The 57,671-nt window shown below is 58.6% G+C and carries 53 protein-coding genes and 1 tRNA gene (2 of these 54 running past the window's edge); 38 read left to right on the top strand and 16 right to left on the bottom strand.

Going from position 1 to position 57,671, the window contains the following annotated elements; genetic code table 11:
• The 3 genes from AU182_RS01115 to AU182_RS01105 form a co-directional block, all read left to right on the top strand.
• Window positions 1–75 carry the 3' portion of a zinc-binding dehydrogenase gene (locus tag AU182_RS01115; protein WP_066959534.1) on the top strand. The gene continues 954 nt to the left of window position 1, outside the view, so 75 of the gene's 1,029 nt are visible here — the last part of the coding sequence; the start codon falls outside the window, past its left edge; it ends in the stop codon at window positions 73–75.
• A 370-nt stretch (window positions 76–445) separates the two neighbouring features.
• Window positions 446–2,623: a catalase/peroxidase HPI gene (gene katG, locus AU182_RS01110; RefSeq protein WP_066959532.1), complete on the top strand. Its 2,178-nt coding sequence runs from the start codon at window positions 446–448 to the stop codon at window positions 2,621–2,623.
• Window positions 2,624–2,683: 60 nt separating this feature from the next.
• Window positions 2,684–3,085 carry a GFA family protein gene (locus tag AU182_RS01105; protein ID WP_066959530.1) on the top strand — a complete coding sequence of 134 codons (402 nt, stop codon included), beginning with the start codon at window positions 2,684–2,686 and terminating at the stop codon, window positions 3,083–3,085.
• Window positions 3,086–3,211: 126 nt separating this feature from the next.
• Here the strand turns inward: AU182_RS01105 and AU182_RS01100 are convergent, their stop codons facing one another.
• Window positions 3,212–5,074 (bottom strand): DUF885 family protein, encoded by a 1,863-nt coding sequence (locus AU182_RS01100; RefSeq protein WP_066959529.1) that lies wholly within the window; start codon window positions 5,072–5,074, stop codon window positions 3,212–3,214.
• A gap of 342 nt (window positions 5,075–5,416) precedes the next feature.
• Between AU182_RS01100 and AU182_RS01095 the strand changes: the two genes are divergently transcribed.
• Window positions 5,417–5,920 carry a YHS domain-containing (seleno)protein gene (locus AU182_RS01095; RefSeq protein ID WP_066959527.1) on the top strand — a complete coding sequence of 168 codons (504 nt, stop codon included), beginning with the start codon at window positions 5,417–5,419 and terminating at the stop codon, window positions 5,918–5,920.
• 419 nt (window positions 5,921–6,339) lie between these two features.
• Here AU182_RS01095 and AU182_RS01090 read toward each other — a convergent pair.
• A tRNA-Arg gene (locus AU182_RS01090) sits at window positions 6,340–6,416 on the bottom strand.
• Between the two features lie 456 nt (window positions 6,417–6,872).
• Between AU182_RS01090 and AU182_RS01085 the strand changes: the two genes are divergently transcribed.
• The 3 genes from AU182_RS01085 to AU182_RS01075 all read left to right on the top strand — a co-directional run bounded on the left by AU182_RS01085 (window position 6,873) and on the right by AU182_RS01075 (window position 11,897).
• The gene (locus tag AU182_RS01085; RefSeq protein WP_066959525.1) at window positions 6,873–9,110 is read left to right on the top strand and encodes a TonB-dependent receptor; all 2,238 of its coding nucleotides are present in this window, start codon (window positions 6,873–6,875) and stop codon (window positions 9,108–9,110) included.
• Window positions 9,111–9,260: 150 nt separating this feature from the next.
• On the top strand, window positions 9,261–10,760 hold the full coding sequence (locus AU182_RS01080) for an adenosine deaminase (protein ID WP_227718072.1): 1,500 nt from the start codon (window positions 9,261–9,263) through the stop codon (window positions 10,758–10,760).
• 96 nt (window positions 10,761–10,856) lie between these two features.
• On the top strand, window positions 10,857–11,897 hold the full coding sequence (locus tag AU182_RS01075; RefSeq protein ID WP_227718071.1) for a purine nucleoside permease: 1,041 nt from the start codon (window positions 10,857–10,859) through the stop codon (window positions 11,895–11,897).
• 25 nt (window positions 11,898–11,922) lie between these two features.
• On the opposite strand, the gene AU182_RS01070 is transcribed toward AU182_RS01075, so the two are convergent.
• Complete coding sequence (locus AU182_RS01070) at window positions 11,923–12,906, bottom strand: transporter (protein WP_066961901.1); 984 nt, start codon at window positions 12,904–12,906, stop codon at window positions 11,923–11,925.
• A 298-nt stretch (window positions 12,907–13,204) separates the two neighbouring features.
• On the opposite strand from AU182_RS01070, the gene AU182_RS01065 reads away from it, so the two are divergent.
• Together AU182_RS01065 and AU182_RS01060 are read left to right on the top strand one after the other, a co-directional pair.
• Window positions 13,205–13,624 (top strand): cytochrome c5 family protein, encoded by a 420-nt coding sequence (locus tag AU182_RS01065; RefSeq protein ID WP_066959522.1) that lies wholly within the window; start codon window positions 13,205–13,207, stop codon window positions 13,622–13,624.
• 238 nt (window positions 13,625–13,862) lie between these two features.
• Window positions 13,863–16,703, top strand: a complete 2,841-nt coding sequence (locus tag AU182_RS01060) for a TonB-dependent siderophore receptor (RefSeq protein ID WP_066959520.1) — start codon at window positions 13,863–13,865, stop codon at window positions 16,701–16,703.
• A 121-nt stretch (window positions 16,704–16,824) separates the two neighbouring features.
• Here AU182_RS01060 and rep read toward each other — a convergent pair whose 3' ends face one another.
• Entirely contained in the window at window positions 16,825–18,858 is a 2,034-nt protein-coding gene (gene rep / locus AU182_RS01055; RefSeq protein WP_066959518.1) for a DNA helicase Rep, read from the bottom strand.
• A gap of 173 nt (window positions 18,859–19,031) precedes the next feature.
• Between rep and AU182_RS01050 the strand changes: the two genes are divergently transcribed.
• The gene (locus AU182_RS01050; RefSeq protein WP_066961898.1) at window positions 19,032–19,253 is read left to right on the top strand and encodes a DUF3565 domain-containing protein; all 222 of its coding nucleotides are present in this window, start codon (window positions 19,032–19,034) and stop codon (window positions 19,251–19,253) included.
• Window positions 19,253–19,708: a YaiI/YqxD family protein gene (locus tag AU182_RS01045; protein WP_066959516.1), complete on the top strand. Its 456-nt coding sequence runs from the start codon at window positions 19,253–19,255 to the stop codon at window positions 19,706–19,708. Before AU182_RS01050 ends, AU182_RS01045 begins: the two co-directional genes overlap by 1 nt.
• A gap of 13 nt (window positions 19,709–19,721) precedes the next feature.
• On the opposite strand, the gene AU182_RS01040 is transcribed toward AU182_RS01045, so the two are convergent.
• Entirely contained in the window at window positions 19,722–21,212 is a 1,491-nt protein-coding gene (locus AU182_RS01040; RefSeq protein WP_066959514.1) for a YifB family Mg chelatase-like AAA ATPase, read from the bottom strand.
• 57 nt (window positions 21,213–21,269) lie between these two features.
• Window positions 21,270–21,503 (bottom strand): accessory factor UbiK family protein, encoded by a 234-nt coding sequence (locus tag AU182_RS01035; protein ID WP_066959512.1) that lies wholly within the window; start codon window positions 21,501–21,503, stop codon window positions 21,270–21,272.
• A gap of 437 nt (window positions 21,504–21,940) precedes the next feature.
• Here AU182_RS01035 and AU182_RS01030 point away from each other — a divergent pair, with 437 nt between their 5' ends.
• From AU182_RS01030 to AU182_RS01005, 6 genes are all read left to right on the top strand, one after another.
• Window positions 21,941–22,669 (top strand): TorF family putative porin, encoded by a 729-nt coding sequence (locus tag AU182_RS01030; RefSeq protein WP_227718070.1) that lies wholly within the window; start codon window positions 21,941–21,943, stop codon window positions 22,667–22,669.
• Window positions 22,670–22,726: 57 nt separating this feature from the next.
• Window positions 22,727–23,065: a P-II family nitrogen regulator gene (locus AU182_RS01025; RefSeq protein ID WP_066959510.1), complete on the top strand. Its 339-nt coding sequence runs from the start codon at window positions 22,727–22,729 to the stop codon at window positions 23,063–23,065.
• 92 nt (window positions 23,066–23,157) lie between these two features.
• On the top strand, window positions 23,158–24,417 hold the full coding sequence (locus tag AU182_RS01020) for an ammonium transporter (RefSeq protein ID WP_066959508.1): 1,260 nt from the start codon (window positions 23,158–23,160) through the stop codon (window positions 24,415–24,417).
• A gap of 115 nt (window positions 24,418–24,532) precedes the next feature.
• Window positions 24,533–24,871, top strand: coding sequence for a P-II family nitrogen regulator (locus AU182_RS01015; RefSeq protein ID WP_043319767.1), 339 nt, complete (start codon window positions 24,533–24,535; stop codon window positions 24,869–24,871).
• Window positions 24,872–25,295: 424 nt separating this feature from the next.
• Window positions 25,296–25,508, top strand: coding sequence for a hypothetical protein (locus AU182_RS01010; RefSeq protein WP_066959506.1), 213 nt, complete (start codon window positions 25,296–25,298; stop codon window positions 25,506–25,508).
• 252 nt (window positions 25,509–25,760) lie between these two features.
• Window positions 25,761–27,653 (top strand): DUF3604 domain-containing protein, encoded by a 1,893-nt coding sequence (locus tag AU182_RS01005; protein WP_066959504.1) that lies wholly within the window; start codon window positions 25,761–25,763, stop codon window positions 27,651–27,653.
• Window positions 27,654–27,676: 23 nt separating this feature from the next.
• Here AU182_RS01005 and xerC read toward each other — a convergent pair whose 3' ends face one another.
• The 5 genes from xerC to AU182_RS00980 form a co-directional block, all read right to left on the bottom strand.
• The gene (gene xerC, locus AU182_RS01000) at window positions 27,677–28,630 is read right to left on the bottom strand and encodes a tyrosine recombinase XerC (protein ID WP_066959502.1); all 954 of its coding nucleotides are present in this window, start codon (window positions 28,628–28,630) and stop codon (window positions 27,677–27,679) included.
• A 5-nt stretch (window positions 28,631–28,635) separates the two neighbouring features.
• Window positions 28,636–29,397: a DUF484 family protein gene (locus tag AU182_RS00995; RefSeq protein WP_082859127.1), complete on the bottom strand. Its 762-nt coding sequence runs from the start codon at window positions 29,395–29,397 to the stop codon at window positions 28,636–28,638.
• A 52-nt stretch (window positions 29,398–29,449) separates the two neighbouring features.
• Window positions 29,450–30,280: a diaminopimelate epimerase gene (dapF, locus tag AU182_RS00990; protein WP_066959500.1), complete on the bottom strand. Its 831-nt coding sequence runs from the start codon at window positions 30,278–30,280 to the stop codon at window positions 29,450–29,452.
• Window positions 30,281–30,382: 102 nt separating this feature from the next.
• Window positions 30,383–31,636, bottom strand: a complete 1,254-nt coding sequence (gene lysA, locus AU182_RS00985) for a diaminopimelate decarboxylase (protein WP_066959498.1) — start codon at window positions 31,634–31,636, stop codon at window positions 30,383–30,385.
• Window positions 31,633–31,866: a lipoprotein gene (locus tag AU182_RS00980; protein WP_066959496.1), complete on the bottom strand. Its 234-nt coding sequence runs from the start codon at window positions 31,864–31,866 to the stop codon at window positions 31,633–31,635. The genes lysA and AU182_RS00980 overlap by 4 nt, the downstream gene beginning before the upstream one ends.
• 170 nt (window positions 31,867–32,036) lie before the next feature.
• Between AU182_RS00980 and cyaY the strand changes: the two genes are divergently transcribed.
• Window positions 32,037–32,369 (top strand): iron donor protein CyaY, encoded by a 333-nt coding sequence (gene cyaY, locus AU182_RS00975; RefSeq protein ID WP_066959493.1) that lies wholly within the window; start codon window positions 32,037–32,039, stop codon window positions 32,367–32,369.
• Between the two features lie 63 nt (window positions 32,370–32,432).
• Here the strand turns inward: cyaY and argH are convergent, their stop codons facing one another.
• Complete coding sequence (gene argH / locus AU182_RS00970; RefSeq protein WP_066959491.1) at window positions 32,433–33,866, bottom strand: argininosuccinate lyase; 1,434 nt, start codon at window positions 33,864–33,866, stop codon at window positions 32,433–32,435.
• 92 nt (window positions 33,867–33,958) lie between these two features.
• Between argH and AU182_RS00965 the strand changes: the two genes are divergently transcribed.
• Together AU182_RS00965 and AU182_RS00960 are read left to right on the top strand one after the other, a co-directional pair.
• Window positions 33,959–35,221 (top strand): sensor histidine kinase, encoded by a 1,263-nt coding sequence (locus AU182_RS00965; protein ID WP_066959489.1) that lies wholly within the window; start codon window positions 33,959–33,961, stop codon window positions 35,219–35,221.
• On the top strand, window positions 35,218–35,976 hold the full coding sequence (locus AU182_RS00960) for a LytTR family DNA-binding domain-containing protein (RefSeq protein WP_082859125.1): 759 nt from the start codon (window positions 35,218–35,220) through the stop codon (window positions 35,974–35,976). The genes AU182_RS00965 and AU182_RS00960 overlap by 4 nt, the downstream gene beginning before the upstream one ends.
• 12 nt (window positions 35,977–35,988) lie before the next feature.
• Here the strand turns inward: AU182_RS00960 and AU182_RS00955 are convergent, their stop codons facing one another.
• From AU182_RS00955 to AU182_RS00945, 3 genes are all read right to left on the bottom strand, one after another.
• Window positions 35,989–36,606, bottom strand: a complete 618-nt coding sequence (locus tag AU182_RS00955; protein ID WP_066959487.1) for a LysE family translocator — start codon at window positions 36,604–36,606, stop codon at window positions 35,989–35,991.
• Between the two features lie 70 nt (window positions 36,607–36,676).
• Window positions 36,677–37,825: a PilT/PilU family type 4a pilus ATPase gene (locus AU182_RS00950; protein ID WP_066959486.1), complete on the bottom strand. Its 1,149-nt coding sequence runs from the start codon at window positions 37,823–37,825 to the stop codon at window positions 36,677–36,679.
• A gap of 393 nt (window positions 37,826–38,218) precedes the next feature.
• Window positions 38,219–39,253 (bottom strand): type IV pilus twitching motility protein PilT, encoded by a 1,035-nt coding sequence (locus AU182_RS00945; protein ID WP_066959484.1) that lies wholly within the window; start codon window positions 39,251–39,253, stop codon window positions 38,219–38,221.
• Window positions 39,254–39,338: 85 nt separating this feature from the next.
• On the opposite strand from AU182_RS00945, the gene AU182_RS00940 reads away from it, so the two are divergent.
• The 16 genes from AU182_RS00940 (at window position 39,339) to AU182_RS00865 (ending at window position 55,221) form a co-directional block, all read left to right on the top strand.
• Entirely contained in the window at window positions 39,339–40,034 is a 696-nt protein-coding gene (locus AU182_RS00940) for a YggS family pyridoxal phosphate-dependent enzyme (protein ID WP_066959483.1), read from the top strand.
• A 16-nt stretch (window positions 40,035–40,050) separates the two neighbouring features.
• Window positions 40,051–40,878 (top strand): pyrroline-5-carboxylate reductase, encoded by an 828-nt coding sequence (proC, locus tag AU182_RS00935; protein WP_066959481.1) that lies wholly within the window; start codon window positions 40,051–40,053, stop codon window positions 40,876–40,878.
• A gap of 163 nt (window positions 40,879–41,041) precedes the next feature.
• The gene (locus AU182_RS00930; protein ID WP_066959479.1) at window positions 41,042–41,647 is read left to right on the top strand and encodes a YggT family protein; all 606 of its coding nucleotides are present in this window, start codon (window positions 41,042–41,044) and stop codon (window positions 41,645–41,647) included.
• Window positions 41,648–41,972: 325 nt separating this feature from the next.
• Window positions 41,973–43,940 (top strand): dynamin family protein, encoded by a 1,968-nt coding sequence (locus AU182_RS00925; protein WP_066959477.1) that lies wholly within the window; start codon window positions 41,973–41,975, stop codon window positions 43,938–43,940.
• Window positions 43,941–44,165: 225 nt separating this feature from the next.
• Entirely contained in the window at window positions 44,166–45,389 is a 1,224-nt protein-coding gene (locus AU182_RS00920) for a homoserine O-acetyltransferase (RefSeq protein WP_066959475.1), read from the top strand.
• The gene (gene metW, locus AU182_RS00915) at window positions 45,389–45,979 is read left to right on the top strand and encodes a methionine biosynthesis protein MetW (RefSeq protein ID WP_066961887.1); all 591 of its coding nucleotides are present in this window, start codon (window positions 45,389–45,391) and stop codon (window positions 45,977–45,979) included. Before AU182_RS00920 ends, metW begins: the two co-directional genes overlap by 1 nt.
• A 75-nt stretch (window positions 45,980–46,054) precedes the next feature.
• On the top strand, window positions 46,055–46,504 hold the full coding sequence (locus tag AU182_RS00910) for a DUF4426 domain-containing protein (RefSeq protein ID WP_082859123.1): 450 nt from the start codon (window positions 46,055–46,057) through the stop codon (window positions 46,502–46,504).
• Between the two features lie 106 nt (window positions 46,505–46,610).
• Window positions 46,611–47,255: an RdgB/HAM1 family non-canonical purine NTP pyrophosphatase gene (rdgB, locus tag AU182_RS00905; protein WP_066959471.1), complete on the top strand. Its 645-nt coding sequence runs from the start codon at window positions 46,611–46,613 to the stop codon at window positions 47,253–47,255.
• A gap of 10 nt (window positions 47,256–47,265) precedes the next feature.
• Complete coding sequence (hemW, locus tag AU182_RS00900; RefSeq protein ID WP_066959469.1) at window positions 47,266–48,513, top strand: radical SAM family heme chaperone HemW; 1,248 nt, start codon at window positions 47,266–47,268, stop codon at window positions 48,511–48,513.
• A gap of 196 nt (window positions 48,514–48,709) precedes the next feature.
• A complete protein-coding gene (gene trxA, locus AU182_RS00895; RefSeq protein WP_066959467.1) occupies window positions 48,710–49,036 on the top strand; it encodes a thioredoxin TrxA in 327 nt (108 codons plus the stop codon).
• A 444-nt stretch (window positions 49,037–49,480) separates the two neighbouring features.
• A complete protein-coding gene (gene rho / locus AU182_RS00890) occupies window positions 49,481–50,740 on the top strand; it encodes a transcription termination factor Rho (protein WP_066959466.1) in 1,260 nt (419 codons plus the stop codon).
• Window positions 50,741–51,036: 296 nt separating this feature from the next.
• Complete coding sequence (locus tag AU182_RS00885; protein ID WP_010133764.1) at window positions 51,037–51,306, top strand: RNA-binding protein; 270 nt, start codon at window positions 51,037–51,039, stop codon at window positions 51,304–51,306.
• A gap of 169 nt (window positions 51,307–51,475) precedes the next feature.
• Window positions 51,476–52,939, top strand: a complete 1,464-nt coding sequence (ubiD, locus tag AU182_RS00880; RefSeq protein WP_066959464.1) for a 4-hydroxy-3-polyprenylbenzoate decarboxylase — start codon at window positions 51,476–51,478, stop codon at window positions 52,937–52,939.
• A gap of 29 nt (window positions 52,940–52,968) precedes the next feature.
• A complete protein-coding gene (locus AU182_RS00875) occupies window positions 52,969–53,355 on the top strand; it encodes a hypothetical protein (RefSeq protein ID WP_066959462.1) in 387 nt (128 codons plus the stop codon).
• A 137-nt stretch (window positions 53,356–53,492) separates the two neighbouring features.
• Window positions 53,493–54,116 (top strand): hypothetical protein, encoded by a 624-nt coding sequence (locus AU182_RS00870; protein ID WP_066959460.1) that lies wholly within the window; start codon window positions 53,493–53,495, stop codon window positions 54,114–54,116.
• Between the two features lie 619 nt (window positions 54,117–54,735).
• Window positions 54,736–55,221: a hypothetical protein gene (locus AU182_RS00865; RefSeq protein ID WP_066959458.1), complete on the top strand. Its 486-nt coding sequence runs from the start codon at window positions 54,736–54,738 to the stop codon at window positions 55,219–55,221.
• Between the two features lie 539 nt (window positions 55,222–55,760).
• Here the strand turns inward: AU182_RS00865 and AU182_RS00855 are convergent.
• Window positions 55,761–56,711 (bottom strand): IS110 family transposase, encoded by a 951-nt coding sequence (locus AU182_RS00855; RefSeq protein WP_066959454.1) that lies wholly within the window; start codon window positions 56,709–56,711, stop codon window positions 55,761–55,763.
• Window positions 56,712–57,026: 315 nt separating this feature from the next.
• On the opposite strand from AU182_RS00855, the gene AU182_RS16365 reads away from it, so the two are divergent.
• Together AU182_RS16365 and AU182_RS16360 are read left to right on the top strand one after the other, a co-directional pair.
• Window positions 57,027–57,488, top strand: a complete 462-nt coding sequence (locus AU182_RS16365) for a hypothetical protein (protein WP_153039075.1) — start codon at window positions 57,027–57,029, stop codon at window positions 57,486–57,488.
• A 125-nt stretch (window positions 57,489–57,613) separates the two neighbouring features.
• Window positions 57,614–57,671, top strand: partial view of a hypothetical protein gene (locus AU182_RS16360; RefSeq protein WP_153039074.1) — the beginning only. It continues 275 nt past the right edge of the window; the window shows 58 of its 333 coding nt (coding positions 1–58); it begins with the start codon at window positions 57,614–57,616; its stop codon lies off the right edge, out of view.

The following is a 57,671-nucleotide window of genomic DNA, read 5'->3' as shown; positions in this document are numbered from 1 at the left end:
CGCGCCCACGAGGCCATCGAACATCTGCGCAGTGGTGCTTCAGTGGGCAAGGTGGTGCTGACGATCGAGCACTGAGCCAGTTCACCAGCGGCAGGTCGCCCTCTGGATCTTGCCGCGTCTGCTGCCGCAAATTTAACCGCCACAGCCATGTCGACGGCACCACTGGCCCGCTGCGGGATATCCAGTAGATATGCACAGGTCTATCCCGCGAAACTGTGGGGAACCTGGTTGTGGATAACTGTATGCACAGGTTTTCGTTTTCTTGGTGGCAAGGCGCAGGCCGCTGGCCGGGAAATTCTGGCGCTTAAGCGGACACCGGCACCGGCGAGTGGCGCCATAGTGAGCTGTCAAAGGCTAGCGCAAGGTGCGGCTGCATCCGCGCAGCCATCTGCAATTGGCCTAAACAAATAACACGCATTGATCGCTCAGCAAAAGGATTCGGACCATGACGGAAAGCACAACACAGTCGCGCGGCCAGTGCCCGGTTGCCCACGGTGCCCTCACGAACAGCGGCGCATCGGTAATGGGCTGGTGGCCGAAGGCACTGAATCTGGACATATTGCACCAGCACGACCGCAAGCCGAATCCGATGGGCGCCGACTTCAATTACCGGGAAGCGGTCAAAACGCTGGATTACGCGGCACTCAAAAAAGACCTGCACGCGCTGATGACCGACAGCCAGGCGTGGTGGCCGGCGGATTGGGGCCACTATGGCGGCCTGATGATTCGGATGACCTGGCATGCGGCCGGGTCCTATCGCATTGCCGATGGGCGTGGTGGCGCGGGAACCGGCAACCTGCGTTTCGCGCCACTGAATTCCTGGCCCGACAATGGCAACCTGGACAAGGCCCGCCGGCTGCTGTGGCCGATCAAGAAAAAATATGGCAACAAGTTGAGCTGGGCAGACCTGATAGCCTATGCCGGCACCATCGCCTACGAATCCATGGGTCTGAAAACCTTCGGCTTTGGCTTTGGACGGGAGGATATCTGGCACCCGGAAATCGACACCTACTGGGGTTCGGAAAAAGAGTGGCTGGCGCCTACTGGTAGTGAGGGCAGCCGCTATTCCGGCGAGCGCGACCTGGAAAACCCGCTGGCGGCGGTAATGATGGGGCTGATCTACGTGAACCCGGAGGGCGTGGACGGCAACCCGGACCCAATCAAGACCGCCCACGATGTGCGTGTCACATTCTCCCGCATGGCCATGGACGATGAAGAAACCGTGGCTCTCACTGCCGGCGGCCACACCGTGGGCAAAACCCACGGCAATGGTGATGCTGCGCTGCTCGGCCCGGAACCGGAAGCGGGTGAGCTGGAAGACCAGGGCTTTGGCTGGCTCAACAAGAGCAAGCGCGGTGTCGGGCGCGATGCGGTCACCAGTGGCCTGGAAGGTGCCTGGACCACCCATCCCACGCAGTGGGATAACGGCTACTTCGAGATGCTGCTCAACCACGAGTGGGAGCCGAAGAAAAGCCCGGCCGGTGCCTGGCAGTGGGAGCCGGTGGACATCCGGGAGGAAGACAAGCCGGTAGACGTCGAAGACCCCTCGATACGCACCACGCCGATCATGACCGACGCCGATATGGCGATGAAGATGGACCCGGAATACCGCAAAATTTCCGAGAAATTCTACAAAGACCCGGCCGCGCTCGCAGACGCCTTTGCCCGCGCCTGGTTCAAACTCACCCATCGCGACATGGGCCCGAAAGCGCGCTATATCGGCCCGGATGTGCCTCAGGAAGACCTGATCTGGCAGGACCCGGTACCCGCCGGCAGTACCGGCTATGACGTCGATGCGGTAAAAGCCAAGATCGCCGCCAGTGGCCTGAGCATTGCGGAAATGGTGGCCACCGCCTGGGACAGTGCGCGCACTTATCGCGGCTCGGACAAGCGCGGCGGTGCAAATGGTGCGCGCATTCGCCTGGCGCCGCAAAAAGACTGGCTTGGCAACGAGCCGGAGCGCCTTTCTAAAGTCTTGTCAGTGCTGGAACCCATCGCTGCGGAAAGTGGTGCGAGTTTGGCGGATACCATCGTGCTGGCCGGCAACCTCGGGGTAGAGCAGGCAGCCAGGGCGGCAGGTGTTGCGATCACCGTGCCTTTCTCCCCCGGCCGCGGCGATGCCACCGACGCGATGACCGACGCGGAGGCCTTTGAGGTGCTGGAGCCACTGCACGATGGCTATCGCAACTGGCTGAAGAAAGACTATGTGGTTCAAGCGGAAGAAATGTTGCTGGATCGCACCCAGCTACTGGGCCTTACCGCACCGGAAATGACCGTACTGGTGGGCGGCATGCGCGTGCTCGACACCAATTACGGCGGCACCGCCCACGGTGTCTTCACGGACCGCAAGGGCCAGCTGACCAATGATTTCTTTGTGAACCTGACAGACATGGGGAATACCTGGAAGCCGGTTGGCAAAAACCTTTACGAAATTCGCGACCGCAACACGGATCAGGTGAAGTGGACCGCAACGCGGGTGGATCTGGTATTTGGCTCCAACTCCATACTTCGCGCTTATGCCGAGGTATATGCACAGGACGACAGCCGGGAAAAATTCGTAGAGGATTTTGTGGCAGCCTGGGCGAAGGTCATGGATGCGGACCGGTTTGACCTGCGTGCATGAGATGGTGGGTGAAACGGACCGAGTCTATGGATGAATTCTGCAAAAAACAGGGAATGTAAGATGCGGACCAGTAAAGTGCGTTGCGACTGTCACGCGGTGGAAGTCACCATCACGGGCGACCCGAAAGTACATGCTTTCTGCCACTGTGAGGATTGCCGCGAGTTGTTACAGGTACCTTACCACTCGATTATTGCTTGGGAGCCTGAGAAGGTTGAGATCGCGCAGGGGCAGGAAAATGTGGTCGAGTACCAGCATCCCAGCAAGAGAATGAAGCGGGTATTTTGCAAACGCTGCGGTGATGTGCTGTACAACACCAATGCCATGGGGTGGAAGTTGGTGTCGCAATTGTTATTTCGGAAATGTAATCCCGGTGAGTTGCCTACGGCATTTCAATCCAATGCACATTTTTTCTATGATCGGCGTATTGTGGAAATCGATGATGAACTTCCCAAGAGGGAATAGCGGCAAAAATGACCCTGTGCTATGGCAAGTTTTTCCGGGTAGCCTCTCTACTGTCCGCAATACGTTCTGCGTGACTACCTGAATGGCCAGGACTCACGCAGAACCTATTTGGCATTGCCAGTACTGTTATGCAGCGCTATCGCGTTTAGTGTTGCTGGTAGCGGTATTGAGTCCGGAGGCTCGGGTGTCTGCAATATAGCTGTCGACAATCTTTTCCAGAATATCCAGCGGCACCGCACCATTTTTCAGTACAACATCGTGAAAATCCCGGAGGTCAAACTGCTCACCGAGTGCTTGCTTGGCCTTCCCGCGGAGTTCCAGGATTTTGAGCATGCCGATCTTGTACGCAGTCGCCTGACCTGGCATGACGATATAACGCTCGATTTCCGCAGTCACGTCACTCTCCGCCATACCGGTATTGATCAGCATGTATTCGATTGCCTGTTCTCGGGTCCAGCGCTTGTGGTGAATCCCGGTATCTACGACCAAACGTACAGCGCGGAAAAGCTCGGCACCGAGGCGGCCGATGTTATCGAACGGATCGTCTTGGAAGCCCAGCTCCCAGGCCACCTGCTCGGCATACAGCGCCCAGCCCTCGGTGTAAGCGGTAAATGGGGCCATACGGCGTATCAGCGGCATACCTTCCAGCTCCATTGCCACCGCGATCTGGAAGTGGTGCCCGGGAATGCCCTCGTGATAGGCGAGTGTGCGCATGCCAAATTTCGGTGTCGCCTTGATGTCGTGTAGGTTGGCAAAGAAACGCCCGGGGCGACTGCCGTCAATGGCCGGTTGCTGGTAGTAGGCACCGGGCGCAGTCTTTTCCTTGAATTCCGGAATTCTTACCACTTCCATACCCGCTTCCGGGCGTACACGGAAGGCGTCGTCGAGCCCCGCGTTGATCTCGTCCAGAATCTTTTGGTAATCCTCCAGAATTTGCGCGCGGCCAGCATCGCTGTCTTCGTAGTAGAACTCTGGACGCGATGACAGGTCGGCCATCGCCGCAGTAAAGCCCTCATCGGTATTAATGCCTTGGCTGGCGAGAATATCCAGCATTTCGCCCTGGATGCGCTCCACTTCCGACAGGCCAAGGTTATGGATTTCATCGGCGGTGTAATCGGTAGTCGTAAACATTTTCAGTGCAAGCTGGTAGGCCTCACTCCCGTTCGGCAGGTGCCAGTAGCCATCTTGTGAGCCTGCGCGATCGGAAAGATTATCAAAGTATCCAATCAGGTCCTGGTAGGCCGGGTAGACATAATCCTGAATACGAATTTCGGCTTTCGCCAGGGCGGCAGCGCGATCTTCGGCGGGGATAGCCTCCGCTTCATCAAGCTTTTTTTGCAGAGATACGTAGAGAATGTTTTCCTTCGGCGGGGTTTCCACGAATCCGCGCATTTCATCGAGCACCCGTTGGATTACAAAGCGCGGAGGAACGATACCGCGCTCCTCGCGCACACGGAGATCGTCAAGCAACTGTGCGAATTTCAATTCTACAGCCTGCAAACGGGACAGATAATTTTCTGCATCCTCAAGCACGTGTACCTGATGCTGGGCTTCCATGAAGCTCGGATATCCGTTCTGTACGCCAAATAGCTGATTGACTGGGTAGGTGTGGTACCGGAAAGGTTCCGCATCAATGATCATGTCAGCCAGATAGGCGGCAACCTCTCTACTCAGCTCCTGGCTTTCATTCAAACCCTCATACGTATCGAGGGTTTGCCGGAACACCTTGACGTCCGCGAACATCGCATCGGTTTTTTCCGGGCTGATCTCATCCAGTTTTGCATTGTGGCCTCTGATACCCAGGGATTCGAGAAAACCGAGTGAGGTCAGCATCTCCGGACTGTCGATGGCGACCTTGACCAGTTGCCTGTCGAGTAGCACGCGGAAAAAGAACGGTTTCTCAGCGTACCACTCGTGGGCGACGAGCGCGCCGCTGGCCATGACCATACCGAACAGTCCGATGCCGGTGCGTTTTAGAATTTTCTTCACAGCAGTTTTCCTTTTATTGTTAAAGCGACATCGATATAGAAATTTTTAGTGGGTCACTTTGATGGTTACCCGGTAGGGGAAATAGCGTTCACCTTGGCTGGATTTTTTTGGCTGGGGCGCTATCAGTTCCTATTCATTGACGTACCAATGGAGGAATGACTCAATTCCAATATCGCGGATTGCCTTAAATTGCTGGTACTAATACAAAGTATCCATCACGAAGTATCCATATTGGTGCGGTGCTCGCTAAAGAAGCGCTCTTGTCATACACTCGAGCAGATTGGTTGATTTGCTTGCCGATAATAAGTAACGCACGTTTCACAAGACTCTCAAGGGGGTTCTATGTTTCGAAGTACTACTTTGGCGATATTCCTGCTGTTTGCCTCTTCCCTCGCGCTGGCGGATAACAATGAAATCGCCGAGAGTCTGCATGATGCCGTAGAAATCCCAGCCAGTATAAATATCTATTCACACTTTTTCCGCGATGCCCTGAAGGGCGCTGATGTGGTGGCCTATTTCAGCCTCGCGCCGGGTGAAAAAGCGGTGAAAGGTTCACCTGACATCACTTACGAGTGGGGCGAGGTTACCTGGCGCTTCGCAAGTGAAGAAAATCGCAAGCTGTTTGCCGCTCATCCGGAGAAGTACATCCCGGCCTATGGTGGGCACTGCTCGTACGCCATGGCGAGGGGTTTTGAGGCGCCTCCGCGCCCGGATAGTTGGGTGATTATTGATGGTCGTCTTTACCTGAACAACAACAAGAAATCGTTCGAGATTTGGGAGAGAGACGTCGAGGTCAATATTGGCAAGGCCGATGAGAACTGGATAGCGATCAATAGCGAAAATTGAGAGTGGGAGTTGGGCGAAGCCCTCGGGCTTGGGGTGGTATAAGAGAGATGGCTGCCCGAGAGGATGAGCTCCCTTCGGTCGCTGGTCTCCGGCGCTTTGCGCCTCCGGCTCGAACCTGGGAGTTGGGCGAAGCCCTCGGGCTTGGGGTGGTATATGAGAGATGGCTGCCCGAGAGGATGAGCTCCCTTCGGTCGCTGGTCTCCGGCGCTTTGCGCCTCCGGCTCGAACCTGGGAGTTGGGCGAAGCCCTCGGGCTTGGGGTGGTATATGAGAGATGGCTGCCCGAGAGGATGAGCTCCCTTCGGTCGCTGGTCTCCGGCGCTTTGCGCCTCCGGCTCGAACCTGGGAGTTGGGCGAAGCCCTCGGGCTTGGGACGGTATAAAAGAAAAGGCCACCCGTTGGGTGGCCTTTTCTTTTATATGGCCCGCCCGAGAGGATTCGAACCTCTGACCTTCGCCTCCGGAGGGCGACGCTCTATCCAGCTGAGCTACGGGCGGTTGTTACGCGCCACGGCGATGCCGGCGCGGAGGCGGATTATACAGAAGCACCCGGATGGGGCAAAGCGGCGATTGGGGTTTTGTGCAGGTGCTGGCCAGTGGATGTGTACAACGCTGGCGCCCCGATTTGGGCGGTAGGCACCAAATTGGTGCTTTAGCGGGCGCCGACGGGTTTTCGGGGGCTTTGGCGCCGGGACTGACGGTTCCTGGGCAAAAGTACTCCGCCGGCTTATGTGCCCGAAACATGACGAATATCAGTGGGTAGGTCGGGTTTCGGGCGCGAATGGCCGGGCGTGGGCGACGGTGGCGCAAGTGGCACGTTCGTTGCTCTTGTGAGTGTGACCCTGAGCGGCCGCGCGGTATCGCAGCGGCGCCAGTGCATATCAAGAGCACACGATAACGAGAACCGAGGATTCCGGGTGAGTAGCCCCGGGATCCTGCAAAGGAACCGACCCAATGAGCAAGGCTATCACCCCGACTCTCCTCGCCACGGCCATCGCCGCAACCCTGCCGCACGCGGCGTTTGCCGCCGCAAGCGACGATACCGCCGCGGCGAAACGCAAACCGGCGATGCTGGAAGAGGTCACGGTCACCGCACAGAAGCGCGCGGAAGGTTTGCAGGAAGTGCCGATTTCGGTCGCGGCGCTGTCCGGTGAGCGCTTTGACAGTGTGTTTGCCGCCGGCGACGACATTCTCGCCCTGGCGGCCCGGGTGCCGAACCTCTACGCCGAGTCCTCCAATGGCCGCGCCGCGCCGCGCTTTTATATTCGCGGGCTGGGCAATTCGGATTTCGACCTCGCCGCGTCACAGCCGGTGTCCATCATCTTCGACGATGTGGTGCAGGAAAACGTGGTGCTGAAAAGCTTCCCGGTCTTTGACGTGGAGCAGGTGGAAGTGGTGCGCGGCCCCCAGGGCACGCTGTTCGGGCGCAACACTACCGCCGGGGTGATCAAGTTTGATAGCCGCAAGCCCACTATGGAAAACACCGGCTACATGAAGGTCGGTGCCGGCGAGCTGGGTACCGCGAATGTAGAAGGCGCGTTTGGCGGCGCGCTGGTGGATGGCGAACTGGCCGGTCGCGTGTCCGTCCTGCGACAGGAGCGCGGTGACTGGATCGACAACACCTATAGCGGTGAAGAGGATGCTCTGGGCGGCTTTACCGAACTGGCGGTGCGTGGGCAGTTGCTGTGGACCCCTTCGGAAGATTTCTCCGCGTTGCTCAATGTGCATCAGCGCGACCTCGATGGCACCGCCAGTGTGTTCCGCGCGAATATCTACGAGCAGGGTGAACAGGGGGAGCTCAACCCGACGTTTGACCGCGACTCGGTGTATTTCGATGATGGCGACAACAACCCGCAGATGTACGAGAGTGCCGGCTCGTCCCTGAAGCTCGAATGGGATCTGGGTGACGTGGTGTTGACCAGCATTTCCGCCTACGAAGGCGCCGAGGGCTCCAGTAAGGGCGACATCGACGGCGGTGTCGCCGGCGACGGCCCGGGCTTTATTCCGTTTGGCGCGGTTACCGAAGACCAGGCGGACGTGTCCCAGGTCACCCAGGAAATTCGCCTGGCCAGCGACACACCGGATCCCCTGCAGTGGCAGCTGGGTGGCTTCTACTACGACGCCGATCTCGATGTCACCAGTATCGATGGCTTCTTCGGCGCAACCACCGTCAGCCACGGCAATACTTCCTGGGCCCTGTTTGGTCAGACTTCCTATGACTTCAGCGACGCGCTGACCGGCACCGTGGGCGTGCGTTACACCTATGATGAAAAGTCGCTGGTAGTGGGCGAGCAGAATGTGGATGGCTTTGCGCTGGTGATCGGCGCTGCCGCGATACAGGATTATGCTCCGGTAGAGATCGACGATGACCAGCTCAGCTGGGAGGCCAGCCTCAATTACGCGCTGGATGACGACGCCAGCGTCTATGCGCGCCTGTCGGAGGGCTTCCGCGCGCAGTCTATCCAGGCCCGCGATGTGGCCTTCGAGGGCAGCCCCTCGGTGGCGGACTCGGAAACCATCACGTCATTTGAACTGGGCTACAAGGCCGACCTGTTACAGGACACCCTGCGCCTGAACACCGCCGTATTCTATTACGAGATTGACGACATCCAGCTCACCGCGGTGGGTGGCGGTGGCAACTTCAACCGCCTGCTGAATGCGGACAAAGGCGTGGGCAAGGGCTTTGAAGTGGACCTGGAGTGGGTAGCCAGTGAAAACCTACTGATTACCGCCGGTGCCGGCCTTGCCGATACCGACATTCAGGATGCGGACCTCAGCACCGCGCCCTGTGGCTCGGGCCAGTGCACCGTGACCGACCCGCTGACCAGCGATGGCCTGGCGCTGATCGACGGCAACCCCTTCCAGTCTGCACCGGAAACGGTATTCAACTTCACGTTGCGCTACAGCCTGCCCATTGGCAACGATGGCGAGGCCTTCTTCTACACCGACTGGGCCTATCAGGGGGAAACCCACCTGGCCCTGTATAGCGCGCAGGAATACACCATCGATAGTCAGTTTGAAGGCGGGCTGCGCGCCGGTTACACCAGCTTCTCCGGTGATTACGAGCTGGCCTTCTTCGGCCGCAACATCACCGATGAAGAAAATATCAAGGGCCAGATCGACTTCAACAACCTCACCGGGTTCGTCAATGACCCGCGTATTCTCGGCGTGGAGTTCCGCAAGAACTTCTAAAGTGTGCGCATATCTCGCGAACCGGATACCGCGCAAAACCGTTGCAGGTGTTTGCGCCGGTGAATCTGGGATCGTGGTTTAGCCCGGTAAAGTCTCGCCAGTTGAGGCTTTCACCGGGTTCGTTGTTTGGCCTGATGCCGGAGATTGATTGTGAGAAACACCCGGGGGCGCCGCTCCGTATTTCTTTCTGTGATTCCTGTGATTCCTGCGATCGGTTGCCTGTTCGCGCTGCTGGGGTTTGCGGCAGATGCCGCCGCCGGTGTCCGGGAACACTGGTTTGAAACGTTCAAGCGTTCCGCGGACGACCGCGATCTCTACCGCTTTCTGTACGCGCTTCCCAAGGGAGGCGACCTGCACAACCACCTGACCGGTTCCAATTTCAGTGAGTGGTGGTATGAGCTGGCCACGGATAAAACTCTGAATCGCGGCTACGAATATTACACCCGCGTACGCATCGATAACTGTGCGGGTTACGGCCAGGACATGTTCGGCTTCGCGCCTTACCTGCTGTACTTTCGCAATCTACAGGCATCCTCTTATAAGAAGCTTTCTGATTGTGAGCAGGGCGAATACAAAAAAATCAGCGCACTGAATGCCGCGGAGAAAACCGCCTGGATGGACAGTCTGCGGCTGGATAAACAGCACGAGGGCCGCGAGGAATTTTTCCAGACCCACTGGCAGCGTCTCAACGAGCTTGGCCGCAACCCGTATATCAATGCGGAAATGCTGGTGAAAAACATGCAGGCCTTCGCCCGCGAGGGGCTGACGTATCTCGAGACCATGGAGGGAACCCGCTTTTATACCCGACCGGACGGCAGCACCTTTGCCCCGGACGAAGTGGCAGATATTTTTCGCCAGCGTCTGGCGGAACCCGACGCGGTGGCCACCGGAGTGACCGCGCGCATGCAGTATTACCTGCTGCGCTTTATCGACAATGCGGAAGAGGACCTGGAGTGGATCTACCGTTTTGTGGATGCCAACCGGGACCTGTTTGTGGGCATCAACATGGTTGGCCGCGAGGACAACGACAAGGGCCACCCGCGACGTTTTCTGCCGACCCTGCGCAAACTGCGTCGGGACATTCCCGGCGTTCCGCTGGCGATTCATGCCGGTGAAGTGGATGAGCCCAATTACCATGTGCGCGACACCCTGTTGCTGGGCGCCACCCGTATCGGCCACGGCGTTAACCTGATCGACGATCCGGATACGCTGTTGCTGATGCGCAACAGCGACTACCTGGTGGAAATCAACCTGATCAGCAACCTGTTGCTGGAGTATGTGGATGATTACCGGGAGCATCCATTCCCGGAATACCTGCGCATGGGTATTCCCGTTGCGCTGTCGACCGATGATCGCGGCATGTGGGATTCCAACATGACCGATGAATATTTTGTCGCGGTCAAAGAGTTCAACCTGTCATGGGAGGAACTCACCTCTCTCGCCCGCAATTCCCTCAAGCACAGTTTTGTCGGCGACGAAACCAAACAGGAATTGCTGCAGGATTATGCGCGTCGTCTGGAACGCTTTCAGAAGCGTTTTCAGCGCTCGGGTATGCAGGGGCTCAGCGACGTGGTGCCGCGCAGTCACGGCTTTATCTGCCAGAAATATGCGCTGTGTGACTTTTCCACACCGGTGATGGCCGCTCACTAATTTGTTTGAAAAACCAAGAGAAAAATGATGTTTAAAAAAGCTCTCTGTCAATCGCATCTTTCCCGCGCTTTACTTGTATTGCTTGCGCTGCTAACGGTGACAGGCTGCGGAAAAGACGCAGCCGGCCCGGTAACCGAGCCCATCCCGATTAAAGTCGTGGTGGTGAATATGTTCGAAATCGGCGAGGACGAGGGGGATACCGCCGGTGAATTCCAGCTGTGGAAAGAGCGTCAGCAGCTGAGCCAGCGCTTTGCCTTTCCGCAGTCCCATCACGATTTGTTTCTGAATCCCGAGACCGGGGTGCTGGGCATGGTGACCGGCATGGGCACCAACAAATCCGCCTCCGCGGTGATGGCGCTGGGGCTGGATCCGCGCTTCGATCTCAGCAAGGCCTACTGGCTGGTGGCCGGCATCTCCGGGTTCGACCCGGCCGATGCGTCCATTGGTTCCGCGGCCTGGGCGGAGTGGCTGGTGGACGGCGACCTGATGCACGAGATCGACAGCCGCGAATTGCCGGAAGACTGGTCGACGGGCATTTTCCCGCTGTTCAGCAAGGGGCCCTATCCGGAAAAACGTCCGCCGAACCTGGGCGAAGTATTCCGTATCAATGGCGACCTCACCGAGTGGGCCTACCAACTGACCAAGGATACCGAGCTCGGCGACGATGCGACCATCGCCGAAAACCGCAAGGCATTCACCGATTTCCCTAATGCGCAGCGCAAGCCGTTTGTGTTGAAGGGGGACAACCTGGCCGGCATGACCTTCTGGCACGGGGACTACCTGAACCGCTGGGCCAACCGCTGGGTGGATTACTGGACCGAGGGGCAGGGCCGTTTTGTCTCCTCGGCGATGGAAGACACCGGCACCGCCCAGTCCCTGTTCTATCTCGACCGCGCGGGGCGGGCAGACTACGACCGCCTGATGGTGCTGCGCACGGCGAGCAATTTTACCGTGCCGCACCCGGGCATGACCGCGGCGGAAAGCCTGCTCAGCGAGGGTGAGGATTACGCCGGGCTGCAGCTATCGCTGGAGAGCGCCTACCGGGTAGGCAGCCGCGTAGTGGATACGCTAGTGGAGGGCTGGGAAACCTATCGCGACCAGATGCCCTACGCGGTGGAGGCCGTGCAGGGCGAATAGCCGCGGGCCGGTTACGGCTGTGTCGTCACTGCCACTGGTAGGCAAATTTGAACCACACATAGTCCCCTTCCGGGCTGTTGCGGGTATCGGTCTGCGGCAGCCAGCTCAGTTCCAGCAGGATATTGTCGGTGCCCATGGGCAGCATGTAGCCGATCACCGGGCCGATACCGGATGAGCGCATTTTGAATTCATCGATGAAAATCCCCGGGCCCGGGTTGCGGTCCGGGCTGAATTGCTGTGCCCAGAATCCGTTGAGGCCGAGGGTGACAAACCCGGAACCGGCCTTGATCATCTGCTGCACACTTGCATCCAGGTGAAAGGTGCGGCCGCTGCGGTAGTCCGTATCCGGGTTTTCATCATTGAACATCACCCCGGTAAACACCGAAGCGTTGAAACCGGCTTCCAGATTGCTGTAGGCGATACCCACCACCGGGTCGATCGCCCAGTAATTCAGCCCCTCGTTGGCCAGTCGCCCCACCTCATAGTCCCCGGTAGGTGCATGTACCGACAGGGCAAAGTTGTACTGCCAGCAGCCTTCCTGCCAGGCCATGAGAGCCGGTATCAAGGTTGTGTCGCCTAGCCCGGAGACGGAATCGCGACGGCTAAAGTTGCCGAGGCTGCTCTCCACGGTGCCGGTAACAGTCACGTCCACCCAGGAGGCGAAGGCGCCGATGGTGTAGTCGGCACCGAGTACTTTGTTGTCGAAGGTGTAGGTGAGCCCAGGCACCACGGCATCGACTTCTACATCCAGTCCCAGTGCCACCACACCGGCCACGGGGGTCTCGGAGGCGGTGCCAAAATCGCCCTCGTAGTGCATGTACTGGGGCTTGAACACCCAGCCTTGTTGCACCGGTGCGCGGTCGATCAGGGTGGCCATGGCGCCCGGCACATAGTAGCCGATACCACCTTCGGTGGCGCTGGCTGGCGCTGGCAGCGCAGCCAGGAAAACCAGAACCGCTAATGACGGGATCAGGGAGAGGCTGGGCACGATGCCTTGGGTCCGGTGCATGGGGAGTACCATCCTTAGTCTTACTCGATAGTCTTACACGATGTATTTCCAGCAATCCCAATCAGTGTAGCTACCCGCTGGGGCCCGGTTCGGATCCGAGAATCCGCGGGTCGCGGGTCGCTCTGGGAGTGTCGGGCACGGGGCTTGTAATCCAGTGCCGCAGGACGGTGCAGCGAGAGATGTCGGCGCAGGCCTTCGCAGAATGCGGCGCTATGCTTATAATGCGCGGCTGGTAGAAGTATGTGGCACCTCAGCCGGAATACGTCAGGCCGCGAAAACAGGCCTTCAGGGGGATTTGATGAGAGTTGTACTGAATTTTGTAGCGGCGCTGGCCGTGGTGGCCGGCGCGGCAGTCGCGGTGGCCCAGTCTGTGGATGAGCAGATCGCTGAGCGTATCGCACCGTCCGGCAAAACCTGTATGAAAGGCGAAGCCTGTGCAGCTGCCGCCCCGGCGGCCAGTGCTTCCACCGGTGGCGCGCGCAGTGGTGACGACGTATACAGCGCGCATTGCGCGGCCTGTCACGCCACGGGTGCAGCCGGCGCCCCGAAACTGGGTGATGTCGCTGCCTGGAGCCCGCGTATCGCTCAGGGCATGGATACCCTCTACACCCACGCCATCCAGGGCTTTAACGCCATGCCGGCCAAGGGCCTGTGTATGACCTGCTCGGATGACGAAGTAAAAGCCGCTGTTGACCACCTGGTGGATGGCAGCAAGTAAGCAACCACTTACTCAGCTTCAAAAAAAGCCGCTCATTGAGCGGCTTTTTTTGTGCCTGTAACAAAGCTGGTTTGGTGTGCCCGAATGGCGCGCGCCTGACCGATCGCGTCCCCAATCCCCCCTCGTCCGCCAATTTCCCCGGCCAATTTTACTATTGCGCACAAAATAAATTGTGTTAGGCTTATTTTGCTTTTGCGCACAAGAATAAATTTAACACGCTATCTAGGGGAAACGTACCATGCACGCCTCAAAGAAATTGCTCGCGCTGGCCATCGCCGCGGCCACCAGTCACAGCACCCTGCTTTACGCACAGGACAATGCTCAGGACGACCAGTGGGAAGGCGATGCCGCCCTCGAAGAAGTGGTGGTCACTGGCTCGCGTATTCAGCGCTCCACCTTTGACACACCTTCGCCCACCTCGGTGATCGGCAAGGAAGCGATCAAGATGAGCGGTGAGCTGAACCTGAACGAAGTGCTGTCCACCATGCCGCAGTTCGGTGCCGGCTTTGACGCCACCAGTGGCAGCTACTCCTTCGGCAACTCGGGCCTGAATGCGCTCGACCTGCGCGACCTGGGTGTCAAGCGCACCCTGACTCTGGTCAATGGCCACCGCCCGGTGCAGGTCACCGCCGACGACAACACCATGGTGAGTGAAATTGGCATGATCCCCAGCGAGCTGGTGGAACGGGTGGAAGTGCTCACCGGCGGTGCCTCCGCGGTGTATGGTGCCGATGCCGTGGCCGGGGTGGTGAACTTTATTCTGAGAGACGACTACGAGGGCATTTCCCTGCGCAGCCAGGTGGGTGAGTCGGAGGCCGGTGGCGGTGCCAACCAGTCCATCACCCTGACGCTTGGGGAAAACTTTGCCGACGGCCGCGGCAACTTCGCCGCCTCGGTGGATTATTTCAAGGAAAAGCCGCTCGCCTACCGCGACCGCAAATCCGCTGCCGGGCGCACCCGTTACCTGCCCAACCCGGGCGACACCGGCCCCAACGACGGCATCAAGGATTACATCATCCACAACAACATCACCTATCCAGATTTCAACATCGACGGCAATGCGTTTGCGGTGTGGAATGCGGCGGCGGGTGATGTGGACTGGTTCCAGCTGGATGGCAGCGAAGCCAGCCTGCGCACGCCGGCCACCAGTATCGTCAACGGCTGGATGGTCACCGATGGCAGCGGCTACGACCCCAATGCGTACAACTTTGCCCGCGGCCCCTACGAGCGCCTGAACACCTACTTCCGCGGCCACTACGACATCAGCGACAGCACCCGCATCATCGCCGACCTGACCTATTCCAAAACCGAGTCTTACGATGAGATCGACCCGGATTTCATCTGGGCTGACTGGCACCAGGTCAGCGACCTGGAGGCCAACGGCATCGCCATTCCCGAGGGCGTGCAGCAGGTGCTCGCCGACTACGGTGACAGCTGGCTGAAGATTCCCTACACCTTCGACGAGGCCGGCCCCCGCTGGCACACCAATGACCGGGAGTACGTCGCCGCCACCGTGAACCTCACCGGCGAATTCGATAATGGCTGGAACTGGGACACCTATCTGGCCACCGGTTTCACCTCGGCGGATCTGGAACAGGGCAACAAGCTGCGCTATGACCGCATCGACACCGGTACCTTCCAGCTGATTGGCCCCTGTGAGGAAACCAGCAGCTGTGCCAGCTTCTCGCCGTTTGCGCCGGCCTCGCAGGAAGTGCTGGATTACGTGATGACCCGTCACACCACCACTACCGATGTTGAGCAGCACACCTTTGCGGCCAACCTGAGCGGTGACCTGTTCGCCTTGCCTGCCGGCTCGGTCATGTTCAGCACCGGCCTGGAAACCCGTTACGAAAGCCTCGACTACCAGCCCTCGGAGCTGTGGCAGTCCGGCGTTTTGTCTTCACAGCAGACCTCCATCGACAACGCCAGCCGCAACGTGCATGAAGTCTATGCGGAACTGCTGGTGCCGCTGCTGCGCGAGGCGCCGCTGGCACAAAGCGTCGAGTTCGAGGCGGCGGTGCGCGGTGCCGAGTACTCCACCGAGTCCGCCAACTTCACCAGCTGGAAAACCGGCCTGAACTGGGCGTTTAACGACAGCGTGCGGTTCCGCACGGTACTGTCAAAAGCGGTGCGCGCGCCGCAGCTGGGTGAAATGTTCCTCGGCACCAGCATTGGCTACAGCGATCTGACCGACCCCTGTGATGTATTGGAAATCGACGGTGGCCCGGACGACGGGCGCCGCAAGGCCAACTGTCAGGCACTGGGTATTGAGGACGGTTGGGATTCCAACCTGAAGGGACGCCGGGGGCGCGTGATTTCCGAGGGCAACGACCAGCTCAAGGAAGAGGAGGCCACCACCTTCACCGCGGGCCTGGTCTTCACCCCGACGTTTGTAGAGGGCCTGAATGTATCGGTGGATTATTTCGACATCGACATGATGGACATGATCGTGCGCTTCGGCGCGGGCACCAACCTGGCCATGTGTGTTGACTCGGAAACCATCAACAACGACTTCTGCGCGCAGGTCGTGCGCGAGGACAATGGCGATGTGTATTCCGTGCGCGATACCTACGTCAACGCAGACGCCGCCCGCCGCCGCGGTGTGGACCTCGAGCTGGATTACAGCTTCAGCCTTGAAGACACCCTGGGCCTGCCGGGTGACCTGCGCCTCAACCTGTTGGGCACGCGCCTGATCGAAAGTTCCTACACCAACACGGTGGCCGGGGAATCCAGCACCACCGACTATGTGGGCCAGTACCGCACCCCGGAATGGAAAGCGGATTTTGCCACCACCTATTCCGTGGCCGACCTGACCATGCGCCTGACCACCAAATTCACCGAAGGTGGCCCGATTGACCTGGACGGCAACCCCGAGCGCTATGAAAACCATGTGATCCGGGATTCGCTGTATTACAACCTGTGGACCGGCTACCAGTTCACCGAGAGTACCGAAGGCTACTTCGGGGTGAACAACCTGACCGACGAGAGCTGGCGTGACCACCCGTATACCTCATACGGGTCCGCCAACTACTCGCTGCTGGGGCGTTACTTCTACGCCGGTGTCACCGTGACCTTCTAAACCCATCCTCCCTTGTGCTCACAGGACCAGGTCCCCGCCCGTAACTCTGCGGGGGCCATTTGAGCTCTCTGCTTACGCGCCGCTTTGCGGCGCTTTTTTTTGTCGGGCTTGTGGGTTCACCCTAATCAAACATGCTCAGCAGTGAGCCCAGCGTCTCGGCGCCCTTGGCCTGGTTCTGTTCTGGCGTTGCCTTGCCGAAGCCCTCAAAAATGCAGTCTTCCTCTGGCAGCTCTTCCAGAAAACGGCTGGGGGTGGTGTCCTGGTTTTCGCCGAACATCTTGCGTTTGCCCGCCAGGGTCATGGTCAGGGTTTTCTGTGCGCGGGTAATGCCCACGTAGGTGAGGCGGCGCTCTTCCTCGATGTTGTCGTCTTCGATGCTGTTGCGGTGGGGCAGCAGGTTTTCTTCCATGCCGATCATGAACACATGGGGGTATTCCAAACCCTTCGACGCGTGCAGGGTCATCAGGCTCACCTTGTCGGTGGCCTCTTCCTCTTCCTGGCGGTCGAGCATATCCCGCAGGATCAATTTGGAGATGGCCTGTTCCAGGCGCACGTCCTGTTCCAGTTCGTCATCGGTGCCCTCCATGGTTTTCATCAGGCTGTCCAAAAGCCAGTAGACGTTCTCCATACGTTTCTCGGCGACCTTTTCGCTGCTGGCGTTTTGCGACAGCCAGCCGGCGTAGTCGATATCGTCGAGCATCTCGCGCAGCGCGGATTCCGGGCTGTTGTCGCGGCAGTTGCGGGCCACCCCTTCGAGCCAGTGGGCGAACCGATTCAGGCGCTCGTAGCCCGCTTCGGTGATGTGCTCCTTGAAACCGATTTCGCTGCACGCACTGAGCATGGAAATCTCGCGGCCCTTGGCATAGTTGCCCAGGGCTTCGAGACTGCTGGTGCCGATCTGCCGGCGCGGCGTGTTGATGATGCGCAGGAAGGCGTTGTCATCGTCCGGATTGACCAGCAGGCGCAGGTAAGACATCACATCCTTGATCTCGGCGCGGGCAAAAAAGCTGGTGCCGCCCGACAGCTGGTAGGGAATCTGGTTCTCCTGCAGCTTCATCTCGATCAGGCGCGCCTGGTGGTTGCCCCGGTAGAGCACCGCGAAGTCCTTGAAGTGGCAGCCGCGGCGCGCCTTCTGCAGGAAGATCTCATTGGCGACCCGCTCCGCTTCCTCGTTCTCGTTGGCCACCTTGAGTACGCGGATCTCGTCGCCGAGCCCGCGGTCGGACCACAGCGCCTTGTCGAACTCGTGCGGGTTGTGGGCAATCAGGTGGTTGGCCACCTTGAGGATACGGCTGGTGGAGCGGTAGTTCTGCTCCAGCTTGATCAGGCGCAGGTTGGGGTAGTCCTGCTTCAGCTGGCTCATGTTCTCCGGGCGTGCACCGCGCCAGGCATAGATCGACTGGTCGTCGTCGCCCACCACGGTGAGGCCGCCGCGGCTGCCCACCAGCAGCTTCACCAGCAGATACTGGGAGCTGTTGGTGTCCTGATATTCGTCCACCAGCAGGTAGCGGATCTTGCGACGCCAGCGCTGCAGCAGTTCCGGGTCACTGTCGAACAGCTGAACCGGCAGCATGATCAGGTCGTCGAAGTCCACCGAGTTGTACGCCTTGAGGGCGTCACAGTAGCGGCCATAGGCCACCGCCATGGCCTGCTCGCCCGGGCTCTGGGCCAGCTCCAGCGCCTTGCGCGGGGGCAGCATGTCGTTCTTCCAGTTGGAAATCTGGTTCTGCACCCGGTCCAGCAGGTCCGTGTCCAGGTCGCCATCGCGCAGCATCAGTTCCTTGATCAGACTGCGGGCGTCATCCGAGTCAAAAATGGAAAAGCCGGGTTTGAAACCGGCAACCCGGTATTCCTTGCGCAGGATATTCAGGCCCAGGTTGTGGAAGGTGGACACGGTGAGGCCGTGGGAGGCCTTGGACTTCTTGCCATCGGGGCCGGTAAGCAGCTTGCCGACCCGCTCCTTCATCTCCCGCGCGGCCTTGTTGGTAAACGTCAGGGCAGCGATGTTTCGTGCCTGATAGCCGCATTGTTCGATCAGATAAGCGATTTTCCGTGTAATTACACTGGTTTTTCCTGAGCCGGCACCGGCCAGCACCAGACAGGGACCGTCGATGTACTTCACGGCTTCCGCCTGGCGTGGATTGAGCTTGGTCATAGGTGAATCTGGGTCGTGATACAGCGGATTTGGGGCCACAAGATGCGGCGATTCTACCAGCGTGCGCCGCGGATGGCTTTGCCTTAGGTGGTTTTCCTCTGACCGGCGAGCCGCGGCTTTCGCCGCAAGCGGGATTTGTCTATAAAGAGCGGCTGAATAGCCTGGGGAACGGCATGCAACAGCCAATAGTCGGATATCACCGCGATGATGAGCGCCACTGGGTAGCGCAACTGGCCTGCGGTCATAACCAGCACGTGCGCCACGATCCACCCTGGCAAAACCGCCCCTGGGTGACCACCCGCGAGGGCCGGCAGCGTAAGCTGGGGCTCAAACTGGCGTGCAAAAAATGCGATGCGGGTGCCCCCGCCGACCAACAACCGCGAGAATCTGATTAATGCCGAAAATCTGGGTCGATGCCGATGCCTGCCCCACGGTGATCAAGGACATCCTGTTCCGTGCCGCCGAGCGCACGCAGACGGAAATGACGCTGGTGGCCAACCAGCATGTGCGGGTACCGCCATCGCAATACATACGTTCGGTGCAGGTCACTGCGGGCTTTGATGTGGCCGACAATGAAATTGTCCGCCAGTGTGCCGCCGGCGATCTGGTGATTACCGCGGATATCCCGCTGGCCTCGGAAGTGATCGACAAGGATGCCACCGCGCTGAATCCCCGCGGCGAAAAATATTCCAAGGCCAATATCCGCGCACGCCTGAACATGCGTGACTTTATGGAAACCCTGCGCTCCAGTGGTGTGCACACCGGTGGCCCACCGCCACTGGGTCAGCAGGAACGCAAGGCATTTGCGGATCAGCTGGATCGCTGGCTGGTACAGGCTCGCAACAAGTAGCCCGGGCAATCGCCTAAGCGGGCATTACCGTTTTACGATCCAGATTGCGATACGCCAGCGCCTCGGCAATCTGGGCGCTGCCGATATCCTTCTGCCCACCCAAATCCGCGAGCGTGCGCGCTACCTTCAACACCCGGTGGTAACTGCGTGCCGACAGGCCGAGTTTTTCCACCGAGGCGCGCAACAATGCGCTTTCTGCTTTGCCCAGCGGGCAGTAAGCATCCAGTTCATTGCCTTGTAATTCACCGTTTATCTTGCCCTGCCGCTGCAGCTGGATGTCCCGCGCAGTGCGCACCCGCTCGCGCACCGTCGCTGATGATTCACCCACCGGCGCATCCTGTAACTGCCCCGCGCTCATGCTCGCCACTTCTACCTGCATATCAATCCGGTCCAATAATGGCCCGGACAATTTATTGCGGTAGCGGTCGATCTGGTCCGGGGTACAGCGGCAGCGGGGCTCGCCGAGATAGCCGCAGGGACAGGGGTTCATCGCCGCTACCAGCTGGAAATCGGCGGGGAAGGTGACCTGGGCGCGAGCACGGGAAATACGCACTTCGCCGTTTTCCAGCGGCTCGCGCAGTATCTCCAGTGCGGAACGGGGGAATTCCGGCATTTCATCCAGGAACAGGACGCCGCGATGGGCCAGGCTGATCTCACCGGGGCGGGGTGTGCTGCCGCCGCCGACCAGAGCGGTGGGCGAGGCGGAATGGTGTGGGGCGCGAAACGGTCGCTGACGCACCCGCTCCAGTCCCGCACTGGAGTAGAGCGCGGCCACTTCAATCAGTTCGTCCTCCGCCAGCGGCGGCAGGATGCCGGGCAGGCGGCTGGCGAGCATGGTCTTGCCGGTGCCTGGCGGGCCGTAAAACAGCAGGTTATGGGACCCCGCGGCAGCCACTTCCAGCGCGCGCCGGGCCTTGAGTTGCCCGCGCACGTCGGCCAGGTCCGCGCAGATCACTGCCTCCTGTTCGGTGTCCTGCACCGCATCGGGCAACGGCTCGCGGCCGTGCAGCTGGGCACACACCTGCAACAGGGTGCTGGCGGATTTGATCGGGGTGGCGATCAGAGCCGCTTCGCGGGCGGAGTCGGTGTCGGTGACCAGGGTGCGGCTGCTGTCGCGACAGGCCATGGCCGCGGGCAGGGCACCGGGAATGGGGCGCAGGCTGCCCGACAGCGCCAGCTCGCCGATAAATTCATAATGCTCTAGGGTTTCGCCGGGCACCTGCCCGGAAGCGGCGAGGATGCCTAGGGCAATGGCGAGGTCGTAGCGCCCGCCGGCCTTTGGCAGGTCTGCCGGGGCCAGGTTGACGGTAATACGCCGCTGGGGGAATTCGAAGTGGCTGTTGATGATGGCACTGCGCACCCGGTCGCGGCTTTCGCGCACCGCGGCCTCGGGCAGGCCGACAATGTTGAATGCCGGGAGTCCGTTGGCGAGATGGGTCTCCACTGTCACCAGGGGGGCCTGCACGCCCAGCTGCGCACGGGCATAGGTAATCGATAGGCTCATTTTCTTCCCTGAAAAATTGGCTGCCTTGGAGCGCTTACACTGTGTGAAGCGAGCGGTTTAGTCGTCGAGCTTACCTGCCACGCTGCTTTCCAGCGCGCGTACCTGCGCCTCCAGCTCGGCGAGTTTTTCCTCGGCGCGGGCGAGCTTGGCTGCCTGAATGTCGAATTCGCGCTGGCTTACCAGCGGCAGTTTGCCCATCGCCACTTCCAGCGCATCGCGCAGGTCACTGCTGATCACTGCCCCCTGTTGTTGCAGCTCACTTAACAACTGTTGCAATTTGTCCCGTGCCACGCGCAATTCTCCACTAAGAAACCGTCTTAAAACGAAGCGAAATATTACCGCAGCGGTGTTTTACCACCAAGCGGCGATTGCGGTGCGCCGGGATGGTTCACGCCCTGCAGCCTGCACTGCCGCGATGCCCGACGGTGGTGCGCGTGTCATTTTGGTGCGCACCGTTTTTGCGCAGTTTTTGTGACCGCCTCGTTTTCGATGTCCGCGAAACGCCGAAAAATTCACTTAACCCGCTGATTTCCCGACAACTTTTTAAAGTTGGCACTAAGTCTGCAAGTACCCCTGTGCAAATCGCCCTGGTAACGAAGGCAGGGGATAGGTCTTCAGTGAAGTGCCTGGGCGAGTGCGGCCAGTGCCTTTTCCCGGGCGACGTCAGTGCCGCAAACATAAAAATACCAAAACGAGCATTTCACACAGAGATCAAGGAGAACCAAAAAGTGGGAATCAAATTCAATAACAAGGTTGCAGCTATCGTATCCGGCAGCGTTCTGGCCATGGCCGTTTCCAGTGCCGCAACCGCAGAAGATTCTGGTCCCAGCTTCAGCGCCAATGTTGGTGTTGTCAGCGACTACCGCTTCCGCGGTATTTCCCAGAATGACCGCAATCCGGCGATCCAGGCCGGTGTTGACCTGGACCTGGGTAACGGCGTTTATCTCGGCACCTGGGCTTCCCAGGTCGATTTCGCCTACGGCATGGACGAAACCAAGTTCGAGCAGGACTTCTACGGCGGCTACGCCGGTGAAACCGCCGGTGGTGTGGGCTACGACGTAGGTTACATCTACTACGCCTACCACGGCAGTGACTGGGACGAAGATTACCAGGAAGTGTACGGCAGCCTGAGCTTCGGTGACGCGTCTGTGGGCTTCGCCTACTCCGACGACTACTGGCTGCAGAGCGGTGCTTTCTATTACCTGAGCGCCGGCTACTCCTTCAGCCTGGCCAACGACATTTCCCTGGACCTGAGCGCCGGCCTGAACCTGTTTGATGAAGAAATCTTCCTGGACGGAGCCGACTCTTACATCGACTACTCCGTATCCGTAGGCAAAGAATTCGGTGGCCTGGCCCTGAGCGCTTCTCTGGTAGGTACCGACGTGAGCGACCAGGAATGCTTCTTCACCGATTGGTGTGAGCCGACCGTACTGGCTGGTGCTTCTTACAGCTGGTAATCGACAACCGCGACATGAGCCCGCTCGTTGAGTGGGCTCTTTTCTCAGGGGGAGACCATGAAACTGGTAACCGCAATCATCAAACCATTCAAGCTCGACGCAGTGCGCGACGCCCTGGCAGAAGCCGGTGTCAGTGGCATTACCGTGAGTGAAGTAAAGGGTTTTGGGCGGCAGAAAGGACATACCGAGCTCTATCGTGGAGCCGAGTATGTGGTGGATTTTCTGCCCAAAACCATGTTGCAGATCGCCGTAGAAGACAGCCAGGTTGACGCCGTGCTGGAAGCCATCGGTACTGCGGCGCAAAGCGGCAAGATCGGCGACGGCAAGATCTTTGTTGCAAACCTTGAGCAGGCAATCCGCATTCGGACCGGTGAAACCGGCGCGGAAGCGATCTAATTAGTAGAACAGATTGCCTACAACGATTCTTTGATCAATAGACAACAACGACCGGGGCGACTCGGGATAGTTTGGGTTAAACGGAGCGAAAAATGGAAAATCAAATTTTTCAGTTGCAGTACGCAATTGATACATTTTATTTCCTCGTGTGTGGTGCACTGGTCATGTGGATGGCGGCGGGCTTCGCCATGCTGGAAGCCGGCCTGGTGCGTTCTAAAAACACGACTGAAATTCTTACCAAGAACGTGGCACTGTTCGCGATTGCGAGCACCATGTACCTGATCAGTGGTTACGCCATCATGTACGACGGCGGCTGGCTGCTGAATGGCATTGAGGCCTTCAGCCTCGACGAAGTGCTCGCTGCATCTGCTGAGAACGGATTCGAAGGCGATTCCGTGTACTCCGGTGCTTCCGACTTCTTCTTCCAGGTTGTGTTCGTTGCCACCGCAATGTCCATCGTATCTGGTGCGGTTGCCGAGCGCATGAAGCTGTGGAGCTTCCTGATCTTCGCGGTTGCGCTGACCGGTTTCATCTACCCGCTGGAAGGTTACTGGACCTGGGGCGGAGGTGAAGTGTTCGGCCTGTACAACCTGGGCGACCTGGGCTTCTCCGACTTCGCCGGTTCCGGCATCGTACACATGGCGGGTGCCGCTGCTGCCCTGGCTGGCGTACTGCTGCTGGGTGCTCGTAAAGGTAAATACGGCCCGAACGGCGAAATCTACGCGATTCCCGGTGCCAACCTGCCGCTGGCGACCCTGGGTACCTTCATCCTGTGGATGGGCTGGTTCGGCTTCAACGGCGGTTCCGTACTGAAGCTGGGCGATGCCGCCAACGCGCACTCTGTAGCCCTGGTGTTCCTGAACACCAACGCTGCCGCTGCGGGTGGTGCTGTTGCTGCGCTGATCACCGGTCGCATCCTGTTCGGCAAGGCCGACCTGACCATGCTGCTGAACGGCGCACTGGCTGGCCTGGTAGCGATCACCGCTGAACCTTCCACCCCGACTCCGCTGCAGGCAACCCTGTTCGGCGCCCTGGGTGGCATCCTGGTGGTCTTCTCCATCATTACCCTGGACAAGCTGAAGATCGACGATCCTGTTGGCGCCATCTCCGTGCACGGTGTGGTTGGTCTGCTGGGGCTGCTGCTGGTACCGGTTACCAACGACGGCTCCTCTTTCAGCGGTCAGCTGATCGGTGCTGCCACCATCTTTGGCTGGGTATTCTCTGCCTCCTTCGCGGTCTGGTTCGTCCTGAAGCTCATCACCGGTATCCGTGTTACCGAAGACGAAGAGCAGCAAGGTGTTGACTTGGCCGAGTGCGGAATGGAAGCTTATCCGGAATTTATGAGCAAGTAAGCGCTCGTAAGATGGCCGCCGGTGCCAGGGAACACTCCCCACCGGCGGCAAAATAATCTTCCGGCACCGGTTTTCGGGCCGGTGCCCGCAAGACAGATAATCAGGGGATAAGCGAATGAAATTGATTACGGCTGTGGTTAAGCCATTCAAACTGGACGATGTGCGCACTGCGCTGTCTGAAGTTGGCGTGCAGGGCATGACCGTGACAGAAGTGAAAGGCTTCGGTCGCCAGAAGGGTCACACCGAACTGTACCGTGGCGCCGAATACGTGGTGGACTTTCTGCCCAAGGTAAAACTGGAACTGGCGGTGGACGACAGCATGGTCGACAGCGCCGTTGAAGCCATTACCAAAGCCGCGCAGACCGGCAAAATCGGTGACGGCAAAATCTTTATCACTGCGCTCGAAGAAGTTATCCGTATTCGTACCGGCGAAACCGGCAGCGAAGCGGTCTGATCAAAGAATCGGACACAGTGTTTTATGAGCCCCGCATTGCGGGGCTTTTTTATGCCTGAAATACGGCAAACAGGGCACAGCGGTGGTGTGGCAGAAAATCCCTTGTGCCTGTGTGCGTGACGTCTAAATCCTGACGCCTGAAATTGCATAACCAAGCGCGATAAATCGGGCAAAAATCGCACAAAAAAACTCTACTAAAATCGGGAACCTTTTCTGGCAGGCTGGTTAGACACTATCTATAAATATTTCGCCGCAGGAAAGTTTCCGGTGGACGGATCTGGTTTGCAGTTTCGCTTTGGCACTGTCGCCGATGTGAGTCTGAAGAGCAGATCTGCGCAACCGGGTGGAGCAATCCACACAGGGTCTGCGGCAGCAGGGGCATTCCCTCTGTAACAAGGGGTATCAAGTTACAGGGTATATTGACATGAAAGACGACCAAGCCAGTGCTCGAGCGAAAGACACCGAGGATTTTGCAGAAGAGCGCACCCTATCTTCCCGTCACCGGGCCCGCAGCCAACTGACTGCCGAGGTCGAGGCATTCCTCGCCCGCGGCGGTGCTATCGATGAGGTAGCGCCGGATGTCACTGCGGATCCACCACGCAAGCCGCAGCCGAAGTACGGCAGTCGGCCCATCTGACGCCGGCGGACCGTTCGCGGGCAGATAGTTGAAGCCGGTGCACACCGGCTCGTCGCCCCCCCGATTCCTCCGCGGGGGCGATGGCGTTGGCTGGCAGGCCGCTGGGCGTAGGTTTTCAGCGGCCTGCTAGACTCCTTCCGTACCTACCCAAATCCCATCCTGTTCGCCCTCTTCCAGTGGGGTAGTGCTTCTGTGTACTCCCTTTGGGTATTTACGGTGGGCGGGTGCGGGACAGCACGGAGGCTGAAAACCATGACCCGCACGATACGAGTGCTAGCGGTAATCACCCTGTTGATTAGCTCTGGCGCGCCCCTGGCCCAGGATGCCCCGCAGGCCGCGCCGAAGCCTGAAACCCGGTATGCACCTTACCCGAGCCACAACTTCCCCAACCGGGTGTTCTTCGGCGACACCCATGTGCACACCAGTTACTCCACCGATGCCGGTATGTTCGGCAACAGCCTTGGGCCAGATGCCGCTTACCGCTTTGCCAAAGGTGAAGTGGTTACCTCGAGTACCGGCGTCAAGGCGCGCCTGAAGCGCCCGCTGGACTTTCTGGTGATTGCCGATCACGCGGAAAACCTCGGTCTCTCACCGATGATTGAGGAGTCGGACCAGCGGCTGCTGTCTTCGCCCTGGGGCAAGCAGGTGCACGACCTCACCAAGGCGGGCAAGAGTGACGAGGCGTACGCCATGTGGGGGGAGAAGGTGACCGCGCAAGAGGACCCCCTCAAGGGGATTGAAGGCTTGCTGGCGTCCATGTGGCAGCGGCTGACCAAGGCCGCGGATGCGCACAATACGCCGGGTCTGTTTACCGCACTGATTGGTTACGAGTGGACCTCCAGCCCCGATGGCAGCAACTTGCACCGCAACGTGGTTTTCCGGGACGACAAGTCCAAAGCCGACCAGGTGGTGCCGATGTCCGCCTACGACTCGGAAGACCCGGAAGACCTGTGGCGCTGGATGGCCAACTATGAAAAGAAAACCGGCGGGCGTGTGCTGGCAATACCCCACAACGGCAACCTGTCGAATGGCCTGATGTTCGATGACGTCACCCTCACCGCGCGCAAACCGCTGGATCGGGACTACGCCGAGCGACGCAGCAAGTGGGAGCCACTGTATGAGGTCACCCAGATCAAGGGCGATGGCGAGACACATCCGCTACTCTCGCCCGACGACGAGTTTGCCGATTTCGAGACCTGGGACCGGGGCAGTTTTGCCGCGGCCAAGGAGCCCGACATGCTGCCAAGGGAGTACGCCCGCGAAGCACTGAAGCGGGGGATGGTGTACGAGAAAAAACTCGGCGCCAGTCCGTTCCGCTTTGGCATGATCGGCAGCTCGGATACGCACACTTCCCTTGCCACCACCGATGAAGACAATTTCTTTGGCAAGGCCACGGCCCTGGAACCCACCGCCGACCCGATCCGGTTCGAGGAAAAAATTACCGGCTATCTACCGGACCCAAAAGGCCGCGACTATGCGATACGCCACTACGAGGCAAGTGCCTCCGGGCTGGCAGCGGTGTGGGCGCGGGAGAATACCCGTGAAGCGATCTGGGATGCGATGGCGCGCAAGGAGGTGTATGCCACCACCGGCACCCGGATGCTGGTGCGCGTGTTCGCCGGTTTTGGCTTTTCGGCGGACGACCTGAGTCGCCATGATTTTCCCCGCTACGGCTATGCCGAGGGGGTGCCCATGGGGGGGAGCCTCAAGCCCTCGGACAAGGCGCCAGGCTTTCTCATCCGCGCTATGCGCGATGCCGACGGTGCCAACCTCGAACGTATCCAGGTCATCAAGGGGTGGCTCGATGCCGATGGCAAACCACGGGAGCGGGTCTACGATGTTGCCGTATCCGGGGGGCGCAAGATCGGCAGTGACGGGCGCGCTGGCAAGGCCATTGGCAATACCGTGGACGTGGCCAACGCCACCTATGACAACAGCATCGGTGAGCCCATTCTGCAGGCGTTCTGGAAAGACCCGGATTTCGAGTCCGACCAGCACGCCTTCTACTATGTGCGGGTGCTGGAAATACCGACGCCGCGCTGGACCACCTACGATGCCAAATACTTTGGTGTGAAAGCGCCGGAGGATGTGCCGGCTACTATTCAGGAGCGCGCCTATACCTCACCGATCTGGTACACGCCCTGAGCGCGCCCCATCGACGGTGTACGTCAGTCCTCGTCGTGCTGGGCGCGCGGGTGCGCCTTGTCGTAGACCCGGCTCAGATGCTGGAAATCCAGATGGGTATAGATCTGGGTGGTGCTGATATCCGCGTGCCCGAGCAGTTCCTGTACCGCGCGCAGATCGCCGCTGGATTCGAGCATATGGCTGGCGAAGGAGTGGCGCAGCATATGCGGGTGTACGCGCTGTTCTGCGCCGCCGGCACGGGCCCAGTGGGCCAGGCGCTGTTGAATCGCACGGTTGCCGAGCCGCCGGCCCCTGGCACTGGTGAACACCGGACTGGTGCCCCGCGCGTCGCCAATACAGGCCGGGGCGTTGCGGCGCCAGTCGGCCAGCGCACGGCACGCGTGCCGCCCCACCGGTAGCAGGCGGGTCTTGTTGCCCTTGCCCGTCACCCGCACCTCGCCCCCCTTCAGGTCGATATCCTCCCAGTTGAGCCCGGTCAGTTCCGACAGGCGCAGGCCACTGCTGTAAAACAGTTCGAGGATGGCGCTATCGCGCAGGGCCAGCAGGTCATCGCCGGTGCCGGTATCGGTCTTGGTGTTGGTGTTGGTATCGGTGTTGGTGTCGAGCGGGCTCTGCACATACTGCGCGGCGGCGTCCACATCGAGGAGTTTGGGCAGGGTACGCGCGGCCTTGGGGGCGCGCAGCCCTTCCGCCACATTGGCGCTCAGCCAGCCCTCGCGCACGCAAAAGCGCAACAGGGTGCGCACTGCCGAGAGCCAGCGCTGCAGGGTTTTGGGGGAAAGTCCGCCGCGGTGCAGCTGTGCCAGCCAGCTGCGCAGGCGCATCTCGTCGAGGGTGCGCACATCCGTAAGCAGCTCGGCGTCCGCCAGTTGCTGCAGCTTGTCGAGATCGCGGCGGTAACCCGCGAGGGTATTGGGGGAGAGGTTCTTGTGTTGCAGGTGCTGCAGGAAAGCGTCGCTCGCCGCTGCCAGCTGCATCGCATTCAGCTCCGCGCCAGCAGGTCGGGCAGCAGCCGCTCGAGAATCTCCCCGATGTACGACAGGAACAGGGTGTCGAGGCTGGAACGGTAGTGGTTGGGGTCACTGGAGCCAACGGCGAGCACACCCAGCTGTCCGGCGAGGGGCACCACCGCTGCGGAGGCGACGCGGTCGGCGTGCTTGCCGAACAGGTAGGCGGTTTCCGAGGGCCGCAGGGTGCCGCACACGGTGCGCCCGTTGCGCAGGATGGAGCCAATGGCGGCCTCGGCACTGGTGCGGGCGCTGCTGCGCACATCGCCCAGTTGCTGTCCCGAACCGGGCAGGGGGGCGAACAGGGTCAGGGTGGTGAACTCTACCTTGAAGTCATTTTTGAAGCTGCCCAGCAGCGCGCTGCCGGCCTCGGCCACGGTGCGCGCTTCCAGCAGCGCCAGTACCAGCCGGCGGCTGTGCAGGAACAGCTGGTCGTTGTCCCGGGCATTCTGCAGCAGCTGGTCGAGCCGCTGGCGCATCTCGATGTTGCGCTCCCGCAGCAGGTTGGTCTGGTGCGTCATCAGCGAAACCGTCTTGCCGGATTCCTTGGGCAGCTGGATGCTTTCCAGCAGGTCCATGTGTTCAGCAAAGAAGGTGGGGTTCTGCATCAGGTAGCGGGCCACCTGGCGCGCAAGCAGTTTTTTGCTGCGCTGGCTCTCGCTGTCGGCGGCTTCCTGTCGGTCCAGGCTGGCTTCGACATCGCTGTCGAGCAGTGGGGCATCGCTGTGATCGGTCATGTCGGGTTCGCTGTGATCGGTCGTGGCCGGTATCGCCGATACCGGGCCGTGTTCAGAGTACTATCTGTCCGTGATATACCGCCGCGGTGGGCCCGGTCATGGTAACCGGCTCGCCCGGCCCGGGCCAGTGGATCGTCAGGGTACCGCCAGGCAGGGTGATCTGGACTTCTTCGTCCACCAGGCCGCGCAGGCGCGCGGAGACCATTGCAGCGCAGGCGCCGGTGCCACAGGCGCGGGTCTCGCCCACACCGCGCTCGAAGACCCGCAGCCGCGCCCGGTCGCGCGCCTCGATCTGCAGGAAGCCAACATTCACCCGGGCGGGAAAGCGCGGGTGGCACTCGATGGCGGCTCCCAGGGATTCCACTGGCGCCTTCAGCACGTCGTCCACCAGCAGCACCGCGTGGGGGTTGCCCATGGACACCGCGCCCACGTTGTACACCTCGCCGTCCACTTCCAGCGGGTAGGTTTCTGCTTGGATATCCGCCTGAAAGGGGATGGCTCCCGGTTCCAGCACCGGTTCGCCCATATCCACGCTGACCTGCTCCTTCTCCTGCACCTTCAACTGGAGAATGCCGGCGGCGGTCTCCACCAGGATCTGGTCCTTGCTGGTCAGGCGGCGGTCGCGCACAAAGCGCGCGAAACAGCGGGCGCCGTTGCCGCAGTTTTCCACTTCGCTGCCGTCGGCATTGTAAATGCGGTAGCGGAAATCGACGTCAGGGTTGCGCGGTGCTTCCACCAGCAACAGCTGATCGCACCCGATGCCGGTGTGGCGGTCGGCGATCTGGCGGACTTTTTCCGGTGACAGCTTCACCCGCTGGGTGATGCCGTCGACCATGACAAAGTCATTGCCGAGGCCGTGCATTTTGGTGAATTTAAGCCGCATTCTGATTCTCTTGACGGTGGATGCGCATGCGCTTATCCACCCTACATTCTATCTACAGTCATCCCGTAGGGTGGATAAGCAAAGCGCATCCACCACCCGGGCTCAATCCCTGGCCGGTACCGTCGTCTCACCGCGCACCAGATCCGCGAGGGTTTCCCGCGCCCGTACCAGGTAGGTTTTGTCGCCGTCCACAAGAACTTCTGCGGCGCGAGCGCGGGAGTTGTAGTTGGAGCTCATGGTAAAACCATACGCGCCGGCGGACAGCATCGCCAGCAGCTGGCCCTGTTCCAGCGCCAGCGGGCGGTGTTTACCGAGGAAGTCGCCGGTCTCGCACACCGGGCCGACAATGTCCCAGCTCTCGGCGGTGGCATTGGACGGGGTGACGGCGACGATATCCTGCCAGGCCTGGTACAGGGCCGGGCGCAGGTTGTCGTTCATGGCGGCATCGACGATGGCAAAGTTGTGCTCGTCGGTGCGCTTGAGGTATTCCACCCGGGTCAGCAAGGCGCCGCCGTTGGCGGCAATGGAGCGCCCGGGCTCCAGCACCAGCGCCAGGTTGCGGCCAGCGAGTTTTTCTTTCACCGCGCCCAGGTAGTCGCTCACTTCCGGCGGCTCCTCTCCGCGGTAGCGCACCCCGAGTCCGCCGCCCAGGTCCAGGTGCTTCAGGGTGGTGCCGTCCTCGGCCAGCTCGTCGATCAGCACCAGCAGGCGGTCGAGGGCGTCGAGAAACGGGGAGATTTCGGTGAGCTGGGAGCCAATGTGGCAATCCACACCCACGGCATTCAGGCTCTGGGAATCGGCGATGCGCGCGTACACAGCGCGGGCGCGCTCGATGGCGATACCGAATTTGTTTTCCTTCAGGCCGGTGGAAATATACGGGTGAGTCTTGGCATCCACGTCCGGATTCACCCGCAGGGACACCGGCGCGGTCACGCCCATCTCGGCAGCGACCATTTCCAGACGGTCCAGCTCGCCCTCGGACTCGACGTTGAAGCAGTGCACACCCACGGACAGCGCCCGGCGCATTTCGTCGGCGGTCTTGCCGACACCGGAGAACACCACCTTGGCCGGATCGCCGCCGGCCATGAGGACGCGCTCCAGCTCGCCGGCAGAGACGATATCGAAACCGGCGCCCAGTTGCGCCAGAACGGACAGAATACCGAGGTTACTGTTGGCCTTGATGGCGTAACAGACCAGCCCTGGGTGGTCGCCCAGCGCATTCGCGTAAGCCTTGTACTGGCGCTCGTAGTGGGCGCGGCTGTAGACATAGGTGGGAGTGCCAAATTGCTCGGCAATTTTTTCCAGGCTGACCCCTTCGGCCCACAGGCTTCCCTGCTGGTAGGAAAATTCGTTCATTTGGAGACTGCTTCCGCTTCCGTGTGTTGCTGGGTTTGTTGTTCTGGTTTGCCGCTTTTGCGGGTTTCGTCATCGCGCGTTGCGGGAGGCTGGCCGGGCGCACTGTTCGCGGCCGGCAACCCCGGCGCGGCGGGATCTTGCGGCAGATAAAGAGGGCCTTTCTGGCCACAGGCGCCGAGCGCCAGCGCGACGGTGGCAAGGGCGACCAGTGAAGTCAGGGATGTGCGCATCTGGCTATTACCTAGTTGTTGCCCGCGGGGTCGATGGAAAGCCTCTGCAAGACACCTGCAAAGTACCCGGCAAGTCGCTGCCGCATTCATGCGGGACGAGAAGACCGCAAAAGCCTGCTAGTATAGCGATCCTCTTCCTTTAGCAACACAGTAACAAAAGTAACCGCATTATGACCCAGGCCGCCTCCCAAACCGCCTATAACGCCGCGATCGAAGAAACCCTGATTGCCGTCGAGGACGCGCTCGACGAGTGCGATGTGGATATGGATTACGAGCGCGCGGATTCGGTGCTGACGATCACCCTGGAAGACAACGGCACCCAGGTGATTCTGTCGCGCCAGAGTGCGGTGCAGGAGCTGTGGGTAGCGGCGCGTTCCGGCGGCTATCACCTGAGTTTTAAGAACCCTGGCTGGCTTTGTTCCACTACCGGTGAGGATCTGCCGACGCTGCTGGATCGGGTGTTGAGCGAACAGCAGGGAGCGCCGGTGACCCTCGGGCTGTAAACGCCCCCACAAAAAAGCGGGCCAGGTGCCCGCTTTTTTATTGCCTACCTATTTATCACCGGCTTATCGCGCAGCGATCAGCGTGCGCGCCCGCTCGCAGGCCGCGCGCACCTGATTGGGCGCGGTACCACCAATGTGGTCGCGGGCGGCGACCGAGCCTTCCAGCGTCAGCACATCAAATACGTCGTCTCCGATCACTTCGGAGAATTTCTGCAGCTCCGTCAGGCTCAAATCCGCCAGGTCACAATCCTTGTCGATGGCAAACGCTACAGACTGGCCGACGATCTCGTGGGCATCGCGGAAGGCCACACCCTTGCGCACCAGGTAATCGGCGAGGTCGGTCGCGGTGGAGAAACCCTTGCCGGCAGCGGCGAGCATATTTTCTTTCTTTGGCTTCAGGGCCGGTGCCATGTCGGCAAAGGCGCGCAGGCAGTCGAGTACGGTGTCGGCGGCGTCGAACAGCGGTTCCTTGTCTTCCTGGTTGTCCTTGTTGTAGGCCAGTGGCTGGCTTTTCATCAGGGTCAGCAGGGCAATCAGGTGGCCGTTGACGCGGCCGGTCTTGCCGCGCACCAGCTCCGGTACGTCCGGGTTCTTCTTTTGCGGCATGATGGAGGAACCGGTGCAGAAGCGGTCCGGCAGATCGATGAAGTCGAACTGGCTGGAGGTCCACAGCACCAGCTCTTCACTGGCGCGAGACAGGTGCGTGAGCAGCAGGGCACTGAACGCGCAGAACTCGATGGCAAAGTCGCGATCGCTCACAGAATCCAGGGAATTCTCGGTGGGTGCATCGAAACCCAGCAGTTCGGCGGTGCGCGCGCGGTTGATCGGGTAACTGGTGCCGGCCAGGGCGGCCGCGCCCAGCGGCGAGCGGTTGACCCGCTTGCGGCAGTCCATCAGGCGGTCATAGTCGCGGGTGAGCATTTCATTCCAGGCCAGCAGGTGGTGGCCGAAGGTGACCGGCTGCGCCGATTGCAGGTGAGTAAAACCGGGCATGATGGTGTCCGCTTCCTGCTCGGCCAGATCCACCAGGCCGGTCTGCAGCCGGGTCAGCTCGCCGGCAATCAGGTCGATGCGGTTGCGCAGCCACAGGCGGATGTCGGTCGCCACCTGGTCGTTGCGCGAGCGGCCGGTGTGCAGTTTCTTACCGGTGGCGCCGATGCGGTCGGTCAGGCGCGCCTCGATATTCATGTGCACATCTTCCAGTGCCACCGACCAGGGGAATGTACCGGCCTTGATCTCCTCGGCGATGTCCTTGAGGCCGCCCTCGATCTGCTTGAACTCGTCTTCCGTCAATACCCCTACTTCCGACAGCATCTGCGCGTGGGCCAGGGAGCCCTGGATGTCTTCCAGTGCCATACGCTGGTCGAACATCACCGAGGCAGTAAAGCGCTCCACGAACGCATCGGTGGCTTCACTAAAGCGGCCGCCCCACAGCTTGGCTGCGGGGTTGGCGGTAGAGCTCTGTGCGGTGTTTGCGGAGGAGTTATCGTTGCTCATGCTGCCTCTGGTCGAATATGGGTTGGGATATGGAAGTCCGCCCGGGATGGCGGTATCTTCCGGTGACGGACCCAGAATAAAGATAACGTCGTATGACATCTTCCCGGCCCGCGCAAGCGGCGGGCATTATAGCGCAGCAAATTCGCGAAATTGCCCCCGAAGGCAAAGATTCTGCGCGTGTGCCCGCTCGCCACGATGCCGAAGCCCCGGCGCCTTTCCTTCCCGACCTGTGCAGTGTGACCGGTGTGGCCGCACTGGTCCTGATGGGCGAGTTGCTGGCGCTGGTACTGGTGCTGGCCAGCGATGGCCTCAATCCCTTCAACTGGCAGCGCCTGGGATTGGTGTCGCTTACCGTGCTGTGGGCGATTCTGCCCTCCGCCGCGATCCTCTGCCGCCTGCGCCCCCGTCTGGCCCGCCTGCGCCACAAGCTGGCCGCAGCGCTCAGCTATTCCACGGTGCTCGCAGTGCTCGTCGTTGTGCTGCTGGCGCAGCACTGGTGGAGTGCGGACATGGCGGGTGCGCCCATCGACTACTGGTCACTGCTGGCCAATTTCCTGGTGGGTGCGATTTGCGCGGGCGTGGTGCTGCGTTACGCCTATGTGCAGCAGCAATGGCACAACCAGCAGCAGGCGGAGCTGGGGGCGCGTATCGAAGCGCTGCAGTCGCGTATTCGTCCGCACTTCCTGTTCAACAGCATGAACAGTCTCGCGAGCCTGATCGCGGTGGATGCGGAGCGCGCGGAAAAACTGGTGGAAGATCTTTCGGCCCTGTTCCGCGCATCGCTGGCGGACTCGAAACTGGTTCCGCTGGAGCAGGAAATTGCACTGGCCAAGCGCTATATGGAAATTGAGTCCCTGCGCCTCGGATCCCGTTTGCAGCAAGAGTGGCAGATCGACAATCTCCCGGCCGGTGCTACATTGCCATCCATGTTGCTGCAGCCTCTGCTGGAAAATGCGGTGCTGCATGGCATCGCCCGTTTACGTCACGGCGGCACGATCAAAATCGACATTCGTGAAGTCCCAGTTACCCATAAAAAATTCATTGGCAGCGGCACAAGTGAACTGCTATTGTCGATTCATAACCCTGTTGCAGATTGCGAAATAAAAACTGAGATCGACGAGCGCCACCTGTCAAACGCGCATGTGGGTAACGGCATGGCGATGGAAAATATTCGCCAACGTCTCAGTGCATTTTACGGCGACCGTTTCCGCTTCTCCGCACAACCGTGCGATGGCGAACACGGTACAGAGTACCGCGTCGAAATACGCTTGCCTCTAAATGCCAATACGCAAACCAGAACAACTGAGCCAGTGGCAGCACACTCAGCTGGCGTCGCGGAAGAGGTAGTTCAATGAGCGCTACCGAACGCCCCCTGGGAGTGCTGATCGTCGACGATGAGCCGCTGGCGCGGGCCAGGTTGGCCCGACAGTTGCAGTCTATAGATGGTTGCCAACTGCTTGGAGAAGCTGCCGATGGGGAAAGCGCGATACAACAGCTGGATTCACTCGACCCGGACTTGTTGTTACTGGATATCGAAATGCCCGGAGAAAACGGGCTGCAACTCGCCACCCAAATCACCAACCGACCCAACCCGCCTGCGATTATATTCTGCACCGCCCACGACGAGTTTGCGCTCCCTGCCTTTGCGGTTGCTCCATCGGGTTACCTGCTCAAGCCCATCAGTCTGGAACAGCTGGCACAGGCGATTGCCCAGGCGCGAAGACTGAGCAAACCCCAGTTACTGCAGACCCGTTCAAATGATTTGCAAAACACCCGCGGCCGCCGCCAGATCAAGGCGGTGAGCCGCCGCGGTGTGCAGTTGCTGAACGTAGACGATATCCGCTGCTTTCTCGCCGAAGACAAATACGTCATCGCGCATCACAGTGGCGGGGAAACGGTACTGGACGAATCGCTGAAGGAACTGGAGGCGGAATTCGGCGAGCGCTTTGTGCGGGTGCACCGCAGTGCGATTGTGGCGCGGGAATTTATTACCGGCCTGAAAAAATCCGGCGACGGCTACGGTGTCACCCTGAGTGGTTGTGCACAGGTGCCGCCGGTATCGCGACGATTGCTGGCCGGTGTGAAATCCCTGCTTACAGAAATGGCGTGAAGTTTGTTCGCCCTAGGCACTGCGTGCCGCCATCCACACCCCACTGCCAATCAATAGACTCCCGCCGAGCAGATTAAGCACTCTGCTTTCCTTGCGATTCTGTAGCAGCTTGCGCGTGTGCACCGTCGCCCAGGCGTACATCAACATCACACCCACCACAGCGATGGTGACGACCGCAAAAATAATAAGCGTATCAATAGCGGTGATGCTGCCGAGTGGCAGAAATGCGGGAAAAAAACTGAGGTAAAACAGGATTGCTTTAGGATTACCGAGGGTCGTCGTCAGCCCCAACAGCAGGCTGGAGGCCAGTGATTTTTTTGCTCCCTGGGTAATTTCGGCGCGACTGCCCCGCGCCCGGAGCAGGCTGATACCGAGCCAGATCAAATAGGCTGCACCCAGGTACTTGATCACAACAAAGGCACCGCCCATCACATCCGCCACATAGGCAAGCCCGGAAAGACACAGCGCAATAAACACGTAGTCTCCCAGCACAATGCCCACGGATGCCACCGCCCCGTGCAACATTCCACCACTGGCCGCGCGCGCCATTACCGCGAAGGTGCCCGGGCCGGGAATGGCAGCCAGAACGACCATTGCGCTGAAAAGGGCCAGAGAGTTTAGTAGCGTCAAAATCAGAACTTCGCGTCAGTCAGATATCGGTGGGATAGAGAAGGCGGAGCTTGGCTCCGCCTGGTGAAAATCAGTAAATCTGTGGGCCGCCGCCGGTATCGCTGTCGCTGGCGAGGCTCAGTTCGTCGGCGGCGCTGTTGAGGTACTCGGCGTCGGACTCGGACTTGAGCTTGATCATCAGGCGCAGGTCGTTGGCAGAGTCGGCGTGGGCGAGGGCGTCTTCGTAGGTGATTTCGCCACGGTCGTAGAGTTCGTACAGGGCCTGGTCGAAGGTCTGCATACCCTGCTCGGTGGAGCGCTTCATCAGCTCCTTCATTTTGTGCACCTCGCCCTTGCGGATAAGGTCAGACATGAGCGGGGTGTTAATCATGATTTCGAGACAGGCGCGGCGGCCGTCACCATCCGGGGTTGGTACCAGCTGCTGGGCGACCATGGCCTGCAGGTTCAACGACAGGTCCATCCACAGCTGCTGGTGACGATCTGCAGGGAAGAAGTGGATGATGCGGTCGAGGGCCTGGTTGGCGTTGTTGGCGTGCAGGGTGCACAGACACAGGTGGCCGGTTTCGGCGAAGGCGATGGCATGATCCATGGTTTCACGGGAGCGTACCTCACCAATGAGGATGACGTCGGGTGCCTGACGCAGGGTGTTTTTCAGGGCGGTCTCAAAGGATTCAGTGTCGAGGCCCACTTCGCGCTGGGTGACGATGCAGCCGCGGTGCTGATGAATGAATTCGATGGGGTCTTCAATGGAGATGATGTGACCCTTCGAGTTCTCGTTGCGGTGGCCGATCATGGAGGCTAGCGAGGTGGATTTACCGGTGCCGGTTGCGCCCACGAAGATGATGAGGCCGCGCTTGGTCATGGCCAGTTCTTTGAGCTGTTCTGGCAGGCCGAGTCCGTCAATGGTGGGGATTTTGGTTTCGATGCGACGCAGTACCATGCCCACGAGGTTGCGCTGGAAGAAGGCGGATACCCGGAAGCGGCCGACGTTGCGCACGGAGATGGCGAAGTTGAGCTCTTTGGTTTCGGCGAATTCTTTTTTCTGGCGATCATTCATGATGCCGACGACCATTTCCCGGGCTTTTTCCGGGGTCAGCGGGGAGGTGCTGACGGGCACGATCTTGCCGTGCAGTTTGATGGACGCTGGTACACCGGCGGTGATGAACAGGTCGGAGGCGCCTTTTTCGGAGACCAGTTGTAGGAGTCGTTCGATTTCCATTTTAATTTACCGCCTGGGGTATTTGTTCTTGTGCTAGTTCTGTGGCGGCCAGGCACCGGGTGCGGGTTTTCAGGACCGCTGTGAATACATCCCTGTACGCTTCGTCGGCAACGTCCCTGTTGCCGACGATCCTGAAAACCCGCACCCGGCACCTAGCCTTCGATTTTTACATTGCTACTTCGTAAGCAGTCTTACTCCGTAGCACTGGGTCCCGGATCGAGTCCGGGACGACGGGGGTGCGTCATCCCGGTCTCGTCATGCCGGATTTGATCCGGTACGGGATCCAGTTTTGTAGGGTGGATAAGCGCAGCGCATCCACCAAAATCCCGCCGTGTTCAATGGTGGATGCGCTTTCGCTTATCCACCCTACGGTAACGGGAGTGTTCGATCTTATTAAAAATTCTCCGGCATCTTTGCCTTCTCACGCGCTACTTCGCGGCTGATGATGCGTTTTTCCACCAGGTCCTGCAGGCACTGGTCCATGGTCTGCATGCCCACGTTGGCGCCGGTCTGGATGGCGGAGTACATCTGCGCGATTTTGTCTTCCCGGATCAGGTTACGGATTGCCGGGGTGCCGCGCATGATTTCGTGGGCGGCGACACGGCCGCCGCCGTTGCGCTTGAGCAGGGTCTGGGAGATGACCGCCTGCAAGGATTCCGACAGCATGGAGCGCACCATGGATTTCTCCTCCGCGGGGAAGACGTCGACAACACGGTCGATGGTCTTGGCGGCGGAGGTGGTGTGCAGGGTGCCGAATACCAGGTGGCCGGTTTCCGCGGCGGTCAGCGCCAGGCGGATGGTTTCGAGGTCACGCATCTCACCCACGAGGATGATGTCCGGGTCTTCACGCAGCGCGGAGCGCAGGGCCTCGGAGAAGCCGTGGGTGTCGCGGTGGACTTCCCGTTGGTTGACCAGACACTTCTTGGATTCGTGCACGAATTCGATCGGGTCTTCGACGGTGAGGATGTGCTCGTACTTGTTGTCGTTGATGTAGTCGATCATCGCGGCGAGGCTGGTGGACTTACCGGAACCGGTGGGGCCGGTGACCAGTACCAGGCCGCGAGGAGTATCGGAGATCTGCTTGAACACCTGGCCCATCCCCAGGTCTTCCATGGTCAGCACCTTGGAGGGAATGGTCCGGAATACGGCGCCGGCGCCGCGGTTGTGGTTGAACGCGTTGACACGGAAGCGGGCCACGCCGGGCACTTCGAAGGAGAAGTCGGTCTCGAGGAACTCTTCGTAGTCCTTGCGCTGCTTGTCGTTCATGATCTCGTAGATCAGCCCGTGTACCTGTTTGTGCTCCATCGGCGGCAGGTTGATGCGGCGTACGTCGCCATCCACCCGGATCATCGGTGGGAGGCCGGCGGAGAGGTGCAGGTCCGAGGCGTTCTGTTTGGCGCTGAAGGCGAGGAGTTCTGTAATGTCCATACTGCTAACCTTTATTCTTCTCGTATATGACGCGGCGGCAATGAGCGCATAGAATGCCCGCCAAGCAAAAGTTGGGTCCCAGTATATGCGCAAAGGGTCTATCCCCGAAAACCTCAATTCTGTCGCTGAGCGGATTGTCACAGCCTGTCGCAGTTGTGACCGGCAGGCCGACGCGGTCACCCTGCTGGCGGTGTCAAAAACCCGCCCGGCAGAGGACCTGCGCGTCGCTTATGCCGCGGGTCAGCGCCATTTTGGTGAGAATTACCTGCAGGAGGCGCTGGACAAGCAGGCGGAACTGGCGGATTGCGACATCGTCTGGCACTTCATCGGCCCCCTGCAGTCGAACAAGACTCGCGAGGTGGCGGCGCACTTTGACTGGATGCACACGGTGGAGCGGCTAAAAATTGCACGGCGCCTGTCGGAGCAGCGCCCCGCGGGGATGCCGCTGCTGAACGTGTGCCTGCAGGTAAACATTGATGATGAAGACAGCAAATCCGGCGTCAGCGTGGAGAAGCTGCCTGAGCTGGCGGCGTCCGTAGCGGCGCTGCCGAACCTCGCACTGCGCGGGTTGATGGCGATTCCGGCACCGCGCGGTGTGGCGGAGGACCAGCGCACCCCGTTTATACGGCTGGCTCGTCTGCTGGAAGATCTCAAGGCGCAGTTGCCGGATCAGCCGCTGGATACCCTGTCGATGGGCATGTCTGGTGACATGGAGGCTGCGATCTTCAGTGGATCTACGATTGTTCGGATCGGGACCGATATTTTCGGCGCGCGTAAATAGTTTGGTGGAGGTTGAAATGTCTGATCAAAAAATGGTCTTTATCGGCGGCGCCGGCAATATGGCGGGTGCCGTGATTGGTGGCATGGTGGCCAGCGGCTACCCGGCGGACAAGATCGTCGCCACCGGCCGCGACAAAGAAAAGCTGAAAGCCTTCTGTGACCGCACCGGCGTGCACGGCAGCACCGATAACCTGGCGGCGATCGAGCATGCCGATGTGGTGGTGCTGTCCGTAAAGCCGCAAGTGATGAAAGAATTGTGTGAGTCGATCGCTGAAAAAGTGAGCGCTCGCAAACCGCTGGTGATTACGCTTGCCGCGGGGATCCCGCTGGCGGCCTACCAGCGCTGGCTGGGCGCCGGAGTGCCGATTATTCGCGCAATGCCCAATACCCCGGCACTGGTTGGCACCGGGGTGACCGGCCTCTATGCGGGCGACGGGGTGACCGATGAGCAGAAGTCCGTTGCCACCCAGATGGCCGACGCAGTGGGTATTGCCCTGTGGGTAGAGCAGGAATCCGGTATCGATCAGGTGATCGCGGTATCCGGTTCCGGGCCGGCGTACTACTTTCAGTTTATGGAGTCCATGATCGACGCCGCAGAGAAGGCGGGCATGGATCGCGCGGATGCCGAGCGACTCACCTTGCAAACCGCACTGGGCGCGGCGAAACTTGCGGTGGTCGCGGATGTGGATGTGGCGCAGTTAAAGCGCAATGTCATGTCGCCGAATGGCACCACCGAGCGGGCGGTAAAGCGCTTCCAAGAGGGCGGCCTGCCGGAGCTGGTGGAACAGGCGATGCGCGATTGCGCAGCGCGCGCCGCAGAAATGGCTCGTGAACTCGATCACTAATTTTAATGTTGAAAAGGCCGTTCTGGCCTTTTCAACCCGGTTTTGCGGCGCGTGTCCGCAAACCCTCCACGACAAACCAGGCACAGGGTGCCTGATTTGCGGTCGGGCCCTCCGTGGCCCCGATTATCAGCTGTTGTCAACAGCCTGCTAATAAGGACTTTAAATGGTCAACACCTTCAGTAGTATCGGCGTTTTTCTTCTCGCCACTATCGGTATTCTGTTTCTGTTTGCGGTGCTGCTGCGCTTTATGCTGCAGGTGGGCCGGGCGGATTTTTACAACCCGATTTCCCAGGGCATCGTCAAGGTCACCAACCCGTTCCTACGGCCCCTGCGCAAGATCGTGCCCGGCCTGTTCGGCATCGATATGGCCTCCCTGCTACTCGCCCTGCTGGTGGGCTGGGTGATGATTATTGGAGCAGGCTTTCTCGCGGGCGCCGGCCTGCTGAACCCCTTGAGCGCTCTGCTGTGGTCCCTGCTTGGGGTGCTGATGACGCTGATTGCCATCCTGTTTGTGGGCATGCTGATTTCCATCGTGGTCAGCTGGGTTGCGCCGCAGAGCTCCCATCCCGCACTGATGTTGCTGCGCCAGGTGCTGGAGCCGGTGTACGCGCCGGTGCGCAAGATCATCCCGCCGCTGGGGGTGATCGATATCAGTCCGATCTTTGTGTTTATTTTGCTCACCGTGGCAGACAAGCTGCTGGTGGGGTTTGCGCAGAGTGCGCATATGCCGCAGTTGGTGTACAACCTGTTCTGGCACATCCCCTTCTAACGGGGCGCCCGAAAACTACTGCGCGTGCGCCTGGCGGCGGTCGGCAGTGCGCGCAATGCTCATGTACTGCGTGTACATTCCGCTTGCTGTGCGCTGGCGCCCACCACCAGCCACCCGCTCGCTACGTTTTCAAGCGGCCCTCTGCCACCTATTTAGTTGACTAACCTGTCAGCGCCTGTTGTTCCTTTTCTCATTTCTCGATTGCGGCTTTATCCAGTTCGCGAAAACCGGGGCGCGGGGTTTAACTTCGCGCCGGGTTACTGGAGAATGGCAGCCAATCTGTAAGCAGTAACTCTCTAGTAGTAACCGATAAGAACACTAAAACATGGAAGATGTGACCTTGCGCCAGCATATTGCCGACTACGACCGTTGGAAAAAGGGGCTTGATGGCCAGCTAACCTGTTTTAACGACTGGCTTGAAGTGCATTTCCCCAATTCTGCCGGCGCGCGCCAGGTGGTGCAGCAGGCGCGCCAGTTGTTGGTGGAGGACCAGTTTACGGTGGCGTTGGTGGGGGAGTTTTCCCGCGGCAAGACCGAGCTGATCAACGCGCTGCTGTCACACACCTACGGCAAGCGCCTGCTGCCGTCGCGCCCCGGGCGCACCACCATGTGCCCCACCGAGATCTTCAGTGATGGCAGCGAGCACGCTTCGGTGCGCCTGCTGCCCATCGAGACCCTCGCTACCAATACCAGCCTGGAAAGCTTCCGCCGTATCCCGCAGAAGTGGGTCAATTTTGATTTCGACCCGGAAGACGCCGAAGCCACCCGCAACGCCCTGATGAAGGTGGCCTCCAGCAAGGCGGTGACCCCGGAAGAGGCCGCCCGATACGGATTTGACCGCCGCCACCTGGACGGCAATGGCAATCTGGTTCAGATCCCCGCCTGGCGCTACGCATTGATTTCCCTGCCGCACCCGCTGCTGGCCCAGGGGCTGCGCATTATCGATACCCCCGGATTGAATGCCCTGGGTAACGAGCCCGAACTGACACTGTCGACGCTGCCCAGCGCCCAGGCCGTGGCCTTCCTGCTCTCGGCAGATGCCGGCGTCAGCGGTACCGATCTGAATATGTGGGAAACCCACCTGGTGCCCTTGAAAGAGCACCGCGGTACCGCGGTGATGGCGCTGCTGAACAAAATCGACGTGCTGTGGGACGATCCCGACGAAGACGCCGATCAGATGCTGCGCAAGATGCGCGCGGAAGTCAGCAAGTTGCTGGATCTGCCGCAGGAAAACGTCGTCGGCGTGTCGGCGAAAAAAGCCCTGCTGGCGCGCGCGGAGCGCGACCCGGTGCTGTTGCAGCAGAGCTGCTTTGGCGATTTTGAAAGGTTACTGGTACAGCGACTGATGGAGCACCGCGACAAGGTGGCCAATCACCGTTCGCTGCATCAGGCCCTGACCCTGATGGCGGATACCCGCGATCTGCTGAAGCGCCGCCTCAACAGTGGCCGCGCGACCCTGGATCACCTGAAGCGGCAGGGTGCCACCAGCCCGGAGCAGATCGAAGAACTGAAGCAGTTGCATGCCACCGCCAAGCAGCAGCACAAATTCTGCCACCAGGAGCTACTGACGCTGAAGTCGAGCCAGCGCATGCTCGCCCGTCAGCGCGCGTCTTTGCTGGCGCCGGTTTCCAGCCAGCAGCTGCAGCAATTGATCGAAGAAACCCGCCGCGCACTGAATGAGCGCTGGTCTCCACTGGGGCTCGCGCGCGCGATCGATGGGTTCATGGGGGGCGTGGAGCACCAGCTGTCCAATCTCGAACGGGAGGTTGACCAGGCTAATCGTCTGGTAGATGCCATCTACGACCGCTCGACCCTGAGCAATATCATTTCTGCCGAGCAGCACTTCGATATCGCCGGTTTCCGCGCGGCATTGCGCGGGCTGCATCGCCAGGCGGCGCAATTGCGCCGCTCACCGCAGCTGCTGCTGGCCCGTCGCAACCGCCTCACCGAGCGCTTTGTGGCCACCCTGGCCAACGAAGTAGGCCGCATGTACAGCCAGATGATTTCTTCGGTGGATGGCTGGCTGGATGGTGTGCTTGAGCCGCTCAAGCAGCATGTGCAGTACCAGAAGCACCTGCTGAACCGGCATTTGATCAAGCTTACGGAGCTGAAGCAGAAAACCCAGAACAAGCGCACCGACCTGCGCGCCCTGGAGGAAGAGCTGGTGCGCAACCACAGTGCACTCGGCGCCCTGGAAGATCTGCTCAAGCAGACCCAGGCAGCACCCCAGCCGATCCCGCCGGCGCCAGTTGCGAATAATGTCACGCCACTTAAGGCTCCCGCGACGACCTAGTAACTGGCGAGTGTGGTGGCGGCATGGCCAGCGGGGATCGCCTTACGGGACACGCCGTGCACCCATCCCTGGGGGCTCTGCACCGCCATCCTTGGCGGTGAAGGTCCCGCAAGGCGATCCCCGCTGTCCAAGCCTGCGCATTAAACCGTGTCAGGGTAAAGAGGGTCAGTGCGGTGTACTCCCGCCCCCAGCTTTCGTAAACTTGGCGCCCCGCCCAATAACTACATGCGAAAGATTTTGACCACGGAAGCGCAAACGTCCCAATCAGGAAAGCCGGCAGGATTGCCAGCCAACTCCGTCGGCATTGTCGAGCCGCAAAGCCACACCTTTTCCGGGCCTTTCAAGCTGGCCTGCGGACGTGTGCTTGACGAATACACCCTGGTGTACGAAACCTACGGCACCCTGAACGCCGACAAAAGCAACGGCGTGCTCATCTGCCACGCACTTTCCGGACATCACCACGCCGCCGGCTATCACAGCGAAAACGACAAGCGCCCGGGCTGGTGGGATCACTATATCGGCCCCGGCAAGCCGATCGATACCAACAAGTTTTTTGTGGTGGCGCTGAACAACCTTGGCGGTTGCCACGGCTCCACTGGCCCTACCTCCATCAACCCGCAAACAGGCAAGCCCTGGGGCCCCGATTTTCCGCCGCTGCGCGCGCGGGACTGGGTACACAGCCAGGCGCAGCTGGCCGACCATCTCGGCATTCAACAGTGGGCCGCGGTGGTGGGTGGCAGTCTTGGTGGCATGCAGGCGATGCGCTGGGCACTGGAGTACCCGGAGCGTCTGCGCCACTGCGTGGTGATCGCGTCGGCGATGAAATTATCTGCGCAGAATATCGCGTTTAACGAAACGGCCCGACAGGCCATTACCTCTGATCCGGACTTCCGCGACGGTCGTTATCTGGAGGCGAATACATTGCCCCGCGATGGCCTCGCCGTGGCGCGCATGATCGGACACATCACGTACCTGTCGGACGATGGGCTGGGCAAGAAATTTGGCCGCGAGCTGCGCTCCGGCACTTTCCAGCAGGGGGTGGAGGAACTGGTGGAGTTCCAGGTGCAGAGCTACCTGCGCTATCAGGGAGATACCTTTTCGAGCAGCTTCGACCCCAATACCTATATCCTGATGACCCGTGCACTGGATTACTTTGACCTGGCCCGCGAATACGACGACGACCCGGTCAAAGCTTTTTCCCACGCACGCTGTAAATTTCTGCTGGTGTCATTTACCTCCGACTGGCGTTTCGCTCCCGAGCGCTCGCGGGAAATTGCCGATGCGCTCATGCACGCCAATATCCCGGTTACCTACGCCGAAGTGGAGTCGCCCATGGGGCACGACGCCTTCCTGTTGCCCAATACACGCTACGAAAATTTATTTGCGGCCTATATGAATAATGTCGCGCGCGAGCAGGACACCACCGGGCCCAGTGAGGTGACGGCATGATGCGCCAGGACCTGGATATCATTCACAACTGGATCGCACCCGCCACGCGGGTACTCGACCTCGGCTGTGGTGACGGCGCGCTGCTGGATCGGCTGGATAAAGAGAAGCAGGTGGACGGCTACGGCCTGGAAATTGACCCGGAGCAGATTCAGAAGTGCATCGAGCGCGGTGTTAATGTGGTCGAGCAGAACCTGGACAATGGGCTGAAGAATTTCGCCGACCAGAGTTTCGACACGGTGGTAATGACCCAGGCCCTCCAGACCCTGCGCTTTCCACATCTGGTGGTGGAAGAAATGCTGCGCGTGGGGCGCGAGTGCATCATTACTTTTCCCAACTTTGGTCAGTGGAAAGCGCGCTGGCATCTGGCGGTTTCCGGGCGTATGCCGGTATCCGACTTATTACCCTACGAATGGTACGACACGCCAAATATTCACTTTTGTACTTTTAAAGACTTTGAGGTGCTCTGCCGCGAACATCACTGGCAAATTTTGCACCGGCAGGTAGTCTCAGAGTCCCCGGTTTCCGGGGTTTTGAAGGATTTTTTGCCGAATCTTTTCGGAGAAACGGCGATTTACCATCTAACTCGCTAATATTAGAAGAAGATGGTTGTTAAACGCGCCGCCTCAAACGGAGGGGGTGGTTTCATGATAAGTAAGGAGGACGCTGTGAAACGTCTGTTTACTGGATTTCTCTCCATGGCCCTGTTGCTGTGGGCGGCGGCTGCCGCTGCCCAGGGTGCGAAGGTCATTGAAAATCACAAAACATTTGGCGATTACCACGTTAGTTATTCGGTATTCAACAGCGAATTTATTTCCCCCGACATCGCCCGCCAGTACAACCTGGTGCGTGCGCCGGATCGTGCGTTCGTGAATATCTCGGTGAGAAAGAAGGAGGACACCCAGGGCATGAGTGCCGGTGTCTCCGGTAATGCCACCAACCTGATCCAGCAGTCCCGGACACTGGAGTTCCGCGAGGTGCGTGACAACAAGGCCGTCTATTATCTGGCGCCGTTCCGGTTTGAAAATGAGGAAAATCTCACCTTCAATATCGACCTGGTGCTGCCCGATGGCAGTACCCAGCAGCTCACCTTCCGTCGGCAATTGCACAAAAAGTGATTGTGCAAGCGGTTTAAAGATTGCAGCGGGCCTGACTGAGCCCGCTGTTTTTGTTTTGGTGACAGAGTTTTCCCGGAACTTCCTCGCGACTTTCTTAGGTTTGGGTATGGAAAAAATTGTTCTCGCCAGCGGCAACGCAGGCAAGCTGAAAGAGTTTTCACAGCTGTTTGCCGGCTGGCAGATTGCGGTGTTGCCGCAGTCGGATTTTCTCCAGCAGGAAGCGGAGGAAACCGGCCTCAGCTTTATTGAAAACGCCCTGATCAAGGCGCGCCATGCCAGTCGTGCCAGCGGGCTTCCGGCGCTGGCGGACGATTCGGGGCTCGCGGTGGATGCGCTCGATGGCGCCCCCGGTATTTATTCGGCGCGTTACGCCGGTGACGGCGCCAGTGACGAGGACAACAACCGCAAACTGGTAGAAGCGCTGGAGGGGGTACCCGCGGAAAAGCGCACCGCGGCCTTTCACTGTGCACTCGCGTTCGTACGTACCCCCGATGATCCGGTGCCCCTGGTGTGCACCGCGCACTGGCCCGGCCAGATTCTCACCCGGCCCGCGGGCGATCAGGGCTTCGGTTACGACCCCCTGTTTTATGTGCCTTCGGAAAAGCTCACCTCCGCGCAACTGCCCCGTGAGGTAAAAAATCGCTTGAGCCATCGCGCCCAGGCTGTGAAAAAATTCGAGCAGCTGTGGCACGAGGAAATGGTGGTGCCCGAACGGTTCCGCGACGCCGCCACCGGCAAGAAGCTGATCTGAGTCCACCACATTGAACCCCGATACCCAGCCATTGGTGCTACCCCCGTTGAGTCTGTATGTGCACATACCCTGGTGTGTGCGCAAATGCCCCTATTGCGATTTCAACTCCCATCAGGTCCCTGCCGGATCCGGGGAGCATGTCTCCATTCGGCATGGGGCCGATAGCGAACCGGCAGCTAGCCAGCTGCCAGAGGCCGAATATGTGGACCAGCTGGAGCGGGACCTGCGCAGTCAGCTCGGCTGGATTCAGGGGCGCAAGCTGGGCTCTATCTTCTTCGGTGGCGGTACCCCCAGCCTGTTTTCGCCGCTGGCCATCGAGCGCATTCTAAACCTGGCGGAATCCCTCGTGGGGTTTGTGCCGGATATCGAAATCACCCTGGAGGCCAATCCCGGTACCTTTGAGCAGGCAAAGTTTGCTGGCTATCACAGTGCCGGTGTCAATCGCCTGTCGATTGGTGTGCAGAGCTTCGACCCGTTACAGCTGCAGAATCTGGGGCGCATCCACTCCGGCGCCGAGGCGCACACGGCGGCGACACAGGCGCGGGCGGCGGGTTTCGACAACATCAACATCGACCTGATGCACGGCCTGCCCGGACAGGGTGAGGTGGATGCACTGCGGGACTTGAAACAGGCGGTGGCGCTGGGCGCCGAGCATATCTCCTGGTACCAGCTCACCATCGAGCCGAATACCGCCTTCTATTCAGCGCCACCGGTGACCCCGGGTTCCGAGCAGATCGCCGAGATTCAACAGGCGGGTCGGGCCTATCTGGCAGGGGAGGGCTATGGTCGCTACGAGGTGTCTGCCTATGCGCGCAGCGGCCTGGCGTCCCGCCACAACCTCAACTACTGGTCGTTTGCCGACTATATAGGCATCGGTGCCGGCGCCCATGGCAAATTCACTTTGCCCGACAGTGGCCGGATCATTCGCACCCAGCGTACCCGCGCCCCCAGGGACTACCTGGCACTGGGCTGCGCGCTGGGCGAAGGGGGTGGCGACTTCCCTCAGGCCAAAGTGACAGACGTTGCCATTGCTGAGCGCCCACTGGAATTCCTCATGAATACCTTGCGGCTGGAAAGGGGGGTACCGGCAGAGTCTTTTGCGGCCTATACCGGCCTGCCCCTGTCCACCCTGGCGGGGGAATGGGCGAAACTGGAGGCCATGCAGCTGGTGGAGCCCCTGGGCCCGCGTATCGCGGCCAGCGGGTTTGGTTACGACTATGTGGACGAGGTCCTGCAGCGTTTTTTGCCCTCTGACTGAGCTTCCGTCACGGTAGGGGTGAAGACCGCCACTTGAAAACCGTGCCGCGGCCCATATATCTGGGGCAAATGCCAACTGTTGCGGCAAAATGGCAACAGTGGCGGGACCATTTGCCTTGCGGGGCTTGCAGGCGGTACTTATTATGTCTGCCGGCGGGCCAGCGGGGCCTGAAGAAACAGAACTACAGGAAAGCACTATGAGCGCGAACATCGTCAACGTCACCGACGCAGAATTTGAAGCCGAAGTACTCAAGGCCGAAGGCCCGGTACTGGTGGACTTCTGGGCCCAATGGTGTGGTCCCTGCAAGATGATCGCTCCGGTACTGGAAGACCTGTCTGGCCACTACGGCGACAAGCTGAAAATCGTTAAAGTGGACGTGGATGCCAACAAAGAAGCGGCAGCCAAGTACAACGTGCGCGGTATCCCCACTCTGTTGCTGTTCAAGGGCGGCAATGTCGAGGGTACTAAAGTGGGTGCGCTGTCCCGCGCCCAGCTGACCGAGTTCATCGACAGCCAGATCTGATCCGGCTGTACGGGGCGCAACTGGCCGAGGTCAGTTGCGCCCCGTGTCATTTCCAGCAACTGCCCGGTCGCGGCGCCAGAGCCCGAGAAATAGACCTTGCAGGATGCCGAACTGCCGTTATACTCCCTAGTAATCAAAGTAACTGTTCAGTACAGACCTGAGCCAAGTCGCCAACCCCGCTGTCGTCACAGCCTCTCCGGCGCAAACTCCTCAAGTTGAACGATCTTCCCTCTGGCGCCTTTGCCAAGCCAATTGTGCCATTTGCGAGTGGTAACCCGTGTTTCGGTGGTGTCCAGGGTAGTGTTCAAGTGAGTAGCGCGCGGAAAGCGAATCCGTCGGCCGGTCGATACAGGCATTATCAACATCGAACTTTCAAATCCCCCCGCAAACACTTCCGGTGCGTCCGCGCCATCTGACAGAAGAAACCTAAATAAAGCAATTGGTATGAACCTTTCTGAATTAAAAACCAAACCCATTGAAGAGCTGATTGAAATTGCCAAAGGCATGGGGCTCGAAAACGTCGCCCGCTCGCGCAAGCAGGACATCATTTTCAATATCCTCAAGCGCCACGCCAAAAGCGGTGAAGACATATACGGCGAGGGGGTGTTGGAAATTCTTCAGGATGGGTTTGGCTTTTTGCGGTCTGCCGACTCCTCCTACCTCGCAGGCCCCGATGATATCTATGTTTCCCCCAGTCAGATCCGCCGCTTCAATCTCCGCACCGGCGACTCCATTTCCGGCAAGATCCGTCCCCCCAAAGAAGGCGAGCGCTACTTCGCACTGCTGAAGGTCAGCGAGATCAACTTCGACAAGCCGGAAAATGCACGCAACAAGATCCTGTTTGAAAACCTCACTCCGCTGTTCCCGAATGAGCGCCTCGGCCTCGAGTGCGGAAACGGCTCTTCCGAGGACCTGATCGGCCGTATCATCGATCTGATCGCGCCCATCGGCAAAGGCCAGCGTGGCCTGATTGTTGCGCCGCCCAAAGCGGGTAAAACCATCATGTTGCAGAACATGGCCCAGGCCATCACCCGCAACAGCCCGGAGTGCCACCTGATCGTTCTGCTGATCGACGAGCGCCCGGAAGAAGTAACCGAGATGCAGCGCTCTGTGCGCGGCGAAGTGGTCGCCTCCACCTTCGATGAGCCGCCCGCCCGCCACGTTCAGGTCGCCGAGATGGTGATCGAGAAGGCCAAGCGGCTGGTAGAGCACAAGAAAGACGTGGTTATCCTGCTGGATTCCATCACCCGACTGGCGCGCGCCTACAACACCACCGTGCCGAGCTCCGGTAAGGTACTGACCGGTGGTGTGGATGCACACGCCCTGGAGCGCCCGAAGCGATTCTTTGGTGCGGCGCGAAACATCGAAGAAGGCGGCAGCCTCTCCATTATCGCCACTGCCCTGGTGGATACCGGCTCCAAGATGGACGAAGTGATCTTCGAAGAGTTCAAGGGCACCGGTAACATGGAGCTGCAACTGGACCGTAAAATCGCCGAAAAGCGGGTTTATCCGGCCATCAACGTGCGCCGCTCCGGCACCCGCCGCGAAGAGCTGCTGATGCCTGAAGGCGAGCTGCAACGGGTCTGGATCCTGCGCAAGCTGTTGCACGATATGGAAGATTTGGCCGCCACTGAATTCCTGATCGACAAGCTGAAGGACTTCAAGAGCAACGACGAATTCTTCCTGTCCATGAAACGGAAATAATTCCTCTTCACAATAAAGGCTTGCGCAATCGGCAGGCCTTTTTTGCATCTTGTGGAGAATTTTTGCAATGCGATGAAACAGGCGTGAAATTACGCCGAATTCAGTTGAAAAGGCATTGCGTTAGGCATATAAAGGCCAACATTGATGTGTTGAACAGTATTTCAGCACTGCCCGAATTGGTCTCGCCCGGCTGGGAAGTCGAGCGACTCTGGACCAATCGCAAATGGATAACTCGGTGGAGCTGGTTACCATTTGTGAATTGCTCGACAGCCCACTGACTCTAGTGAGACTTTTTTGTGAATATCTATATCGGAAATCTGGCCTACGGCGTAACCTCTGACGAACTGCACGAAGCTTTCGGTGCGTTCGGTGAAATCTCCCGGGCTACTGTAATCACTGACCGGGAAACTGGCCGTTCTAAAGGTTTTGGTTTCGTAGAAATGCCGAACGACGACGAAGCGCGTAAGGCAATCGAAGAAATGAATGATCAGCCGCTGTCTGGCCGTAACATCCGTGTTAACGAAGCCAAGCCGCGCGAAGACCGTCCGCGTCGTCCCCGCTTCTAAGGCACGCTTTACCGCCTAGAAGTTCGGCAGCCCGCAGCATGTTGCATGCTGCGGGTTGTTCAAAAACTCCCCTCCGTTTGACCACCGAACCTGCCGGTACGGTGTATGTTCCCCATTTTGTTCTGACTGTTTTACACTGGCCGTTGAAATCCTCGTCGACCGGTAAAACATGAAATACAAAGACCTGCGCGACTTCATCCAGCTATTGGAAAAGCGCGGCCTCCTCAAACGCATAAAACATCCCGTCAGTCCCTACCTGGAAATGACAGAAATTGCCGACCGCGTGCTACGCGCCGGTGGCCCAGCACTGTTGTTTGAAAACCCCACCGGATATGACACCCCCGTACTCGCCAACCTGTTTGGAACCCCCGAGCGTGTCGCCCTGGGCATGGGGCGGGAGTCCGTCAGCGAGCTACGCGAGGTAGGTGAGTTGCTCGCCTTCCTGAAGGAGCCACAGCCCCCTGAGGGTCTCCGTGATGCCTGGGACAAGCTACCCATCTTCAAGCAAGTAATGAACATGGGCCCCAAGGTCATCAGCAAGGCCGACTGCCAGCAGTTTGAAATCAACGCCGGCGACGTTGACCTGACCAAGCTCCCCATTCAGACCTGTTGGCCCGGTGATGCCGCGCCCCTCGTCACCTGGCCCCTGGTGATTACCCGGGGGCCGGAGAAGAAGCGTCAGAACCTCGGTATCTACCGCATGCAGTTGATCGGGCAAAACCGCCTGATCATGCGCTGGCTATCCCACCGGGGCGGTGCGCTGGACTTCCGTGAATGGCAACAGCAATTCCCCGGCGAGCCCTTCCCGGTTGCTGTCGCTCTTGGTGCCGACCCGGCCACTATTCTCGGTGCGGTCACCCCGGTGCCGGATACCCTTTCCGAATACGCCTTTGCGGGCCTACTGCGGGGCGGGAAAACAGAAGTGGCAGAAGCCCGGCTCAGCAACCTGCAGGTTCCCGCCAGTGCCGAGTACGTACTGGAAGGCTATATCTACCCGGACGACATGGCCGACGAGGGACCCTACGGCGACCACACCGGCTATTACAACGAGATAGATAGCTTTCCCGTATTCACTGTGGAAAAAATCACCCACCGCAAAGACCCCATTTACCACAGCACCTACACCGGCCGCCCACCGGATGAGCCGGCGGTATTGGGTGAGGCCCTGAATGAAGTCTTCGTACCCATATTGCGCAAGCAATTTCCGGAAATTGTCGATTTCTACCTGCCGCCAGAAGGCTGTTCCTACCGCCTCGCCGTGGTCACCATGAAGAAGCAGTACCCGGGACATGCCAAGCGGGTCATGATGGGCGTCTGGTCTTTTCTGCGCCAATTCATGTACACCAAGTTTGTGATCGTCACCGATGATGACGTCAACGCGCGGGACTGGAACGACGTCATCTGGGCCATGACCACCAGAATGGACCCCGCCCGCGACACGGTAATGGTCGAGAACACCCCGATCGATTATCTCGACTTCGCCTCACCGGTATCAGGGCTGGGCTCGAAGATCGGTTTCGACGCGACCAATAAATGGGAAGGCGAAACCACCCGGGAGTGGGGGCGACCAATCGTAAAAGATCCCGAAGTCACACAAAAAATCGATGACATGTGGGACGAGCTGGGTCTGTAGGAAGCATTTGCAAATGCCAAGGAGGGCAAATGGAAATTATAAAAACAATCCGGCCGGGCGATGATGGCAGCAAGCGCTATCACGATAAATACGGCGATCAACTATGCGCCGTTCGATACCGACGATCCCCGTGCAAAAACACCGTCTACACCACCGTAGAAATTATCGTCGCACAAAGAGAAGCCTATCGGCATAAAAATACGAGACCTCAGGTCATGCCGCACAAAAGTGAATGGGTGGCACTGAAGATCTCCTACGACGAAGTCGATTTACGCGCCGAAGCCCGGAAAATCGGTGGTCGCTGGAGCAGAGTCGCCAAAGCCTGGGTAGTAAAGCGCAGCATGGCAGAGCATAGAAACATGGGTCACAGAATCGTCGAAGGCCTGATTGACCAATGCCTAGATGTAGACATATAGCCGGCCATGAGAAATGGCTATATTTAGCCATTATGGTCACATATAGACATGTCATGCCCAGATGTAGACATAATGTCTATATCTGGGGCTTTTGAATAAAACTGTTAGGCTTAGAAACCGTATCTGCGAGGATTAATATGAATAAAATTTCGAAACTACTTTCTCTAGGTGCTGTACTTATTTTTTTCTATATTTCCTCCAATGCTTCTGCGGCAATTTCCATCAACTCAACAGGTAAGTCGGCGCTACTAGATGGCCGTTGCGGGAATGATGAATGGGATGTGGCAACAAAATTGGAATTGCCAGCGCAAGTTGCTATCTATCTAATGAAAGATGACAATTATTTCTATATATGCGCTAGAGCTAAAGAAGAAGACATCACAGTCTTAGATCTGTACATAGAAAATCCAGAAACTAACCGTCTTCACAAATTTCACCTCTCAGCTCAAATGGGTGAAAAAGTACTCACGGAAAATGGGTGGGAGAGAGTTTCTGGAAAATGGGATCTTAAAAATTATGCTGGATTCTGGGTGCCATTTTCTGGGCTTGAGGAGCCGGAAAACCGAAAAGGTCCCATATGGGCCAAAGGAACGCACAGGCAGGTTCAAGTCTCGCGTAATAAATTTCCTGGCAATATTTGGAATATGATGTTCGGTATAAGCGCTATTTACCAAGAAGGTGAGCGGGCTGAGTTCTTATATCCGAAGAATGCGGTATCTACGGACCCAACTAGTTGGGCACAGTTTTCTTTCTCTGAATAGTATATCTAAGTAACTTAAGTGGGTCCTGCGGAGTCCGCAGCCTAACAAGCAGCGGCAGAGCGACAGCCAACGCTACGCATTTTTTGTGTTACTCGCTGCGCTCAAACATTAACACAAAAAATACTCCGCGCTGGCTGCGCCTGCGCTGGGCGTTAATGTTCAGGTCCATCATGCCGCCGCCTAAAAATTTCGGTGTGCTTGATGAGCGATTCGGCGACCTCTAGCGTTGTAAAAGTGGTATCGCTAGCAGGGATTTACGGTTGATATAGAAAGCCTCCAGTGGTTTCCCTTCGTTAAGGTTTTCACTGGCGGCGGAAGAAAGAGAGTGGGGTTTTCCTTTTGGGCGTGTAAGCCGCTCCAGGGAAAGCGTGGCGTGGTACAGCCAATCGTGCCGCTCGCAGTATGTTGGTAATTCGAGGGCGTTGAGTTTGGTAGCCTTGTCAGTGTTAAATCACTTTCAGGTCATCAAACATTAACAAGGCCGGGCAATTCGCTCCGGGCCTGCGGCCCTCCGCGGGACAGCTTACCTTGTGCACGTTTTGCGCGGGTCGCTGCGCTCCCATTTTCGCGCAAAACGCGCACAAGGTAAGCTGCCCCTGCCGGCGGCGTTAGATTTAGTATGAGCATCGAAACTGAAATTAAGGCTATCCAAGAGCGGCTAAAAATTTTATCAAAAGAAATTAATGGGAAAAAATCATTTTTATCAAGGTCAAAAAGGCTTTCTAGTATTCGCAAGGAAGAGCTTGAGAATGAAATTCATTCTTTGAAAAGCGAAAAGGCTAATTTGAGAGGGGAGTTGAAGCCCCTAAAGAGAGAGCTTAACAAGATTTGGCGAGAGCCTGAGCATCCTGCAGAAAAATATTTAAAAAATAAATACGTCTCTCGTAACAGTTCAAAGCCTAAGATTGAGAAGGCAATTCAATTGTTAAGAGAGTGCCTCAAAAATAACGATTGCAAAAATTCTACTCAGGTAATAAATAGAATATCTTACCTGGAAGATGAGCTGGTAAATAGATTGTCCGGAATTAGGAAAATTAAAACGAAAGTAGTATCGGGAGGAGCCCCAGGCCTGGTGCAAACAAAATCTAACAAACACAGGCAGTAAAGCTACGGCCCTTCGGGTCTCCGCGGGACGTCTTATCTTGTGCGCCTTTTGCGCGGGTCGCTACGCTCCCATTTTCGCGCAAAAGGCGCACAAGGTAAGCCGCCCCTGCTGTGGGCGTTATACGCACAATCGAGTATGAAAAACGCAATAATCATAATTTTAGCTTTATTACTATGTGGATCACTCGGGGTTGGATTCTTTGCGGTCAAAGATCTGGCTCTTGCTGAGCCGAAGTACGGGGCAATAAATTGGTCTGAAGATGATCGAGCTATTCTAAATAAAGCATACGCCGAGCTAGGTAAATCATCCGAAGTCCCTTTCGGTTACTATCCATTCAAAATAATAGAAAGTGACAGTGGGGTATCGGTAAGATTCAGAAGTTACAGTTTTCTTCAGCTACGAAAATCAGCGTTACTTGATGGCGACATCATGGATGGCTGCGTATACGTTAACTTTGATAAGTCCATGAAACTGCAGGACGTCTTTTATTGTGGTTAAGCGTATAACAAGCGACTGTGGTTGCAACCCCAAGAAAATAACTAGGCAGCCCAGGGTTCTCCATCGCGAACCATAGCGTTCAAAATTGTGATCATTTTTCTCATGCAGGCAGTGATCGCCACTTTCTTGTGCTTCCCCTGGGCTACTAAATTTTGATAGTGGGCTTTGATCGCTGGGTTGCATAAGGTGGCGCTGACCGTCGCCATGTAGAGAACCACGCGGACAGTTGATCTGCCGCCTCTGATCCTTCTTTTTCCGCGCAGCTTTCCACTATCTCGATTCATTGGTGCTACACCGGTGAGCGCTGCAATCTGTTTGTTATTCAGTGTGCCGAGCTCGGGAAGGTCACCCAGAAGGGTATGTACCAGGACGTCGCCAACACCAGGAACGCTTTTCAAAAGAGCTTTCTTTTCATCCCATGCAGACTCCTTCTCGATAGCTGCATTTAGCTTCTGATCAACCCACTCAACCTCTTTATCCAGCTGCTTGATTAGCCTTCGATAGGTGCTGGCCAATACGCCATCACCCATGATCGACTGCCTGTTAAGTTCGCGTGTCCTCATGTTCATGAGTTGGCGACGACGAGCCAGCAAGTCTCTGATTTCACGAAGGTTTTTACTCTGTGATCTACTCGGTTTCGGCTGAATCCTCGCTGCAAATTCAGCAATCAGAGCGGCATCGAGCTTGTCCGTTTTAGCCAGCTGTTCTACAGCACCGGCGTAGCGTCGGATCGCGCGGGGGTTCGCGATGATCACCGGCATCTTCCGCTCGAATGCGGCATCTGCTAAGAGCAACTCATAGCGGCCTGTGGCCTCCATGACCAGCCTTGCGACTTGGTAGCGAGATATTCGGTTGAGCGAGTATCTAATACCGTCAGGAGTGTTGTCTGATCTCCAGTAAACGTCTCTCTCATGAATATGGAAATCGAGATACTCCTTTCCGATATCCACGCCCACGTTAACTCCCGCCTCAGCACTTTTACGGTTTGTCATAATGACTCGTCCTTGCTAAATTCGGGCTTGAAGCCCATTCGACTGTTCGAGTTTGTAAATCGGGTCGGCCACCCGCTCAGGCTTGTTGACGATCTTTAGAGATCTGGCGTGCATCGAGCTAGGTAGCCGGTAACATGGTGAGAGATGTTACGGGCTTCAACTTACCGAATTCGGGGGAATTAGACCATACAAGGCGCTGCAGACCGACAGCTTACTTTATGCACATTTTGCGCGGTCGCTGTCGCTCCCATTTTCGCGCAAAATGCGCATAAAGTAAGCTGCGGCTGAGCGCGGCGTATGCATCAGAGGGAGTCGATGAAGTATTCAGTAAATTGGAAAGCGTTATGGAAAAAGCTTGCGAGGTTCATGACGCTAGCAATTTCGGTGGCTGTCACGCTCGCACTAATTGTTCGTTATTTCAAGACAGGAATGGATGTAGAAGAGACATTTCGGCATGTGAGCCTTCTACAACTTCCTCTTATGTACTTAGGGATTTCAGTTTTTTCATTATTTTTCGCGTTTGTTGTATCGGCATCCTTCAAATTGGCTTCCGTTACAATTACTGACGAATGTATTTCAGGTAGAAACTACTGGTTTTTTAAAAATACAATCCCGCTAAATTGTATTAAAGAGCTGTCGTATTTTAGTAGTAACGGTATTGAGGCTGTCGTTGCCAGCGGCGGGAAACATGGAAAAGTGTATATATCTACTAGTACAGTAAATCTAGATTCTCTCGTTGAAATACTTGAATACCACATAGCACAGAACAATGCATAACAAACAGCGGCAGAGCGACAGCCAACGCTACGCACCTTTTGTGTTACTCGCTGGCGCTCAAACATTAACACAAAATGCGCTCCGCGCTGGCTGCGCCTGCGCTGGGCGTTAAATGGGGAGCAGAAATGAATGAAATTTACAAGGCACCAAAATCAGAATTAACTGATAAAGAAATCCAAAGTG

The organism is Microbulbifer sp. Q7, from assembly GCF_001639145.1.
Taxonomy (GTDB): Bacteria; Pseudomonadota; Gammaproteobacteria; order Pseudomonadales; family Cellvibrionaceae; genus Microbulbifer.
Note: the sequence above shows the minus strand (reverse complement) of the source record. Positions and strands in the feature narration are given on the sequence as shown.

Coding starts and splice junctions, on each gene's coding strand:
- rho (WP_066959466.1), top strand. CDS start 49,481: ATGAACCTTTCTGAATTAAAAACCAAACCCATTGAAGAGCTGATTGAA.
- AU182_RS01015 (WP_043319767.1), top strand. CDS start 24,533: ATGAAATTGATTACGGCTGTGGTTAAGCCATTCAAACTGGACGATGTG.
- cyaY (WP_066959493.1), top strand. CDS start 32,037: ATGACCCAGGCCGCCTCCCAAACCGCCTATAACGCCGCGATCGAAGAA.
- AU182_RS00930 (WP_066959479.1), top strand. CDS start 41,042: ATGGTCAACACCTTCAGTAGTATCGGCGTTTTTCTTCTCGCCACTATC.
- AU182_RS00865 (WP_066959458.1), top strand. CDS start 54,736: ATGAGCATCGAAACTGAAATTAAGGCTATCCAAGAGCGGCTAAAAATT.
- AU182_RS01025 (WP_066959510.1), top strand. CDS start 22,727: ATGAAACTGGTAACCGCAATCATCAAACCATTCAAGCTCGACGCAGTG.
- AU182_RS01065 (WP_066959522.1), top strand. CDS start 13,205: ATGAGAGTTGTACTGAATTTTGTAGCGGCGCTGGCCGTGGTGGCCGGC.
- lysA (WP_066959498.1), bottom strand. CDS start 31,636: ATGAACGAATTTTCCTACCAGCAGGGAAGCCTGTGGGCCGAAGGGGTC.
- AU182_RS01020 (WP_066959508.1), top strand. CDS start 23,158: ATGGAAAATCAAATTTTTCAGTTGCAGTACGCAATTGATACATTTTAT.
- AU182_RS01085 (WP_066959525.1), top strand. CDS start 6,873: ATGAGCAAGGCTATCACCCCGACTCTCCTCGCCACGGCCATCGCCGCA.
- AU182_RS01095 (WP_066959527.1), top strand. CDS start 5,417: ATGTTTCGAAGTACTACTTTGGCGATATTCCTGCTGTTTGCCTCTTCC.
- AU182_RS00945 (WP_066959484.1), bottom strand. CDS start 39,253: ATGGACATTACAGAACTCCTCGCCTTCAGCGCCAAACAGAACGCCTCG.
- metW (WP_066961887.1), top strand. CDS start 45,389: ATGCGCCAGGACCTGGATATCATTCACAACTGGATCGCACCCGCCACG.
- rep (WP_066959518.1), bottom strand. CDS start 18,858: ATGACCAAGCTCAATCCACGCCAGGCGGAAGCCGTGAAGTACATCGAC.
- xerC (WP_066959502.1), bottom strand. CDS start 28,630: ATGCAGCTGGCAGCGGCGAGCGACGCTTTCCTGCAGCACCTGCAACAC.
- AU182_RS00950 (WP_066959486.1), bottom strand. CDS start 37,825: ATGGAAATCGAACGACTCCTACAACTGGTCTCCGAAAAAGGCGCCTCC.
- trxA (WP_066959467.1), top strand. CDS start 48,710: ATGAGCGCGAACATCGTCAACGTCACCGACGCAGAATTTGAAGCCGAA.
- AU182_RS01105 (WP_066959530.1), top strand. CDS start 2,684: ATGCGGACCAGTAAAGTGCGTTGCGACTGTCACGCGGTGGAAGTCACC.
- AU182_RS01005 (WP_066959504.1), top strand. CDS start 25,761: ATGACCCGCACGATACGAGTGCTAGCGGTAATCACCCTGTTGATTAGC.
- proC (WP_066959481.1), top strand. CDS start 40,051: ATGTCTGATCAAAAAATGGTCTTTATCGGCGGCGCCGGCAATATGGCG.
- argH (WP_066959491.1), bottom strand. CDS start 33,866: ATGAGCAACGATAACTCCTCCGCAAACACCGCACAGAGCTCTACCGCC.
- AU182_RS00960 (WP_082859125.1), top strand. CDS start 35,218: ATGAGCGCTACCGAACGCCCCCTGGGAGTGCTGATCGTCGACGATGAG.
- AU182_RS00980 (WP_066959496.1), bottom strand. CDS start 31,866: ATGCGCACATCCCTGACTTCACTGGTCGCCCTTGCCACCGTCGCGCTG.
- AU182_RS00925 (WP_066959477.1), top strand. CDS start 41,973: ATGGAAGATGTGACCTTGCGCCAGCATATTGCCGACTACGACCGTTGG.
- ubiD (WP_066959464.1), top strand. CDS start 51,476: ATGAAATACAAAGACCTGCGCGACTTCATCCAGCTATTGGAAAAGCGC.
- AU182_RS00995 (WP_082859127.1), bottom strand. CDS start 29,397: ATGACCGATCACAGCGATGCCCCACTGCTCGACAGCGATGTCGAAGCC.
- AU182_RS01070 (WP_066961901.1), bottom strand. CDS start 12,906: ATGCACCGGACCCAAGGCATCGTGCCCAGCCTCTCCCTGATCCCGTCA.
- katG (WP_066959532.1), top strand. CDS start 446: ATGACGGAAAGCACAACACAGTCGCGCGGCCAGTGCCCGGTTGCCCAC.
- AU182_RS01060 (WP_066959520.1), top strand. CDS start 13,863: ATGCACGCCTCAAAGAAATTGCTCGCGCTGGCCATCGCCGCGGCCACC.
- AU182_RS00870 (WP_066959460.1), top strand. CDS start 53,493: ATGAATAAAATTTCGAAACTACTTTCTCTAGGTGCTGTACTTATTTTT.
- AU182_RS01040 (WP_066959514.1), bottom strand. CDS start 21,212: ATGAGCCTATCGATTACCTATGCCCGTGCGCAGCTGGGCGTGCAGGCC.
- rdgB (WP_066959471.1), top strand. CDS start 46,611: ATGGAAAAAATTGTTCTCGCCAGCGGCAACGCAGGCAAGCTGAAAGAG.
- AU182_RS01050 (WP_066961898.1), top strand. CDS start 19,032: ATGCAACAGCCAATAGTCGGATATCACCGCGATGATGAGCGCCACTGG.
- AU182_RS01010 (WP_066959506.1), top strand. CDS start 25,296: ATGAAAGACGACCAAGCCAGTGCTCGAGCGAAAGACACCGAGGATTTT.
- AU182_RS01045 (WP_066959516.1), top strand. CDS start 19,253: ATGCCGAAAATCTGGGTCGATGCCGATGCCTGCCCCACGGTGATCAAG.
- AU182_RS00965 (WP_066959489.1), top strand. CDS start 33,959: ATGACATCTTCCCGGCCCGCGCAAGCGGCGGGCATTATAGCGCAGCAA.
- AU182_RS00920 (WP_066959475.1), top strand. CDS start 44,166: ATGCGAAAGATTTTGACCACGGAAGCGCAAACGTCCCAATCAGGAAAG.
- AU182_RS00855 (WP_066959454.1), bottom strand. CDS start 56,711: ATGACAAACCGTAAAAGTGCTGAGGCGGGAGTTAACGTGGGCGTGGAT.
- AU182_RS16365 (WP_153039075.1), top strand. CDS start 57,027: ATGAAGTATTCAGTAAATTGGAAAGCGTTATGGAAAAAGCTTGCGAGG.
- AU182_RS00940 (WP_066959483.1), top strand. CDS start 39,339: ATGCGCAAAGGGTCTATCCCCGAAAACCTCAATTCTGTCGCTGAGCGG.
- AU182_RS00875 (WP_066959462.1), top strand. CDS start 52,969: ATGGAAATTATAAAAACAATCCGGCCGGGCGATGATGGCAGCAAGCGC.
- dapF (WP_066959500.1), bottom strand. CDS start 30,280: ATGCGGCTTAAATTCACCAAAATGCACGGCCTCGGCAATGACTTTGTC.